54 protein-coding genes, 1 pseudogene and 2 riboswitches (2 of these 57 running past the window's edge) are annotated in these 56,072 nt (G+C 67.4%); of the genes and pseudogenes, 28 read left to right on the plus strand and 27 right to left on the minus strand.

What is annotated here, in order from left to right:
- The 5 genes from FBY28_RS19530 to FBY28_RS19550 all read left to right on the plus strand — a co-directional run.
- Nucleotides 1-1,729, plus strand: the 3' portion of a protein-coding gene (locus tag FBY28_RS19530) for an ABC transporter ATP-binding protein (protein WP_141868984.1). The gene continues 98 nt to the left of window position 1, outside the view; the window shows 1,729 of its 1,827 coding nt (coding positions 99-1,827); the start codon falls outside the window, past its left edge; it ends in the stop codon at nt 1,727-1,729.
- Nucleotides 1,726-2,259, plus strand: a complete 534-nt coding sequence (locus tag FBY28_RS19535) for a hypothetical protein (RefSeq protein WP_141868985.1) — start codon at nt 1,726-1,728, stop codon at nt 2,257-2,259. The genes FBY28_RS19530 and FBY28_RS19535 overlap by 4 nt, the downstream gene beginning before the upstream one ends.
- A 77-nt stretch (nt 2,260-2,336) precedes the next feature.
- Entirely contained in the window at nt 2,337-3,206 is an 870-nt protein-coding gene (locus FBY28_RS19540) for a MaoC/PaaZ C-terminal domain-containing protein (RefSeq protein WP_141868986.1), read from the plus strand.
- Nucleotides 3,207-3,260: 54 nt separating this feature from the next.
- Nucleotides 3,261-4,142, plus strand: coding sequence for a universal stress protein (locus tag FBY28_RS19545; protein ID WP_023985402.1), 882 nt, complete (start codon nt 3,261-3,263; stop codon nt 4,140-4,142).
- Nucleotides 4,139-5,662: an APC family permease gene (locus tag FBY28_RS19550; RefSeq protein ID WP_141868987.1), complete on the plus strand. Its 1,524-nt coding sequence runs from the start codon at nt 4,139-4,141 to the stop codon at nt 5,660-5,662. Before FBY28_RS19545 ends, FBY28_RS19550 begins: the two co-directional genes overlap by 4 nt.
- 112 nt (nt 5,663-5,774) lie before the next feature.
- Here the strand turns inward: FBY28_RS19550 and FBY28_RS19555 are convergent, their stop codons facing one another.
- The gene (locus FBY28_RS19555; protein WP_216847830.1) at nt 5,775-6,161 is read right to left on the minus strand and encodes a hypothetical protein; all 387 of its coding nucleotides are present in this window, start codon (nt 6,159-6,161) and stop codon (nt 5,775-5,777) included.
- 167 nt (nt 6,162-6,328) lie between these two features.
- Between FBY28_RS19555 and FBY28_RS19560 the strand changes: the two genes are divergently transcribed.
- Nucleotides 6,329-9,625 (plus strand): error-prone DNA polymerase, encoded by a 3,297-nt coding sequence (locus FBY28_RS19560; RefSeq protein ID WP_141868988.1) that lies wholly within the window; start codon nt 6,329-6,331, stop codon nt 9,623-9,625.
- 3 nt (nt 9,626-9,628) lie between these two features.
- On the opposite strand, the gene FBY28_RS19565 is transcribed toward FBY28_RS19560, so the two are convergent.
- On the minus strand, nt 9,629-10,039 hold the full coding sequence (locus FBY28_RS19565; RefSeq protein ID WP_141868989.1) for a TIGR03667 family PPOX class F420-dependent oxidoreductase: 411 nt from the start codon (nt 10,037-10,039) through the stop codon (nt 9,629-9,631).
- A gap of 23 nt (nt 10,040-10,062) precedes the next feature.
- Here FBY28_RS19565 and FBY28_RS19570 point away from each other — a divergent pair, with 23 nt between their 5' ends.
- A complete protein-coding gene (locus FBY28_RS19570; protein WP_141868990.1) occupies nt 10,063-10,704 on the plus strand; it encodes a nitroreductase family protein in 642 nt (213 codons plus the stop codon).
- Here FBY28_RS19570 and FBY28_RS19575 read toward each other — a convergent pair whose 3' ends face one another.
- A complete protein-coding gene (locus tag FBY28_RS19575; protein ID WP_141868991.1) occupies nt 10,705-11,169 on the minus strand; it encodes a tRNA (cytidine(34)-2'-O)-methyltransferase in 465 nt (154 codons plus the stop codon). It lies immediately after the preceding gene.
- A 31-nt stretch (nt 11,170-11,200) separates the two neighbouring features.
- Between FBY28_RS19575 and FBY28_RS19580 the strand changes: the two genes are divergently transcribed.
- The 6 genes from FBY28_RS19580 to FBY28_RS19605 all read left to right on the plus strand — a co-directional run bounded on the left by FBY28_RS19580 (nt 11,201) and on the right by FBY28_RS19605 (nt 15,494).
- Nucleotides 11,201-11,806 (plus strand): class I SAM-dependent methyltransferase, encoded by a 606-nt coding sequence (locus FBY28_RS19580; RefSeq protein ID WP_141868992.1) that lies wholly within the window; start codon nt 11,201-11,203, stop codon nt 11,804-11,806.
- Between the two features lie 171 nt (nt 11,807-11,977).
- Nucleotides 11,978-13,645: a HAMP domain-containing sensor histidine kinase gene (locus FBY28_RS19585; protein ID WP_216847831.1), complete on the plus strand. Its 1,668-nt coding sequence runs from the start codon at nt 11,978-11,980 to the stop codon at nt 13,643-13,645.
- Nucleotides 13,642-14,040, plus strand: a complete 399-nt coding sequence (locus FBY28_RS19590; RefSeq protein ID WP_019510136.1) for a roadblock/LC7 domain-containing protein — start codon at nt 13,642-13,644, stop codon at nt 14,038-14,040. Before FBY28_RS19585 ends, FBY28_RS19590 begins: the two co-directional genes overlap by 4 nt.
- Nucleotides 14,037-14,390, plus strand: a complete 354-nt coding sequence (locus FBY28_RS19595) for a DUF742 domain-containing protein (RefSeq protein WP_141868994.1) — start codon at nt 14,037-14,039, stop codon at nt 14,388-14,390. Before FBY28_RS19590 ends, FBY28_RS19595 begins: the two co-directional genes overlap by 4 nt.
- On the plus strand, nt 14,371-14,937 hold the full coding sequence (locus FBY28_RS19600) for a GTP-binding protein (RefSeq protein ID WP_141868995.1): 567 nt from the start codon (nt 14,371-14,373) through the stop codon (nt 14,935-14,937). Before FBY28_RS19595 ends, FBY28_RS19600 begins: the two co-directional genes overlap by 20 nt.
- A complete protein-coding gene (locus FBY28_RS19605) occupies nt 14,934-15,494 on the plus strand; it encodes a pentapeptide repeat-containing protein (protein ID WP_141868996.1) in 561 nt (186 codons plus the stop codon). Before FBY28_RS19600 ends, FBY28_RS19605 begins: the two co-directional genes overlap by 4 nt.
- A 63-nt stretch (nt 15,495-15,557) precedes the next feature.
- On the opposite strand, the gene FBY28_RS19610 is transcribed toward FBY28_RS19605, so the two are convergent.
- The 3 genes and pseudogenes from FBY28_RS19610 to FBY28_RS19615 all read right to left on the minus strand — a co-directional run bounded on the left by FBY28_RS19610 (nt 15,558) and on the right by FBY28_RS19615 (nt 19,537).
- On the minus strand, nt 15,558-17,570 hold the full coding sequence (locus FBY28_RS19610) for an ATP-binding cassette domain-containing protein (RefSeq protein WP_286178276.1): 2,013 nt from the start codon (nt 17,568-17,570) through the stop codon (nt 15,558-15,560).
- Between the two features lie 413 nt (nt 17,571-17,983).
- Nucleotides 17,984-18,193 (minus strand): annotated as a pseudogene (locus FBY28_RS26445) (FHA domain-containing protein); the annotation flags it as partial.
- Nucleotides 18,194-18,322: 129 nt separating this feature from the next.
- On the minus strand, nt 18,323-19,537 hold the full coding sequence (locus FBY28_RS19615; protein WP_141868997.1) for an NADH:flavin oxidoreductase: 1,215 nt from the start codon (nt 19,535-19,537) through the stop codon (nt 18,323-18,325).
- Nucleotides 19,538-19,575: 38 nt separating this feature from the next.
- Between FBY28_RS19615 and FBY28_RS19620 the strand changes: the two genes are divergently transcribed.
- Complete coding sequence (locus FBY28_RS19620; protein WP_141868998.1) at nt 19,576-20,418, plus strand: bifunctional methylenetetrahydrofolate dehydrogenase/methenyltetrahydrofolate cyclohydrolase; 843 nt, start codon at nt 19,576-19,578, stop codon at nt 20,416-20,418.
- A gap of 63 nt (nt 20,419-20,481) precedes the next feature.
- A complete protein-coding gene (locus FBY28_RS19625; RefSeq protein ID WP_023985408.1) occupies nt 20,482-20,775 on the plus strand; it encodes a DUF3017 domain-containing protein in 294 nt (97 codons plus the stop codon).
- On the opposite strand, the gene FBY28_RS19630 is transcribed toward FBY28_RS19625, so the two are convergent.
- From FBY28_RS19630 to FBY28_RS19640, 3 genes are read right to left on the minus strand one after another with little or no spacing between them, the layout of a single operon-like run.
- Entirely contained in the window at nt 20,772-21,500 is a 729-nt protein-coding gene (locus FBY28_RS19630; protein ID WP_141868999.1) for a class I SAM-dependent methyltransferase, read from the minus strand. The two genes, FBY28_RS19625 and FBY28_RS19630, sit on opposite strands and share 4 nt — an antisense overlap.
- Nucleotides 21,497-22,627: a homoserine O-acetyltransferase MetX gene (metX, locus tag FBY28_RS19635; protein ID WP_141869000.1), complete on the minus strand. Its 1,131-nt coding sequence runs from the start codon at nt 22,625-22,627 to the stop codon at nt 21,497-21,499. Before metX ends, FBY28_RS19630 begins: the two co-directional genes overlap by 4 nt.
- Nucleotides 22,628-22,633: 6 nt before the next feature.
- Nucleotides 22,634-23,959 (minus strand): bifunctional o-acetylhomoserine/o-acetylserine sulfhydrylase, encoded by a 1,326-nt coding sequence (locus tag FBY28_RS19640; RefSeq protein ID WP_141869001.1) that lies wholly within the window; start codon nt 23,957-23,959, stop codon nt 22,634-22,636.
- A 42-nt stretch (nt 23,960-24,001) separates the two neighbouring features.
- Nucleotides 24,002-24,138, minus strand: a riboswitch (SAM riboswitch).
- Between the two features lie 256 nt (nt 24,139-24,394).
- Between FBY28_RS19640 and FBY28_RS19645 the strand changes: the two genes are divergently transcribed.
- The gene (locus FBY28_RS19645) at nt 24,395-26,632 is read left to right on the plus strand and encodes an NADP-dependent isocitrate dehydrogenase (protein WP_141869002.1); all 2,238 of its coding nucleotides are present in this window, start codon (nt 24,395-24,397) and stop codon (nt 26,630-26,632) included.
- Between the two features lie 79 nt (nt 26,633-26,711).
- Here FBY28_RS19645 and ephH read toward each other — a convergent pair whose 3' ends face one another.
- The gene (gene ephH, locus FBY28_RS19650; protein WP_141869003.1) at nt 26,712-27,551 is read right to left on the minus strand and encodes an epoxide hydrolase EphH; all 840 of its coding nucleotides are present in this window, start codon (nt 27,549-27,551) and stop codon (nt 26,712-26,714) included.
- 101 nt (nt 27,552-27,652) lie between these two features.
- Here ephH and FBY28_RS19655 point away from each other — a divergent pair, with 101 nt between their 5' ends.
- Nucleotides 27,653-28,465, plus strand: a complete 813-nt coding sequence (locus FBY28_RS19655; protein WP_141869004.1) for an exodeoxyribonuclease III — start codon at nt 27,653-27,655, stop codon at nt 28,463-28,465.
- On the opposite strand, the gene FBY28_RS19660 is transcribed toward FBY28_RS19655, so the two are convergent.
- Complete coding sequence (locus tag FBY28_RS19660) at nt 28,458-29,465, minus strand: esterase/lipase family protein (protein ID WP_216847833.1); 1,008 nt, start codon at nt 29,463-29,465, stop codon at nt 28,458-28,460. The genes FBY28_RS19655 and FBY28_RS19660 overlap by 8 nt on opposite strands.
- Nucleotides 29,466-29,589: 124 nt before the next feature.
- Between FBY28_RS19660 and trpS the strand changes: the two genes are divergently transcribed.
- Nucleotides 29,590-30,615: a tryptophan--tRNA ligase gene (gene trpS, locus FBY28_RS19665; RefSeq protein WP_141869005.1), complete on the plus strand. Its 1,026-nt coding sequence runs from the start codon at nt 29,590-29,592 to the stop codon at nt 30,613-30,615.
- A gap of 10 nt (nt 30,616-30,625) precedes the next feature.
- Nucleotides 30,626-31,684 carry an inner membrane protein YhjD gene (gene yhjD / locus FBY28_RS19670; protein WP_216847834.1) on the plus strand — a complete coding sequence of 353 codons (1,059 nt, stop codon included), beginning with the start codon at nt 30,626-30,628 and terminating at the stop codon, nt 31,682-31,684.
- Here yhjD and FBY28_RS19675 read toward each other — a convergent pair.
- Complete coding sequence (locus FBY28_RS19675; RefSeq protein WP_141869006.1) at nt 31,678-31,995, minus strand: DMT family transporter; 318 nt, start codon at nt 31,993-31,995, stop codon at nt 31,678-31,680. The genes yhjD and FBY28_RS19675 overlap by 7 nt on opposite strands.
- A gap of 12 nt (nt 31,996-32,007) precedes the next feature.
- Nucleotides 32,008-32,072: riboswitch (guanidine-III (ykkC-III) riboswitch) on the minus strand.
- Nucleotides 32,073-32,104: 32 nt separating this feature from the next.
- On the opposite strand from FBY28_RS19675, the gene FBY28_RS19680 reads away from it, so the two are divergent.
- Nucleotides 32,105-32,947, plus strand: a complete 843-nt coding sequence (locus FBY28_RS19680; protein ID WP_141869007.1) for a nitronate monooxygenase — start codon at nt 32,105-32,107, stop codon at nt 32,945-32,947.
- A gap of 9 nt (nt 32,948-32,956) precedes the next feature.
- Here the strand turns inward: FBY28_RS19680 and FBY28_RS19685 are convergent, their stop codons facing one another.
- The 3 genes from FBY28_RS19685 to FBY28_RS19695 all read right to left on the minus strand — a co-directional run bounded on the left by FBY28_RS19685 (nt 32,957) and on the right by FBY28_RS19695 (nt 36,219).
- A complete protein-coding gene (locus FBY28_RS19685) occupies nt 32,957-34,159 on the minus strand; it encodes a D-alanyl-D-alanine carboxypeptidase family protein (RefSeq protein ID WP_174241684.1) in 1,203 nt (400 codons plus the stop codon).
- Nucleotides 34,160-34,315: 156 nt separating this feature from the next.
- Nucleotides 34,316-35,701, minus strand: coding sequence for an aspartate aminotransferase family protein (locus FBY28_RS19690; RefSeq protein ID WP_141869008.1), 1,386 nt, complete (start codon nt 35,699-35,701; stop codon nt 34,316-34,318).
- Nucleotides 35,698-36,219 carry an Lrp/AsnC family transcriptional regulator gene (locus tag FBY28_RS19695; RefSeq protein ID WP_019510115.1) on the minus strand — a complete coding sequence of 174 codons (522 nt, stop codon included), beginning with the start codon at nt 36,217-36,219 and terminating at the stop codon, nt 35,698-35,700. Before FBY28_RS19695 ends, FBY28_RS19690 begins: the two co-directional genes overlap by 4 nt.
- 100 nt (nt 36,220-36,319) lie before the next feature.
- On the opposite strand from FBY28_RS19695, the gene FBY28_RS19700 reads away from it, so the two are divergent.
- Complete coding sequence (locus tag FBY28_RS19700) at nt 36,320-37,810, plus strand: gamma-aminobutyraldehyde dehydrogenase (protein ID WP_174241685.1); 1,491 nt, start codon at nt 36,320-36,322, stop codon at nt 37,808-37,810.
- A 55-nt stretch (nt 37,811-37,865) separates the two neighbouring features.
- Here FBY28_RS19700 and FBY28_RS19705 read toward each other — a convergent pair whose 3' ends face one another.
- Entirely contained in the window at nt 37,866-38,726 is an 861-nt protein-coding gene (locus FBY28_RS19705) for a universal stress protein (RefSeq protein ID WP_141869010.1), read from the minus strand.
- Nucleotides 38,727-38,747: 21 nt separating this feature from the next.
- Entirely contained in the window at nt 38,748-40,256 is a 1,509-nt protein-coding gene (locus FBY28_RS19710) for an APC family permease (protein WP_141869011.1), read from the minus strand.
- Between the two features lie 115 nt (nt 40,257-40,371).
- On the opposite strand from FBY28_RS19710, the gene sigJ reads away from it, so the two are divergent.
- Complete coding sequence (gene sigJ, locus FBY28_RS19715) at nt 40,372-41,307, plus strand: RNA polymerase sigma factor SigJ (protein ID WP_141869012.1); 936 nt, start codon at nt 40,372-40,374, stop codon at nt 41,305-41,307.
- On the opposite strand, the gene FBY28_RS19720 is transcribed toward sigJ, so the two are convergent.
- The gene (locus FBY28_RS19720; protein ID WP_141869013.1) at nt 41,246-41,839 is read right to left on the minus strand and encodes a carboxymuconolactone decarboxylase family protein; all 594 of its coding nucleotides are present in this window, start codon (nt 41,837-41,839) and stop codon (nt 41,246-41,248) included. The two genes, sigJ and FBY28_RS19720, sit on opposite strands and share 62 nt — an antisense overlap.
- Nucleotides 41,840-41,926: 87 nt before the next feature.
- On the opposite strand from FBY28_RS19720, the gene FBY28_RS19725 reads away from it, so the two are divergent.
- Both FBY28_RS19725 and FBY28_RS19730 read left to right on the plus strand, forming a co-directional pair.
- A complete protein-coding gene (locus FBY28_RS19725) occupies nt 41,927-43,024 on the plus strand; it encodes an AI-2E family transporter (RefSeq protein WP_141870347.1) in 1,098 nt (365 codons plus the stop codon).
- Between the two features lie 103 nt (nt 43,025-43,127).
- Nucleotides 43,128-43,976, plus strand: a complete 849-nt coding sequence (locus FBY28_RS19730) for a type IV toxin-antitoxin system AbiEi family antitoxin (protein WP_141869014.1) — start codon at nt 43,128-43,130, stop codon at nt 43,974-43,976.
- Nucleotides 43,977-44,047: 71 nt separating this feature from the next.
- Here FBY28_RS19730 and FBY28_RS19735 read toward each other — a convergent pair whose 3' ends face one another.
- From FBY28_RS19735 to sdhC, 4 genes are read right to left on the minus strand one after another with little or no spacing between them, the layout of a single operon-like run.
- Nucleotides 44,048-44,827: a succinate dehydrogenase iron-sulfur subunit gene (locus FBY28_RS19735; RefSeq protein WP_030134723.1), complete on the minus strand. Its 780-nt coding sequence runs from the start codon at nt 44,825-44,827 to the stop codon at nt 44,048-44,050.
- Nucleotides 44,827-46,578, minus strand: a complete 1,752-nt coding sequence (gene sdhA / locus FBY28_RS19740) for a succinate dehydrogenase flavoprotein subunit (protein WP_286178511.1) — start codon at nt 46,576-46,578, stop codon at nt 44,827-44,829. Before sdhA ends, FBY28_RS19735 begins: the two co-directional genes overlap by 1 nt.
- Before the next feature lie 16 nt (nt 46,579-46,594).
- On the minus strand, nt 46,595-47,062 hold the full coding sequence (locus FBY28_RS19745) for a succinate dehydrogenase hydrophobic membrane anchor subunit (protein ID WP_019510105.1): 468 nt from the start codon (nt 47,060-47,062) through the stop codon (nt 46,595-46,597).
- Nucleotides 47,059-47,487 (minus strand): succinate dehydrogenase, cytochrome b556 subunit, encoded by a 429-nt coding sequence (gene sdhC, locus FBY28_RS19750; RefSeq protein ID WP_019510104.1) that lies wholly within the window; start codon nt 47,485-47,487, stop codon nt 47,059-47,061. Before sdhC ends, FBY28_RS19745 begins: the two co-directional genes overlap by 4 nt.
- A 213-nt stretch (nt 47,488-47,700) precedes the next feature.
- Between sdhC and FBY28_RS19755 the strand changes: the two genes are divergently transcribed.
- From FBY28_RS19755 to FBY28_RS19765, 3 genes are all read left to right on the plus strand, one after another.
- Nucleotides 47,701-48,102 (plus strand): cytidine deaminase, encoded by a 402-nt coding sequence (locus tag FBY28_RS19755; RefSeq protein ID WP_174241686.1) that lies wholly within the window; start codon nt 47,701-47,703, stop codon nt 48,100-48,102.
- The gene (locus tag FBY28_RS19760; protein ID WP_141869015.1) at nt 48,095-49,366 is read left to right on the plus strand and encodes a thymidine phosphorylase; all 1,272 of its coding nucleotides are present in this window, start codon (nt 48,095-48,097) and stop codon (nt 49,364-49,366) included. The genes FBY28_RS19755 and FBY28_RS19760 overlap by 8 nt, the downstream gene beginning before the upstream one ends.
- Before the next feature lie 66 nt (nt 49,367-49,432).
- The gene (locus FBY28_RS19765) at nt 49,433-50,521 is read left to right on the plus strand and encodes an adenosine deaminase (protein WP_141869016.1); all 1,089 of its coding nucleotides are present in this window, start codon (nt 49,433-49,435) and stop codon (nt 50,519-50,521) included.
- Nucleotides 50,522-50,582: 61 nt separating this feature from the next.
- Here the strand turns inward: FBY28_RS19765 and satS are convergent, their stop codons facing one another.
- The 3 genes from satS to FBY28_RS19780 all read right to left on the minus strand — a co-directional run bounded on the left by satS (nt 50,583) and on the right by FBY28_RS19780 (nt 53,209).
- Nucleotides 50,583-51,851 carry a protein export chaperone SatS gene (gene satS / locus FBY28_RS19770; protein WP_141869017.1) on the minus strand — a complete coding sequence of 423 codons (1,269 nt, stop codon included), beginning with the start codon at nt 51,849-51,851 and terminating at the stop codon, nt 50,583-50,585.
- A gap of 64 nt (nt 51,852-51,915) precedes the next feature.
- Entirely contained in the window at nt 51,916-52,917 is a 1,002-nt protein-coding gene (locus FBY28_RS19775) for a C40 family peptidase (protein ID WP_141869018.1), read from the minus strand.
- Between the two features lies 1 nt (nt 52,918).
- Complete coding sequence (locus tag FBY28_RS19780; protein ID WP_141869019.1) at nt 52,919-53,209, minus strand: hypothetical protein; 291 nt, start codon at nt 53,207-53,209, stop codon at nt 52,919-52,921.
- Nucleotides 53,210-53,294: 85 nt separating this feature from the next.
- On the opposite strand from FBY28_RS19780, the gene upp reads away from it, so the two are divergent.
- On the plus strand, nt 53,295-53,927 hold the full coding sequence (upp, locus tag FBY28_RS19785) for a uracil phosphoribosyltransferase (protein WP_141869020.1): 633 nt from the start codon (nt 53,295-53,297) through the stop codon (nt 53,925-53,927).
- A 4-nt stretch (nt 53,928-53,931) separates the two neighbouring features.
- On the opposite strand, the gene FBY28_RS19790 is transcribed toward upp, so the two are convergent.
- Both FBY28_RS19790 and FBY28_RS19795 read right to left on the minus strand, forming a co-directional pair.
- Entirely contained in the window at nt 53,932-55,179 is a 1,248-nt protein-coding gene (locus FBY28_RS19790) for an NAD(P)/FAD-dependent oxidoreductase (protein WP_286178280.1), read from the minus strand.
- Nucleotides 55,172-56,072, minus strand: partial view of an amino acid permease gene (locus FBY28_RS19795; protein WP_286178282.1) — the 3' portion only. 605 nt of this gene lie beyond the right edge of the window; 901 of the gene's 1,506 nt are visible here — the last part of the coding sequence; its start codon lies off the right edge, out of view; its stop codon occupies nt 55,172-55,174. Before FBY28_RS19795 ends, FBY28_RS19790 begins: the two co-directional genes overlap by 8 nt.

Consider the following 56,072-nt stretch of genomic DNA (forward strand, 5'->3'; position numbering starts at 1 on the left):
GCTGGCTCTGATGCTGGGATTGGGCGTGTCGGCAGCCGAACTCGCGACACCATTGGTCACCCGATGGGTGCTGGACGCGATCGGCCTGCCGGGCAACCGATTCGGCGCACCGGTGATGCTGCTGGCCGGGCTGATCGTCGTCGGCACCATCTTGAGTTGGCGGCAATGGATCGTGCTCGGGACGCTGGCGGAAAACATCGTCTACGACGCCCGCCAGGGCATGGTCCTGCGCTTCCTACGCGCCCGGCTGACGCCATTGCAGGCGCGACCGAGCGGCGAGATGGTGACTCGAGTCACCAGTGACACCGTGCTGTTGCGGGAGGCCGCATCCTCCAGTGCGGTAGGCCTGGTCAACGGCACCATCACCGTGATCGGAACGCTGATTCTGATGGTGTACCTGAATCCGTTGCTGGGTGCGATCACCATCGCGGCAATGGTTCTCGTCGCGGTGGTATTCGCGGTCCTGATGCCGGCGATCGGGCAGGCGCAGGAGCAAGCGCAGGGTTCACTGGGCCGTCTCGGCGGGTCGCTGGAGGCAACACTGCGCGCCGTCAAGACCGTCAAGGTCGCCAGGGCGGAGGACCGTCAGGCCGGCGGTCTGCTCAACCTTGCCGACGAGTCGCGGGGGCACGGCCTTCGCGCCGTACGACGAGAGGCGCTGGTGTGGAGCGTGACCTTCTCCGGAGTACAGGCCGCTACCCTTGTGATCGTCTGCGGGGGTGCCTATCTCGTTGCCATCGGGCAGCTCGGCATGTCCACGCTGGTGGCGTTTCTGCTCTATGCAGTGGGTTTGCTGGGTCCTGCAATGGAACTGAGTACCCACCTGACCACGCTGCAGGCGGGTATCGCGGCGGCAGGCCGGATAAGGGACGTGCAGGCATTGCCGCCGGAGCGCTCCGGCGGATCTGCATCGACCCTGCCCGCCGGCGAGGCCGATGACCCGGTCATCACACTCGAGCGGGTCAGTGCCCGGTACCGCGCCGACGGCCCACAGATCCTTCGTGATGTCGACCTCGAGGTGCCCCGACATGGACACACCGCGATTGTCGGCCCCTCCGGTGCCGGGAAGACGACATTGTTCGCCCTGATGCTCAAGTTCATCGAACCCGATGCGGGCCGACTGCTGATGTCCGGCTCGCCGTATGCAGACTTGGGCAGCAGTGGTGTGCGGGAACGACTCGGCTATGTCGAGCAGGACAGTCCGCTGCTGCCGGGAAGTCTTCGCGACAACCTGGTGTTCGCCAACCAGGCTGCTTCGCAAGGGGATATCGATGCGGTCATCGCGCAGCTCCGACTGTCCGACCTCGTCGACGGACTACCGCAGGGTCTCGATACCGATGTCCAGGCGGCCACCATCTCGGGCGGACAGCGTCAACGTGTCGCGTTGGCGCGGGCACTGCTGGCCGAACCCGAGGCGCTGCTCCTGGACGAGGTCACCGCTCAGATCGACGGGCTCTCCGAATCAGCTGTGCACGATGTCATTCGGCAACAGGCACGACAACGCGCCGTCGTCACCATTGCGCACCGTCTTTCGACCGTCATCGATGCGGACACGATCATCGTGATGGATCGCGGCCGTATCATCGACCGGGGGCGTCATGATGAGCTGATCGAGCGGTGTGCACTGTACCGACGTCTGGTCGATGCCTTGCGCCTCGATGTCGGTGTCGGGCCACGCCGTGATGACACTGACGAAGCGCCACACCGAGAACTGAGGACCACACCATGACCGACGACCCGATGCTGCCTGCTCGGTGGAAATCTCTGTCCGCCAACGACATATACGGGGGTGTGATCGGGACGGTGTTCGCCAGCGCGACCCTGGCCGCCATTCCGGTGGGTCAAGCACCCAGCTATTCGGCCTTGTGGGTGGCCATCAGTGTCGCGATCGCCGCCGTCACGCGCAGCTACGGACAGCACGTCTCGACGCATCAGGTCAACGCGGAGAAGGGTTTCTGGCGGGATCTGGGCTCCTCGATGCTGACCGGCATCCCCATGGTGCTGGCGTCCATCCCGACGGTGATCGCCTTGTGGCTGGCCCACATCTTCGCCTGGCGCGACGATGTCGAGGGCCCGGACGGGTTGGACACCCTCGGATTCACCTCGATCATCTTGCTGATGAACGCGGCACTGCTCTTCGGTTGGGGTCTGCTGGCCGGTCGCCTCGGCGGTTACTCCCGCTGGGGTGCACTGGCCGTCGGTCTCGGCAATGCCGGTATCGGATTGGCGGTGATCCTGGTGAACCTCATGATCAAGTGATCCCGGCCGGCGGCTCGGCTCCGTGGGCTATCGTCGGCGCTCATACCCTGAAAGCCCGCCGCGAAGGGATCGCCCGCATGCCCATCGACCCGAATGCCGTCGGCGCGAAGTCCGACGCCCAGACCTTCACCTGGACCGATCGCGAGACACTGCTCTATGCGCTCGGTGTCGGCGCGGGGGTCGACGACCTGGCGTTCACCACCGAGAACAGCCACGGAATCGAGCAGCAGGTGTTGCCGACGTTCGCCGTGATCGCGTGCTCGCCCTTCGGCGCCGCGATGCTGATCGGATCGTTCAACTTCAGCATGCTGTTGCACGGGTCGCAGGAGATCCGGGTGTTCGCGCCGCTGCCGCCGGCAGGCAGTCTGCGTGTGCATTCCGAGGTCGCCGACATCCAGGACAAGGGAGCAGGCAAGAATGCGGTGGTGATGCTCAAGGGCATCGGAGCCGACCCCGACAGTGGTGCGGTCATGGTGGAAACCCTGACCACCGTGGTGATCCGGGGTGAGGGCGGGTTCGGAGGCCAACCCGGGCAGCGGCCGCCCGCACCTGAGTTCCCCGGCCGCGCCCCCGACGCGCAGGTCGTACTGACCACGCGCGATGACCAGGCTCTGTTGTACCGACTCTCCGGCGACCGCAACCCGCTGCACAGTGATCCGTGGTTCGCTCAGACCTTGGCCGGGTTTCCCCGCCCGATCCTGCACGGACTGTGCACCTATGGCGTCGCGGGCCGGGCCCTGGTCGCCGAGCTCGGCGGCGGGGACGCCACCAAGGTCACCGCGATCGCCTCGCGATTCAGCTCACCGGTGTTCCCCGGTGAGACCCTCACGACATCGATCTGGCGCACCGAAGGACACCGCGCGGTGTTCCGCACCGAGGCAGCCCAACCCGACGGATCCGGTGCCCGGGTGGTGCTCGACGACGGCACGGCGGAGTACAACGACTGATTTCGTAGGCTCAAATGCCTGTGCGGGTGGCCCCTGCGTTGACAGGATGTCCTGATGAGATTGGCTGTGGGATACCTCGCCACCCCCGGCGGAGCGGATGCGGTCGCGCTGGGCGTCCGATTGGCCAGGAGCCTGGCCGCCGAACTGGACATATGCATGGTGCTGCCCCCCGATCGTGGGGTACCTGCGATGGTGACCACCGGTGGGTACGACGAACTGCTGGCCCAGCAGGCGCATGAGTGGTTGGCCGATGCGCTGGCGACGGTGCCCGATGACGTCGTCGCACATGCGCATGTGAGTTTCAGCGACTCGGCAGCCGACGGTCTGCTCAGCGAGGTGCGGCGCCTCGGCGCGCAGGCGGTGATCGTCGGCGGCGCGGGTGGCGGACTGGTCGGCAGTTTCACACTCGGCTCGGTGGTCAACGATCTGCTGCATTCCTCCCATGTGCCGGTGGCGGTGGCGCCCAGAGGAACCCGGTCGTCGTCCGCCGCGCGGGTGCGGGAGGTGACCTGCGCCATCGGTGAGCGCGCCGGTGCCGGTGTGCTGCTGGACGTCGCGGTACGGGCGTGCGAGCGGGCGCATGTCCCGTTGCGACTGGTCTCGTTGGTCGCCCTCGACCCGATGTTCGGATCACTGCGTGGGGATGCCGAGGCGTCGCGCGAGCGCGCGCTCGCCCACGCTCACCGGACCTTGAATGAAGCCAAGGAATCACTGCCCGAGGGTTTTTCGGTCACGGCCACGGTGGCCGACGGCAGCTCGGTGGAGGATGCCGTGAGCCGACTGCCCTGGCATGACGGGGACGTGATCATGGTCGGCTCCAGCAGATTGGCCGCACCCCGGCGGTTGTTCCTCGGATCGACGGCGGCCAAGATGCTACGGGTGCTGGAGGTTCCGATGATCGTCGTTCCCAGCACTGCCGACCAGGAGGTCTCGTGACCACGAGCAGTTCGGAAGCGGGCACCGGATCGGTCTCCAAGGGTCTCGCCGAGGGGAAGGTCGGCACCCTGTCCGGTGCCATGCTCGGGATCTCGTGCGTGGCACCGGGCTATACCCTGACCGCGAGCATCGGGGTGATCGTCGCCGCGGTCGGTCTGAAGATGCCGGCGATCTTCATCGCCGGGTTCATCCCGATGTTCTTGACCGCCTATGCCTACCGCGAACTGAACTCCCGCACACCGGACTGCGGGGCGTCGTTCACCTGGTCCACCAAGGCCTTCGGACCCTACGTGGGGTGGATGTGCGGATGGGGCATGGTGGTCGCCTCGATCATCGTGCTGTCCAACCTGGCGGCGATCGCCGTCGAATTCTTCTACCTGTTGATCGCACGCGTGTTCAATCAGCCCGGCATCGCCGATCTGGCGGGCAATGTCATGGTCAACATCGTCACCACCCTGGTGTTCATCGCGTTGGCGACGTTGATCGCCAGTCGTGGCATCACGACCAGCGAGCGAGTCCAGTTCGTGCTGGTGGGTTTTCAGCTGGTGGTACTGGTGGCGTTCGCGGTCACCGCCTTCGTGCACGTGAGCCGTGGTGATGCCCCGGCCGGCCTGAGCTTCGACCTGGATTGGTTCAACCCCTTCACCGGGCTGACGCTGGCCGTGTTCGCCGTCGGCCTCACCGGCTCGATCTTCGCGTTCTGGGGTTGGGACACCTGCCTGACCCTCGGTGAGGAATCCAAGGATCCGACCAAGGTGCCGGGCCGGGCCGGGCTGTTGTGTGTGACGTCGATCCTGATCACCTATCTGCTGATCGCGGTCGCCGTGATGATGTACGCCGGCGTCGGAGAGGAGGGGTTGGGCCTGGGCAACCCGGAGAACTCGGAGAATGTCTTCGGTGCGCTGGCCGACCCGGTGCTGGGTCGGTGGTTCGGTCCGCTGCTCTACCTGGCGGTGTTCGCCTCCTCGGTGGCCAGCCTGCAGACCACCTTCCTGCCCGCGGCCCGCGCGATGCTCGCGATGGGCGCCTACAGGGCGTTCCCGGCCCGTTTCGCCGAGGTGAGCCCGCGCTTCCTGACCCCGGTTTACTCGACAGTGGTCGCCGGTGTCGTCACCGCCGGCTTCTACACCGTGGTCAAGCTGCTGTCCGATAATGCGCTCTGGGACACCATCGCCGCGCTGGGCATCATGATCTGCTGGTACTACGGCATCACCGCGTTCGCCTGCGTCTGGTTCTTCCGGCGAGAACTGTTCGCCAACGCCCACAACATCATCTTCAAATTCCTGTTCCCGCTGTTGGGCGGGCTGATGCTGGCGATCGTGTTCGTCATCGCCATCGGTGAGAGCATGAACCCGGAGAACGGCAGCGGTGCGGCGATCGGTGGTATCGGGCTGGTGTTCTTCATCGGATTCGGCATCCTGGCGCTCGGTGCGGTGCTGATGCTCGTGATGCGGGCGCGACGACCGGAGTTCTTCCTCGGCCAGACCCTGCGGCGGGATACCCCGGCGCTCAAGGAGTAGCCAAGCGCTGGTTGCGGGATATCTCGATTCCGGGCGAGGGTGCCGATATCTTCCACGGCGACCACGGCGTCCGCCTCCGCGCGGCGGGGGCGGACGCCTCATGCGTCGACCTCTATGACGGTCGCTGTGGAGGCATGGGCATCATGCTCGGTGCCGGTCGTTGCGACGGCATGCCACCGGGGCCCATCATCGGACCGGGTCCCATCATCGGGCCGGGGCCCATCATCGGGCAACCCCCGCTCGGTCCGTTCTGTCCCATCTGAGCGCTGTGATAGCCGCGGGTCCATCCGTGGTAGCCGCCGGTCGCCGCACCGGTGAAGAACCCGGCGCCGAAAATCACCATGACGACGAACAAGACGCCGGTGACGATGCCGACCCAGGCCAAGCTCTGGTAGAGGCGGTTGGGCCGATGTTCCGCGTGGTCGAGCCGGTTCGTCGTGGCTGTCACTGCGGGCGCGGCGGTGGTGGACGCGTTCGAGGGCTCCGGTGTGTCGGTCATGGTCGGTGTACCTCCGTGTGCGGACCCGGCTGTGGGCTTCCCGCAGTCAGTTCAACTGTGCTGTCGGAGCGTGGGCGCGCTCTAGGGCCAATGGACCTCAATTCGCGCCCAAGGGCAGCCAACCCACCCACACAGTGTATCGAACAATTGTTCGATACACTGTGTGGGTGGGTTGGCACAACGGACCGCCGAGTTGGCCGGAGATGGAGCGGGTCCTCAGTAGTAGGCCCCGGGAAAAGCCGCGCCGCTCCGGGTTGCCGCTGGAGCCATCCGGTGATGGGGGTGACAGTCCGGCCTGGTCGCGCAAACGCGGGGCCTACCTGGCCGACGGTGTGCAGCGTGCGCGCTCCTCGGTGCCGTATGCCGAACTGCACGCCCATTCGGCCTACAGCTTCCTCGACGGGGCCAGTACCCCGGAGGAGATGGTGGAGGAGGCGGCGCGGCTCGGCTTGCGGGCCATAGCGCTGACCGACCATGACGGCCTCTACGGAGTCGTGCGGTTCGCCGAGGCGGCCCGTGAGCTCGATGTGGCCACCGTATTCGGTGCGGAACTGTCGCTGGGAAACGTGCCCCGCACCGAACAACCCGATCCGCCGGGGCCTCACCTGCTGGTGCTCGCCAGGGGGCCGGAGGGTTATCGACGGTTGTCCCGCGAAATCTCGTCGGCCCATCTGGCCGGCGGCGAAAAAGGAAAAACGCATTACGATTTCGATTCACTCACCGAGGCCGCCGGGGGGCACTGGCACATCCTCACCGGTTGCCGCAAAGGTCATGTCCGGCAGGCGCTGACCCGTGGCGGGCCCGAAGCCGCCGAGGCGGCGCTGGCCGACCTGGTGGATCGGTTCGGGGCCGATCGCGTCAGCGTCGAGTTGACCCATCACGGTCACCCGCTCGACGATGAGCGCAACACCGTCCTTACCGGATTGGCATCGCGATTCGGCCTGGGGCTGATCGCCACCACCGGCGCGCATTTCGCCGTACCCGAGCGGGGGCGGCTGGCCATGGCGATGGCGGCGATCAGGGCTCGCAACTCGATGGACGACGCGGCCGGGTGGCTGGCGCCACTGGGTGGGGCGCATCTGCGTTCGGGGGAGGAGATGGCTCGCGTCTTCGGTACCGAGATCGTTTCCGCCGCTGCCGATCTCGGTGAACAATGCGCCTTCGGCCTGGCGTTGATCGCCCCACAGTTGCCGCCGTTCGATGTGCCTCCCGGACACACCGAGGCCAGCTGGCTGCGTCTGTTGGTGCGCGAGGGGGCATTGGACCGCTACGGCACGCCCGAGCGCGCACCGAAGGCGTATCGCCAGATCGAGCATGAATTGGCCATCATCGAAAAGCTGAACTTCCCAGGCTATTTCCTGGTGGTGCACGACATCACCCGATTCTGCCGAGAACGTGACATCCTCTGTCAGGGAAGGGGGTCGGCGGCCAACTCCGCGGTCTGCTACGCCCTCAAGGTCACCAATGTCGATCCGATCGCCAACGAGTTGTTGTTCGAACGGTTCCTGTCGCCGGCGCGCGATGGCCCACCCGATATCGATATCGACATCGAATCGGACCTGCGCGAGGAGGTCATCCAGTACGTCTACGAAAAGTACGGCCGTGATTACGCCGCCCAGGTGGCCAACGTCATCACCTACCGGGGGCGCAGTTCGGTCCGGGACATGGCCCGTGCGTTGGGTTTCTCGCAAGGGCAACAGGACGCGTGGAGCAAACAGATCAGCCGCTGGAACGGGCTTGCCGATTCCCCCGACGTGGAAGACATCCCCGAGCAGGTCGTCGACCTGGCCACCCAGATCTCCAATCTGCCCCGGCACATGGGTATCCACTCCGGGGGCATGGTGATCTGTGATCGCCCGATCGCCGACGTGTGCCCGGTGGAGTGGGCGCGAATGGAGAATCGCAGCGTTCTCCAATGGGACAAGGACGACTGTGCCGCAATCGGTTTGGTCAAGTTCGATCTACTGGGACTTGGCATGCTGTCGGCGCTGCACTACGCCATCGACCTGGCCCGCGAGCACAAGGGTATCGAGGTGGACCTGTCCCGGCTGGACCTGTCGGAGCAGGCCGTCTACGAGATGCTGCAACGCGCCGATTCGGTCGGGGTGTTCCAGGTCGAGTCCCGCGCGCAGATGGCCACCCTGCCGCGGCTGAAACCGCGGATGTTCTACGACCTGGTGGTCGAGGTGGCCCTCATCCGTCCCGGTCCCATCCAGGGCGGATCGGTACATCCGTACATCAAGCGGCGCAACGGCGAGGAAGAGGTGACCTATGACCACCCGTCGATGAAACCGGCCCTGGAGAAGACCCTCGGCATACCCCTGTTCCAGGAGCAACTGATGCAACTGGCGGTGGACTGTGCAGGCTTCACCGGGGCCGAGGCCGATCAGCTGCGCAGGGCGATGGGTTCCAAACGGTCCACCGAGAAGATGCGCCGGTTACGCGGCCGGTTCTTCGACGGGATGCGCGAGCGGCACGGTATCACCGGTGCGGTGGCCGAGAAGATCTACGACAAGCTGGAGGCATTCGCCAATTTCGGCTTCCCGGAGAGCCATTCGCTGAGCTTCGCCTCGCTGGTGTTCTACTCGTCGTGGTTCAAGCTGCACCATCCCGCCGTGTTCTGCGCCGCGTTGCTGCGCGCCCAGCCGATGGGGTTCTATTCGCCGCAGTCGTTGGTCGCCGACGCCCGTCGGCATGGCGTCATCGTGCACGGGCCGGATGTCAATGCGAGTCTGGCGCACGCCACCTGCGAGAACCGGGGGCTGGACGTGCGGATGGGCCTGGGCAGCATCCGTCACATCGGTGATGAGCTGGCGAAGAAGATCGTCGACGACCGGATCGCCGGTGGGGCGTTCACCGATCTGCTGAATCTGACCGCACGAATCCAACTTTCGGTCCCCCAAACCGAGGCGTTGGCCACCGCAGGGGCACTCGGCTGCTTCGGGATCACCCGACGAGAGGGATTGTGGGCGGCCGGTGCGGCCGCCGCCGAACGCCCCGACAGGCTCCCCGGGGTGGGGTCATCCACACACATCCCGGCCCTGCCAGGGATGAGCGCTCTGGAACTGGCCGCCGCCGATGTCTGGGCCACCGGCGTCTCACCGGACAGCTATCCCACCCAGTTCCTGCGCGAGGACCTGGCCGCGATGGGGGTCGTCCCGGCCGCCGAACTGCTCTCGGTGCCCGACGGAAGCCGCATCCTTGTCGCCGGGGCGGTGACGCATCGACAACGCCCGGCCACCGCCCAGGGCGTCACCTTCGTCAACCTCGAAGACGAGACCGGCATGGTCAACGTGCTGTGTGCCCCGGGAGTCTGGGCGCGCTACCGCAAGCTGGCGCAGAGCGCGCCGGCGCTGATCATCCGCGGCATCGTGCAGAACGCGACCGGTGCGGTGACGGTGCTGGCCGACCGGATGGGCCCGGTGGATCTGAAGGTGCGATCCCGATCGAGGGACTTCCAATGACCGTCACTCCGTCGGCGTCGTCCACACCTTCTCGATGCCGATCTTCAGCCGGGTGCCGTAGTTGCCCATCGAGGGAGTCAACCCGATCTGATCGGACATCGCCTGGTACTTCGCCCAGTACGGTGCATCCTCGCGGGGATCGGTGCCCTCGGCATCGATCCGCGCCGGCCCCCCGATCACGATGATCCCGCCACCGTTGCCGTCGGAGTCCAGATTCAGGCTCACCCGGGGGTGGTTTCCGATATGTCGCACCTTGGCCGCACCGGGCTCGGTGTACACCACGATGTCGGTCCCGTCGAAGAAGAACCACACCAGTTTGGGCACCGGTTGGCCGGACTTGGCGACGGTGGTCAACCACGCGAAATCGTCGGATTTCAGGCGGTCGAGGATTTCCGATGTCAGATCTGCAGTCATGCGAGCGAATGTAGTCTCGCGGTATGACACTCAACCTGACCGCGGATGAAGTTCTGACCACGACGCGTTCGGTGCGCAAACGGCTCGATTTCGAGAAGCCGGTGCCGCGCGAGGTTCTCATGGAGTGTCTCGATATCGCCCTGCAGGCCCCGACTGGATCCAATTTGCAAGGCTGGCAATGGGTTTTCGTCGAGGACGAAGAGAAGAAGAAGGCGATCGCCGATATCTACCGGGTGGGCGCCACGCCGTATCTGGATGCCCCCAAGCCGGAGTTCGGTGACAGCCGCGACGAGCGCACCCCCAAGGTCATCGACTCCGCCAAGTACCTCAACGACCACCTGCACGAGGTTCCGGTCATGCTGATCCCGTGTCTGGAGGGCCGACCGGACGGGGTGACCGCCGGGATGAGCGCGGGATTCTGGGGATCGCTGTTGCCGGCGGTCTGGAGCTTCATGTTGGCGCTGCGCAACCGCGGCATTGGTTCGGCATGGACCACGCTGCACCTGAGTGGCGACGGTGAGAAGCAGACCGCCGAACTGCTCGGCATCCCGTTCGACAAATACGCACAAGGCGGTCTGTTCCCGATCGCCTACACCAAGGGCACCGACTTCAAGAAGGCCAAGCGGCTGCCCGCCGAGGAACTCACGCACTGGAACTCCTGGTGATCACACCGCGCCGGTGAACCCCTGCTGGCGCCACGCCTCGTAGGCGGCCACCGCGGCGGCGTTCGACAGGTTCAGTGATCGCCGGCCCGACAGCATCGGGATGCGGACCCGCGCGGTGATGTGCGGGTCGGTCAGCGTCTGCTCGTCCAAACCGGTCGGCTCCGGTCCGAACATCAGCACGTCCCCTGGCTCATAGGACACCTGCGCGAAGGACATCTCGGCGTGCGCGGTGAAGGCGAACACCCGGGACGGGCCGATGGCGGCCCATGCCGCATCCAGATCCGGGTGCACCGTCACCGAGGCCAGATCGTGGTAGTCCAATCCCGCCCGGCGCAGCTTCGGTTCGGACAGGTCGAAACCAAGCGGTTCGACCAGGTGTAGCTCGCAGCCGGTCGCCGCCACCATCCGGATCGCGTTACCGGTGTTGGGCGCGATACGCGGTGAGTAGAACAGGACGTGAAACATCGGGCCATTGTCCACTGCGCATAATGGCGGCATGGTCGAGCAGAGCCTCTGGATGCAAAAGGTCGCCGCGAACCCCGGCCACTCGCAGTGGTACATCGACCGCTTCCGCGCACTGGCGCAGGCCGGGAACGACCTCGACGGCGAGGCCCGTTTCATCGACGCCATGGCAGCGCGCGGTGCCCGCATCCTCGATGCCGGCTGCGGCCCGGGCCGGGTCGGCGGCTACCTGGCCGCAGCCGGTCACGATGTCCTCGGCGTCGATGTCGACCCCGCACTGATCGCCGCCGCCGAAGCCGATCATCCCGGTGCGCGCTGGCTCGTCGGCGACCTCGCCGAGCTCGATCTGCCCGCCCGCGGCGTCGCCGAGCCGTTCGACGTCATCGTCTCGGCGGGCAATGTGATGACCTTCCTGGCGCCGAGCACCCGGGGTCAGGTCTTGGCGCGATTGCGTGCCCACCTGCGCACCGACGGCCGTCTGGTCATCGGATTCGGTGCGGGCCGCGACTATCCCTTCGACCGGTTCCTCGACGACGCGCGCGCGGCCGGCCTGACCCAGGACCTGTTGCTGTCCACCTGGGATGTACGCCCATTCGACGACAACGCCGAGTTCTTGGTCGCGATCCTGCGCCGCGGCTGAGCCGGGAGGGAAAGGTTGCGCATCGTAACGGTCACGAACTGTCCTCACGGCGTCTGAGAGCCTGGAATCGGCTGTGCCCGAATGCCATACTCGATCAATTGCCGGGTGACACGACGCCGGCCCCGACGTGGGCATAAGCAGCAGGAAGCACATGAACGCGCCACAACCGACATGACCGTCTCTCCCGCGTCCAGCGCGGATGGTGAGATAGCCGGCGCCGCAACGACACATGCGAAGCGTCCGGCGCGCTGGTCGCTGAGCAACTGGCCCGCCACGGGGAAAATCGTTGCCATCATCGCGGTTCCGATGCTGCTGGCCGCGGCGTTGGGCGGGGTGCACGTCTACAAGAGCTTCACCGAGGACGGGATATCCGACGCCGCGGCCACCCGCGACGCCGTCATCGTGGCGGTCCTGCTGCTGGTGGCACTGCTGATCGTCGCGCTGGTCGCGCGCTCCCTGGTCGGGCCGCTGCGCAGGCTGCGGGACAGTGCGTTGCAGGTGGCCCACACGGATCTGGCTCGCGAACTCGAACAGGTGCGCGCCGGCGGTGACCCGGGCCCGCTGGTCCCGATCCCGGTGCACACCACCGAGGAGCTCGGACAGCTTGCCCACGCGGTCGACGAACTCCACGAACAGGCCCTGCAGCTCGCCGGCGAGCAGGCCCGGCTGCAGGTGCAGGTCAGCGATATGTTCGAGACGGTGTCCCGGCGCAGCCGATCGCTGGTGGACCAGCAGCTGACGCTGATCGACCAGCTGGAGCGCGACGAACAGGATCCCGGCCGTCTGGAGGGCCTGTTCCGGCTCGACCACCTGGCTGCCCGGATGCGCCGCAACGGCGCCAATCTCCTGGTGCTGGCCGGCACCGACACCGCTCGTGGCCACAGTGACCCGGTACCGCTGTCGGCCGTGGTCAACGCCGCGTCCTCCGAGGTCGAGGACTACCCCCGCCTGCAGGCGGCCGCGCTTCCCGATTGTGCCGTCGTCGGCTCGGTGGCCACCGACCTGGTGCACGTGCTCGCCGAGTTGATGGACAACGGGTTGCGGTATTCACCGCCCGCCACGACGGTGCGCATCTCGGGATTGCGCACCGACGATGGCGCGCTTGTGCTCGAGATCGGCGACGACGGCCTCGGGATGGCAGAACCAGACCTGCGGGTCACCAACACCCGGTTGCAGTCCGACGGCGAGGTCACCGCGTACACCACGCGGCACATGGGGCTGTTCGTCGTCGCCCGGCTGGCAGCCCGGCACGGACTGGTGGTGCGGCTGCGGGCCACGGTCGGCGGGGACCCGAACTCGGGCACCACGGCGGGCATCTACCTGCCCGCCGAACTGGTCGTCGGTGAACCAGGCCTGCCCCGGACAGCCGATGTCGAGCGGGTGCCTGCCGAAGTGCCGGTGGCAGCAGCGGCGGTTGTCGAGTCGGTCGAGCCCGTGTTGCCTCGGCGAGACCCGTCGTTCGCGGCTGCGACCCCGAACGCAGGCTCCGACGATGCGATCTATCAGAAGATGCTCTCGGAGTGGCTGGTCGACCCCACCGACCTCGGCGTCGACACCAACCTGGACTGGAAATCGGTGTGGGACAACGGTTGGTCGGCGGCCCAAGCGGCTGAGACCACGCCGGCCACCGAGCACACCGCCGAGGGCCTTCCGGTCCGCCGACCCGGTGCGCGGCTGGTGCCCGGTGCGGGCGAGGCCGAACCGGCGACAACCGAGCCCACCGACCCGGTGACCGCTCCGCTGCCGGATCCGTCCGTCATCCGGGCCAGCCTCAACAGCCACTTCGCGGGCGTGCACGCCGCCCGGTCGCGCCCCCAGGACACCGGGGGAGATCGGTGACCACCCGGGAGTCCCTCGACTGGCTGGTGGCCAAGTTCGCCCGCGAGGTCGACGGGGTTTCGCACACGGTGCTGGTCTCCGCCGACGGTCTGCTGATGGCCGCCAGCGAGCACATGCCCACCGAACGCGCGGACCAACTGGCCGCGGTCACCTCCGGGCTGGCCAGCCTCGCCGGCGGCGCCGCGCAGCTCTTCCAGGGCGGGCACGTCATGCAGTCGATCGTCGAGATGGAGCATGGCTATCTGCTCGTGATGCGCGCCGGCGACGGATCGAACATCGCGGCGCTGGCCACGCGATCTTGCGATATCGGCCAGGTCGGATACGAGATGGCGATGCTCGTCGAGCGCGTCGGCAACGTGGTGCAGGCGGCGCGCCGTCAGCGCCGCACGCCGTGAGCGACGATGTCACCGCCCTGGTGCGGCCGTACACACTGACCGGCGGGCGCACCACCGCGCGGCTGGACCTCCCCTTGGAAGCGCCGATCCAGACCGTGGATCCGGGTCCCGCGTCGCACTGGCCCGCGGCCGACGTGCGTTCTCGGATACTGACCGAGGGGCGGGCGGGACCGTCGGTCGCCGAGATCGCGGCGCGGTTGGAGTTGCCGTTGGGTGTGGCGCGTGTGCTCATCGGCGACCTGGCCGTGGAGGGGTATGTTCGGGTGCGCGCGACGCTGGGGGAGACATCCTCTGCCGACGAGCGTCGTGACCTGATCGGAAGGACGCTGCGTGGGCTACGCGCGCTCTGAACGACCGACCTCGACCAAGATCGTCATCTCGGGGGGTTTCGGCTCGGGCAAGACCACCTTCGTGGGCGCGGTGTCGGAGATCATGCCGCTGCGCACCGAGGCTCTGGTCACCACCGCGTCGGTGGGTTTCGACGAGCTCGAGGCCACCCCCGGTAAGACCACCACCACGGTCGCGATGGACTTCGGCCGCATCACCCTCGCCGAGGATCTGGTGCTCTACCTGTTCGGTACCCCCGGCCAGCGCCGCTTCTGGTTCATGTGGGACGACCTGATCCGTGGCGCCATCGGCGCGGTGATCCTCGTCGACGTGCGGCGGCTGCAGGACAGCTTCGCCGCCGTCGACTTCTTCGAGGCGCGCGGGCTGCCGTTCATCATCGCGGTCAACGAGTTCGACGGCGCACCCCGGCACCCGAAGGCAGCGCTGCGGCAGGCGCTGGCGCTGCGCGCCGACATCCCGATCGTCACCGTCGACGCCAGGGACCGGAACTCGGTGCGGGCCGCCCTGATCACGGTGGCCGAGTACGCGCTCGCGGCGGTCCCGACATGACCGATGACCAGGTGTGGGTGGACCGCGAGTTCACCAAACACGACTTCCGTGACGAGGACCTGTCCCGGCTGCGCACCGAGCGGGTGGTGTTCGACGAGTGCGATTTCAGCGGTGTCGACCTGACCGAGTCCGAGCATCTGGGTTCGGCATTCCGTAACTGCACCTTCCGGCGGGCCGCGCTGTCGCACAGCACGTTCCGGCAGTGCAGCCTGCTCGGGTCGGTGTTCACCGAAACCCGGCTGCGGCCGGTGCAGTTCGTCGAGGTCGACCTGTCGTTGAGCGTGCTCGGCGGCTGTGACCTACGGACGGTGGACCTGTCGGACTGCCGGCTGCGCGAGGCCAACCTGGTGGGTACGGACCTGCGAAAGGCCGTATTGCAGCGTGCCGACCTCAGCGGCGCGCGGGTGCAGGACGCCAGGTTCGACGAGGCCGACCTGCGTGGAGCGCGTGTCGATCCGACGTTCTGGACGACGGCCAAGCTGCGCGGGGCGCGGGTGGACATCGAGCAGGGGCTGGCCTACGCCGCCGCGCACGGATTGGACGTGCACGGCGAGTGAACTTCCGATTTGTGGAGTTTCAGCCGCCACGATCGCGGCTGAAACTCCACAAATCGCAGGGAGCTAGCCCGCCTTGAGTCGGATCTTGAAACGCACGAAGGTCAGGTAGGCCACGCTGAGGGCCGCCAGCATGCCCATGTCGAACCACCAGGCCGACGAGGTGTGCTCCCAATGGGCATCCTTGGGCGTCAGCGGGCCTGGCACCAGATGGATCAGGTCCACCGTGGACGCCGACGCGGCGAAGCCCCAGCGCGCCGGGGTGAACCAGGACAGCTGGTCGAGCACCAGACGGTCGGTGACCGGGATCATGCCGCCGGAGAACACCAGCTGGCTCATCACGGCGACCACCAGCAGCGGCATGATCTGCTCGTTGGACTTGGCCAGCGCCGAGAGCGCCAGACCGACCATGGCCGCGGTCACGGTCGTCGCCGCCATCACCAGGAACAGCTCGGCCGTCGGGGGCAGGAACGACAACGAGCCCTGCGTCGGACCACCCTTGCCCAGCACCGCGATCGCCGTGACGATCGAGGACTGGATGATGGCGAACACCGCGTAGATGCAGACCTTGGCCATCAGATACGCCGTCGTCGACAACCCGACCGCCTGCTCGCGGCGGAAGATGGGGCGCTCACCGATCAGATCACGCACGGTCAACGCGGTACCCATGAAGATGGCGCCGACGTTGAGCAGCACCAGGATCTGGCCGGGCTCGTTGGGGGCGTCGCCCATCGGGTTGGGCACCCCGAAGCCGACGGTGCCGGGCACCGACAGCGACAGCACACCCATGATGAACGGCAGCACCGCCAGGAACGCGAAATAGCCGCGGTCGGAGATGATGAGCCGCATCTGGCGCCGGGCAATGGTCGAGAACTGCCTGCGCACACTAGTTTTCGCCGGCTTGCCCAGGTCGGCGGGCTGTTTGGAGGCCTCGGCGTGCGGCAGCGGGCCGCTGCGGGCCAGGTAGTTCTGGTGCGAGGTGTCCGGGTCACCGGCGACCGCGGAGAAGATATCGGCCCAGTTGGTGGTGCCCAGCTCGGGACCGATCTGGCTGGGGGGACCATAGAACGCGGTCTTGCCGCCCGGCGCCAGCAGCAACACCTGATCGCAGACGTCGAGATAGGTCAGCGAGTGCGTCACCACCAGCACCACGCGGCCCGCGTCGGCGAGCTGGCGCAGCATCGTCATCACCTGGCGATCCAGCGCCGGATCCAGACCCGAGGTGGGCTCGTCGAGGATCAGCAACGAGGGCCCGGTCAGCAGCTCGAGGGCCACCGAGGCGCGCTTGCGTTGACCACCGGAGAGCTTGTCCACCCGGGTTTCCAGGTGCTTGGTCATCTCGAGTTCCTCGAGGACCTGCAGGACCACGCGTTCGCGGTCCTCCTTGGTGGTATCCGGTGGCAGGCGCAGCTCGGCGGCGTACATCAGCGCCTGCTTGACGGTCAGCTGGCCGTGCACCACATCGTCCTGGGGGACCATGCCGATCCGGGAGCGCAGCGAGGCGTACTCGGCGTGGATGTCGTGGCCCTCGAAGGACACCGTGCCCGACGTCGGATGGGTCAGGCCGGCCACCTGTTTGGCGAAGGTCGACTTGCCGGCACCCGACGGCCCGATCACCGCCGTGAGCGTGCCCGGCCTGGCGTCGATCGAGATGTTGTTGAGCAGCGTCTTGTTGCCCTCGATGGTCCACGTCAGCCCGCGGACCTCCAGACCGCCGGTGCGGGTGGCCGCCTGGGTTTCCGAGCCGCGGACCAGCGTGCCGCCGGTGAACACCAGGTCGACGTTGCCGATGGTGACCACGTCGCCCTCGCGCAGCAGCGCGTCGTCGACGCGTTGACCGTTGACGAAGGTGCCGTTGATGCTGCGGTTGTCGAGGATCTCGGTGCCGCCGGGGCCCGAGACGAGGGTGGCGTGGTGGCGGGAGGCCAGGACGTCGGGGATGACGATGTCGTTGTCGGTGGCGCGACCGATCTTGATCCCGCCCGGTGGCACCTCCGGTGCCTTTCCGGGGCGCAGGATCTTGAGCATGCTCGTCGCGAGGTTGTTCTCCGACGGGCGCGGCACCGCGGTCGGTCCCATCGCCGTCTGCGACGGATCGGCGGGGGGATGTAGGTCGGCTGCGAGCGCGACACGGTCGGCTGCGGTGGCGGCGGATAGCTCTGCTGCGGCGGCACGCCCTGATAGGGCTGCTGGCCGGTCGGCTGATAGTGCTGCGGAGCGGAGGGATAACGCGGCTGCTGCTGGGACGGGGTGGCCCCGGTCGGCCAGGCCGGCGGTGCCTGCGGCGGCGGGGGCGGCTGCATCGGTGCCTGCGTCGGCCAGGACGCGCTGGGACGCGGACCGGTCGGTGTCGGGACGGCCTGCGTCGGGGGCGGGCTGCCCACCGCGCCCTGGTGGCGGCCGACCTCGAAGGCCAGTTGCGGGCCGTCGGGATTGCCGATGTTGAGCTGCTGGCCGTCGGTGATGTCCAGCGTGGGGACCCGCTGACCGTTGACGTACATGCCGTTGAGGCTGCCGTTGTCGATGGCGACCCAGCGGCCCTGATCGAAGCGCAACACCAGGTGCGCGCGCGAGATCAGCGGGTGGGCGATACGTACATCGGCGCGCAGGTCGCGACCGACGACGACGTCATTGCCTGCTGAGAAGGTCCGAGTCGATCCTTCGTATCGAACGGTCAGCGCGGGCGTTCCGGGGCGGCTCATCGGGACCAACTGTATCCGGTACGCCAACGCAATTCCTGCTCCGAGGTCACCGTTCGGCTCGCCGAGAGCAACGATATGGTCGCTACCGCGGGTTCGGGCACGACCAAATCGTCGCTCTGGGCCAACGGCCTAGACCGTGAGGGTGTCCGGCGCCCCGGTGACCACGCAGTGGGTGTGGCTGTAGATCGTGGGCATGCAGCGATTGCAGTGCGTGCACGCCGAGCGGACCGAGGAATCGGCCTTGATGCGGTTGACCAGATCCGGCTCGGCGAGCAGCGCCCGACCCATCGCGACGAAGTCGAAACCCTCGGCCATCGCCTTGTCCATCGTGTCGCGGTTGGTGATACCGCCGAGCAGGATCAGCGGCATGCTCAGCTCGGCGCGGAAGGCCCGGGCATGCCGCAACAGGTAGGCCTCGCGGTAGGGGTACTCGCGCAGGAACTTCTTGCCGGTCATCCGCATGCCCCAGCTGATCGGCGGTTTGAAGGCGCCCGCGAACTCCTTGAGCGGGGCGTCACCGTGGAACAGGTACATGGGGTTGACCAGGGAGCTGCCCGCGGTCAGCTCGATGGCGTCCAGTCCGCCGTCTTCTTCCAGCCACTTCGCGGTCTGCAACGCCTCGTCGAGAGGGATACCGCCGCGTACCCCGTCGGTCATGGTCAGCTTGGCGGTGACGGCGATCTTGGCGCCGCCATGATTGTCGACGGCGTCGCGCACAGCCCGCACCACACCCCTGGCCACCTTCGCGCGGTTGGCCAGCGAGCCCCCGAATTCATCGGTGCGCCGGTTGAGCAGCGGCGACAGAAACGAGCTGGCCAGGTAGTTGTGCCCGAGATGTACCTCGACGGCGTCGAAGCCGGCGTCGATGGCCAGCCGGGCGGCGTCGGCGTGCGCCGCGATGACATCGCGGATGTCGTCCTTGGTGGCCTTGCGGGCGAACCGCATCGACAACGGGTTGAAGAACCGGATGGGTGCCAGCGCGGGCACCTTGTTGGTCCGCGCGTTGGCCACCGGGCCTGCGTGGCCGATCTGTGCGCTGATCGCCGCACCCTCGGCATGTACCGCGTCGGTGAGCCTGCGCAGGCCGGGGACGGCCTCGGGCCGCATCCAGATCTGCCAGCCGTCGGTGCGCCCGCCCGGAGCCACCGCGCAATAGGCGACCGTCGTCATACCCACGCCGCCGGCGGCAGGCAACTGGTGATACCTGATCAGATCATCGGTGACCAGCGCATTCGGGCTCGCCGCCTCGAAAGTGGCGGCCTTGATGATGCGGTTGCGCAGCGTCACCGGCCCGAGCTTGGCCGCACCGAATACGTCGGTGAACACTTTCGGCTGGGTGTTCATCGTCGTAGCCTGCCACGCCGGCTGACACAATGACAGGCGTGGCAGCCACGACATTGGACGGTAAGGCGACCCGCGACGAGATCCTCGAGGATCTCAAGGAGCGGGTCGCGAAGCTGACGGCCGCGGGCCGGACCCCCGGTCTGGGCACCATTCTGGTCGGTGACGACCCGGGATCGCAGGCCTATGTGCGGGGCAAGCACGCCGACTGCGCCAAGGTCGGGATCAACTCCATCCGTCGCGATCTGCCCGCCGATATCAGCCAGGCCGAGTTGGACGCCGTCATCGACGAGCTCAACGCCAACCCCGAGTGCACCGGATACATCGTCCAGCTCCCGCTGCCCAAGCACCTGGACGAGAACGCCGCCCTGGAGCGCATCGACCCGGACAAAGATGCCGACGGGCTGCACCCGACCAACCTGGGTCGGCTGGTGCTCGGGAAACAGGCTCCGCTGCCGTGCACCCCGCGTGGCATCGTGCACCTGCTGCGGCGCTTCGACGTGCCCATCGCCGGCGCGCACGTCGTGGTGATCGGTCGCGGTGTCACGGTCGGAAGGCCCCTGGGCCTGCTGCTCACCCGCCGCTCGGAGAACGCGACGGTCACCCTGTGCCACACCGGAACTCGTGACCTCGCCGAGCTGACCCGGCAGGCCGACATCATCGTCGCCGCGGTCGGCGTGCCGTACATGGTGACCGCCGACATGGTGAAACCCGGTGCGGCCGTCGTCGATGTCGGCGTGAGCCGGGTCGAGGGCAAGCTGACCGGCGATGTGGCCCCCGATGTCTGGGACGTCGCCGGATACGTATCGCCGAACCCCGGTGGGGTGGGTCCACTGACCAGGGCCTTCCTGCTGACCAATGTCGTGGAGCGCGCGGAGCGGTGATGAGCGCCTGCGCGAAGAACAGCCAGATCCGATGAGCGCCTGCGCGAAGAACAGCCAGATCCGTTGACCGCCCAGGAATTCGCCCGCAAGGTGTTGGCCGGTCAGTGGCCGATCCTGCTGGTCGCGCTGATCTTCGCGGCCTCGTTCGTGCTGGTGATCGCCGGGTACTGGCGCCGCGGTGCCCTGGTGATGGGCATCGCGGTCGGGGTGGCCGCCGCGCTGCGGCTGGCGCTCTCCGATGACCGCGCCGGACTGCTCGTGGTACGAACGCGCGCAATCGATTTCGCGACGACCGCCTCGGTCAGCGCGGTGATGCTCTACATCGCCTGGACCATCGACCCGTTGGGCACCAGCTAGGTCAGATCGGCCCGGATACCCACGGTGACATAGGGCAGCGCCAACCCGCTGCTGTTGGCCAGCGCCGGATGGGTGGCCAACAGTTCGCGCACCCGGTCCAGGGTGCGGGTACGCACCTCGGCGGGGGAGGTGATGCAGTAGCTGCGCGAGGCAACCAGGTCGATGAGCGCCTGTGGGGTCAGGTAACTGGTCCATTCGACCTGCGTGCGCTCGATCGGCCCGAACGGCTCGGTGAGCGTCACCCGGTCGTTGAGCGGGTCGTGTTCGTGGCCGATGATCGCGCCCAGATCCTTGACCCAGCCCATCCTCTCGTCGCGGGTGTTCCAGACCAATCCCAGCCGGCCGCCCGGGCGCAACACCCTGGCGATCTCGTCGGCGGCGCGCTGCGGGTCGAACCAGTGCCAGGCCTGTGCGACCAGCACACAGTCCACGCTGTCATCGGGAAGCGGGATGTCCTCGGCGGTCCCCAGCAGGGCCGGCGTGCCGGGCAGCGACGACGACAGTACGTCCAGCATCTCCGGGATCGGGTCCACCGCAACGACATCCAGGCCGCGCTCGACCAGCCGAACGGTCAGTTTGCCCGTTCCGGCGCCGAGGTCGAGGACGGTGCGCGCGCCGCGGGGCAACAGCCAGTCGATGGCGTCCGGGGGATAGGACGGGCGGCCGCGCTCGTAGGCCGCGGCCTCCTCGCCGAATGACAGTGAGCGCGGGTCCTGCCTGCTCACCGCTGTGCCATCTCCAGCGTCTGTCGGATCAGCGTTGCGACCGCGTCGGTCTCGACCAGGAAGCCGTCGTGGCCGTAGATGGAGTCGACCACCGAGAGGCCGGGGCAGCCGGGCAGCAGCTCGGCCAGCTCCTGCTGCTGGCGCAACGGATAGAGCCGGTCGGAAGTGATTCCGGCGACCAGCACCGGAACCGGGCAGCCGGCCAGCGCGGCCGCCACCCCGCCGCGCCCACGCCCGACGTCATGACTGCTCAACGCATCGGTGAGGGCCACATAGGTGCCTGCGTCGAACCGGGACACCAGCTTGCCGCCCTGGTGTTCCAGATAGCTCTGCACCGCGTAGCGGCCGCCGGCGGTCGGGTCCTCGTCACCCTGGGCGTCGTTGGCGAAACGCGAATCCAGTTCGGCTTCACCGCGATAGGTCAGGTGTGCGACACGGCGCGCGATCTCCAGGCCGGCGGACGGGCCGCGACCGGTGCCGTGATAATCGCCGCCGAGCCAGTCCGGGTCGGCCTTGATGGCAGCGACCTGGGTGCTCTGGGTGCCGATCTGGTCGGCCGTGGCCCGGGCCCCGACTGCGAGGACCAGTCCGGCACGCACGGTGTCGGGATGGCCGACGATCCACTCCAGCGCGCGCGCCCCACCCATCGAGCCACCGATCACCGCGGCGACCCTGGTGATGCCCAGCGCGGCAAGCGCGGCCAGGTCGGCATTGACCTGATCGCGGATGGTGATCGCCGGAAACCTAGAGCCCCAGGGCTTTCCGTCAGGCGCAAGCGAGCTGGGGCCGGTCGAGCCGCGGCAGCCGCCCAGTGCATTGGTGGCGATGGCGCACCAACGGGTGGTGTCGATGGCGGCGCCGGGACCGGCAACTCCGTCCCACCATCCCGGTGTCGGATGGTCGGGACCCGCCGGGCCGGTGATGTGCGAGTCGCCGGTCAGCGCGTGCAACACCACGACCACGTTGTCGCCGGCCGCCGACAGCTCGCCCCAGCGCTGCACCGCGATCGAGACGGCGGGCAGGACGACGCCGCTCTCCAGGGTCAGGTCGCCGATCTCGACGACGCCGATCTCACCCTCAGCGGGCAGCGTCGACACCGCGTCGCTCTGTAGGTCGAAGATGGTCATATCGCCTCACACCGATGCGACGCTCTGCCCGGACCCCGCGAAGGCGCGGGCGGCCGCGAATCCGCGGTCGAGATCGGCCAGGATGTCGTCGATTCCCTCGATGCCGACGGCCAGCCGCACCAGACCGGGCGTCACGCCGGTGCTGAGCTGCTCCTCGGGGCTGAGCTGCTGGTGGGTGGTGGAAGCGGGATGGATCACCAGCGACCGCACGTCACCGATGTTCGCGACGTGGCTGTGCAACGTCAATGCGTTGACGAACGCCTCACCGGCCGCGATGCCGCCGGCCAGTTCGAATGCCAACACCGCGCCGGTTCCCTTGGGCGCGAGCTTGCGCCCCACCTCGTACCAGGGTGAGCTCTTCAGTCCGGCGTAGTTCACCGAGATGACCTCGTCGCGGCCCTCCAGGTATTCGGCGACGCGCTGCGCATTGGCCACGTGCCGCTCGATGCGCAGGCTCAGCGTCTCCAGACCCTGGGCGATGAGGAACGCGTTGAACGGGGCGACCGCAGACCCGAGGTCACGCAGCAGTTGGACGCGTGCCTTGAGCGCGTAGGCGGGCGGGCCGAGTTCGGCGAACACCACGCCGTGATAGCTCGGGTCCGGGGTGGTGAATCCGGGATGGCGGCCCTGGGTCCAGTCGAACTTCCCGCTGTCGACGATCACACCGGCGATGGCCGAGCCGTGACCGCCGAGGTACTTGGTCGCCGAGTGCACGACGATGTCGGCGCCGTGCGCGATCGGCTGGATCAGATACGGCGTGGCGATGGTGTTGTCGACGATCAGCGGGATGCCGTCGGCGTGGGCGACCTCGGCGACGGACGGGATGTCGAGCACGTCGATCTGCGGGTTGGAGATCGTCTCGGCGAAGAACGCCTTGGTGTTGGGCCGGATGGCCGCGCGCCAGGACTCCGGGTCGTCGGGGTTGTCCACGAAGGTCGTCTCGATACCCAGCTTGGGCAGCGTGTAATGCAGCAGGTTGTAGGTGCCGCCGTAGAGCCGCGGGCTGGACACGATGTGATCGCCGGCCTGGGCCAGGTTGAGGATCGCGAACGTCTCGGCGGCCTGACCGGAGGACAGGAACAGCGCCGCGACACCACCTTCGAGGGCGGCCAGGCGCTGCTCGACGACATCGGTCGTCGGATTCATGATGCGGGTGTAGATGTTGCCGGGTTCGGCCAGACCGAACAGCGCCGCGGCGTGCGCGGTGTCACGGAACGTGTACGAGGTGGTCTGGTAGATCGGCAGGGCCCGGGCGTTGGTCGCCGTGTCGGGCGTCTGACCGGCGTGGATCTGCTTGGTCTCGAAGGACCAGTCTTGTTCTGGCGTGCTCATGAAGAACGAACCTCCATCTGTGTCTGGGGGTCCGTCGATACGGACCCGCGCTTGCCGTGTGGTCGCGTGTCTTCGAAAAAGACGTGCGACTACTCAACCTGGTCTTCACCCGGAGCACCCCACCGCGGTTGGAGGGTTGCCGGCCAGCAAGCCGGGGCTCAATGCTGGCACTCATGACCGAAACAAAGACTAGCTCACCGCCTCGATGCCGTGCCACCTGGTTCTGCCGTCGCTGTCAGGACAAACCTACTGACCAGTAGTGAAAGCTGACCCATCGTGGATTCATCGGCCCTTGTAGTGTTGCCGGTGAGGACAGTTCCCGACCGTCGAACATGCGGCCGCGGGCGGTCCGCCGTGCGACTGCGACGCTGCTGAATCACATACGGCAGCGCCGACTTTCGCTACACCTGTCCGACAGTGACGCCGGGAGTACACATGAGCGCCGAGCAGCCGACCATCATCTACACGTTGACCGACGAGGCGCCGTTGCTGGCGACCTACGCCTTCCTTCCGGTCATCCAGACCTTCGCGGGCGCGGCCGGCATCGACGTGACGACCAGCGATATCTCCGTGGCCGCGCGCATCCTCGCCGAGTTCAGCGACCACCTCAGCGATGAGCAGAAGGTGCCCGACAACCTGGCCGCCCTCGGCGAGCTGACCCAGGACCCGAGCGCCAACATCATCAAGCTGCCCAATATCAGCGCCTCGGTGCCTCAGCTGTTGGCCGCCATCAAGGAACTCAAGAGCAAGGGCTACGACCTGCCGGACTTCCCGGGTGACCCGAAGACCGACGAGGAAAAAGAGATCCGCCAGCGCTACGGCAAGATCCTGGGCAGTGCGGTGAACCCGGTGCTGCGCGAGGGCAACTCGGATCGCCGCGCTCCCAATGCGGTCAAGGAGTACGCCCGCAAGCACCCGCACAGCATGGGTGAGTGGTCGCAGGCGTCGCGCACCCACGTCGCGACCATGAAGACCGGCGACTTCTACCACGGTGAGAAGTCGATGACGCTGGACAAAGCACGCAACGTACGCATGGAGTTGGTCACCGCCGCCGGCCCGACCGTCGTGCTCAAGCCCGAGGTCAAGCTCGACGAGGGCGATGTCATCGACAGCATGTACATGTCCAAGAAGGCCCTCATCGCGTTCTACGAGGAGCAGATCGAGGACGCCTACAAGACCGGCGTGATGTTCTCGCTGCACGTCAAGGCCACCATGATGAAGGTCAGCCACCCCATCGTGTTCGGCCATGCGGTGAAGGTGTTCTACAAGGACGCCTTCGCCAAGCACGGCAAGCTCTTCGACGAGCTGGGCGTCAACGTCAACAACGGCCTGTCCGATCTCTACGACAAGATCGAAACGTTGCCGGCAAGCCAGCGTGAAGAGATCATCGAAGACCTGCACAAGTGCCATGAGCACCGGCCGGAACTGGCCATGGTCGACTCGGCCAAGGGCATCTCGAACTTCCACTCGCCCTCCGACGTCATCGTCGACGCCTCCATGCCGGCGATGATCAGGCTCGGCGGCAAGATGTACGGCGCCGACGGGCGCACCAAGGACACCAAGGCCGTGAATCCGGAGTCGACCTTCTCTCGGATGTACCAAGAGGTCATCAACTTCTGTAAGACGCACGGCCAGTTCGACCCGACCACGATGGGAACCGTCCCCAACGTCGGCCTGATGGCGCAGAAGGCCGAGGAGTACGGCAGCCACGACAAGACCTTCGAAATCCCCGAACCCGGCTACGCGCGGATCGTCGACAACGACTCGGGCGAGGTGCTGCTGAGCCAGGCGGTCGAGGAGGGCGACATCTGGCGGATGCCCATCGTCAAGGACGCCCCTATCCGGGACTGGGTCAAGCTGGCCGTCACCCGGGCCCGGCTGTCCGGAATGCCGGTGGTGTTCTGGCTCGACGACGAGCGCCCGCACGAGAACGAGCTGCGCAAGAAGGTCAAGACCTACCTGGGTGAGCACGACACCGAGGGCCTGGAGATCACCATCCTGCCGCAGGTGTGGGCCATGCGGTACACGCTGGAGCGGCTGATCCGTGGGCAGGACACCATCTCGGCCACCGGCAACATCCTGCGCGACTACCTCACCGACCTGTTCCCGATCCTGGAGCTGGGCACCAGCGCCAAGATGCTCTCGGTGGTACCGCTGATGGCCGGTGGTGGGCTGTACGAGACCGGTGCCGGTGGGTCGGCGCCCAAGCATGTCAGCCAACTGATCGAAGAGAATCACCTGCGCTGGGATTCGCTCGGCGAGTTCCTGGCCATCGGCGCGAGCCTGGATGATCTGGGCAACAAGACCGACAATGCCAAGGCCAAGGTGCTGGCCGACACGCTGGACAGCGCCGTCGGAAAGCTGTTGGACGAGAACAAGTCTCCCTCACGCAAGACCGGCGAGCTGGACAACCGCGGCAGCCAGTTCTATCTGTCGCTGTACTGGGCGCAGGCACTGGCCGAGCAGACCGAGGACAAGGAGCTTGCCGAGCACTTCGCGCCGCTGGCCAAGTCGCTCGCCGAGAACGAGGGCGCCATCGTCAAAGAGCTCAACGAGGTGCAGGGCGGTCACGTCGACATCGGCGGGTACTACTACCCGGATCCGGAGAAGACCGCCGCGGTGATGCGTCCGTCCAAGACCTTCAACTCGGTGCTGGAGTCGGCCCGCAGCTGACATCGGGCCGCCAGTATTGGTACTGCCGGTAGTACTGCTCGCGTAGTGGTACCACCGGCAGTACTACGTTTCAGGCCGCCTAGCCCGCCGGCGGCGCCGCACGCGCCGGTTCGGCGTGCTGGTCGACGAAATCGGCGATCAGCGCGGTGACCCGTCCAGGGGCTTCCAGCATCGGGATGTGCCCGACGCCGGGCAACCGGGTCACCGTGGCGTCGGTCGGCAGATTCTCGATGAAGTACTTCGTGCCGCGCGGGCTGGGAAACACCCGGTCCTTCTCGCACAGCACCAGATGTGTCGGCGTACCGACCTGGGCCAGTTCCAGTAGTCCCGGCAGTCGCAGCGTCTTGACCAGCAACTGGACATAGGCGGTGCAGTGGGTGGCATCTTGCACCAGGGCCTCAAGATCGGCGCGGCTCGGACCGTCGGCCGGTCCGCTGACCGGCAGGGTGGCGATGCGGGTCCCGAACGGCGCGTCGAGGATGCGCGGGCCGATCAGTCGCGCCGCGATCAGGGCCGGGCCACCGAGCAGGAACTTCAGCACGGTCTCGTACTTGGTGGGGGAGTGCTGACGCCACCCGCCTGCGGGGGCGATGGCCGTCAGTGTGCGTGCCCGGCCGCGGCGCTCCAGCTCGAAGGCGACCCAACCCCCGAGCGAGTTGCCGACGATATGCGCTGTCTCCCAGCCGGTCTGGTCTATCCGACGCTCGATGTCGTCGACCAGCGCCGCGGTGTCCAGGAACCAGGTGCGTGAGCGGGCGCCGCCGTGGTGGCCGACCATGGTCGGTGCCAGTACCTCGAATCGGCCCGTGCCGGCGAGCTGACCGGCGACGGTGGACCAGACGTTCTGTGAGCACAGGAACGGATGCAGCATCAGGATTGGTTCACCCGATCCGAGGTGGATGGGTGCGCGCTCGGTCATAGCGCTCGACAGTATGGCGGTACCGCAGGTACCGCAAGGTCCGACGGCGGTGACCGGGGGAATCGGCACGGTGTCGGTGCGCTCCACTAGGGTCGTCGTCCGTGATCGTCACCACCGTGAACGCCAACGGCATCCGTGCCGCGGTCAAGCAGCGCTCCGAGACCAACCTCGGCATGCTGCCCTGGTTGAAGGAGACCGAGGCCGACGTCATCTGCCTGCAGGAGACCCGTGCCGACGACGCGCAGCTGGCCGAGGCGCTGGCCCCGGCGCTCGCCGACGGTTGGCACCTTGCCTCGGCCCAGCCACATGTGAAGGGCCGCAACGGTGTCGCGGTGCTCTCCCGCACGCCGTTCGACGCGGTTCGCATCGGCGCCGGCGCCGAGGAGTTCGCTGCCCACGGTCGCTATATCGAGGTCGACACCGCCGGGGTCACGGTGGCCAGCGTCTACCTGCCGACCGGTGAGGCGGAGACCGACCGCCAGTTGGAGAAGGAGCGGTTCATGGCCGCCACGCAGGAGCGGATGGCCGACCTGCTCGACCGGGCGGTGCGCGACGGAAACGACGCAGTGCTGTGTGGGGACTGGAACATCGCCCATACCGAGAACGACATCAAGGCCTGGAAGAACAACGTCAAGAAGTCCGGCTTCCTGCCGAGCGAACGGCAATGGCTCACCGATCTGTTGGCCACCGGTTGGGTCGACGTGGTGCGCGCGCTGCACCCCGACGTGGCCGGCCCGTACAGCTGGTGGTCGTGGCGCGGCAAGGCGTTCGACAACGACGCGGGCTGGCGCATCGACTACCACCTGGCCAGCCCGGCGCTGGCGGCGCGTGCGGTCTCCGCCCGGGTCGAGCGCGCCGAGCTGTACGCGCTGCGCTGGTCCGACCACGCGCCGGTGACCGTCGAATTCAGCTGATCGGGCAGGGCTCGCCGGTCGGGGCCTGCAGTGCGCCCTCGGCGCCCTCGATGGCGGCGCGGACCGCCTCCAGCACCCGCGGGTCCCACGTCATCCCGGTCTCCCAGGGGAGCCCGGCCTGGTCGGAGACGAAGATGCTGTGGGTGTCGTCGAAGCTGAGGCAGCGGCGGTGCGGCAGCACGCGGTCGCTGATGTCGGTGGCCAGCGCGCTGGAGAGCGCGACAAGGCCGTCGTTGGGCCATACGGCAGGGTTGGGGGCCGGCGATCCGGCCGGCGCGGTGAAGCGGTGGCCGCCGATCAGGGTGACCGGGATGCCGTCGAGCACGCCGGCCTGGTATTCGTTCCAGCCGTCCGGGCCCATCAGGTAGGCCTGGTTGACCTCGCGCCCCGAGCCGGCCATCAGCCGCTGGACCTCGGACCTCATCCCGTCCATCGCCGTCGCGCAGAACTCGTCGCCCAGGCAATCCGCCTTGGGGATGATGTCATTGGCATAGTCGGACAGATACGAGCCCTGCCACGGGGTGCCGATGGTGGTGAGCGACCGGATCCTGATCGGGGAGTCCAGGCTCTGCAGGACCCGGATCGCTGCCCGTGAGTAGAGCCCGCCCATGGAGTGCGCGACGACGTCAATCTCGTCGACGCCGTAGGTGGTGTGCAGATACCCGAAGAAGCGGGCCAGGTGCTCGCCGGCGGTATCGATGCTGCCGGTCGAGTTGACGGTCATGTTCTCCGGCAGCGTGATCGGGCAGTCACCGAAGGCCCCGAAACCGTCGGTGTCGCGCACCGGGCCGCGACCGGCCATCGCCGGCGAGGTGTAGACGGTGTGGCCGTGCTCGAGCAGGTAGCTGCGCAGTGCGGTGTCGGTGTTGCCCGCCGCCAATCCCGACGCGCAGGCATCGGTGGGGGTGGTGAACGGGCTGGTGGCGTCCCCGCCGGATATGATCACCACCGCGCGCGGGTCCGATTGCGGTGCGGCGTACGCGGTTTGGGTGCTGATCACGATGCCGACGATAAGGATCAGCATTACCACTGGCAAACGGGACACGGCGCCTCCGGATATTTGACGACTGCGTAAACGATAGCGGGCGCGCCGCAGAATGCACGCATGACAAAATCGAGTGATCATGAGTGATTCCAGCAGCGTCGGCCGCCAGGTCGTGTTCTCCGGCGCACAGCCCACCTCGGATTCCCTGCACCTCGGCAACGCCCTCGGCGCGGTGAACCAGTGGGTGAGCATGCAGCGCGACCATGACGCCTATTTCTGCGTCGTCGACCTGCACGCCATCACCATCGCCCAGGATCCCGAGGTACTGCGCAAGCGCACCCTCGTCACCGCCGCGCAGTACCTGGCGCTCGGCGTCGACCCGGAGCAGGCGACGATCTTCGTGCAGAGTCACGTGCCCGCCCACACCCAACTGGCCTGGGTGCTGGGTTGTTTCACCGGGTACGGGCAGGCCTCGCGGATGACGCAGTTCAAGGACAAATCCCAGAAGCAGGGCGCCGAGTCCACCACCGTCGGGTTGTTCACCTATCCGGTGTTGATGGCCGCCGACATCCTGCTCTACGACACCGACCTGGTGCCCGTCGGCGAGGATCAGCGCCAGCATCTCGAGCTCGCCCGCGACCTCGCCGAGCGCATCAATGCCCGCTTCCCCGGCACCTTCGTCGTCCCCGAGGCGACCATCCCGAAGGCCACCGCCAAGATCTTCGACCTGCAGGACCCGACGGCGAAGATGAGCAAGTCCGCCGCCACCGACGCGGGCCTGATCAGCCTTCTCGACGATCCGAAGAAGACCGCGAAGAAGATCCGTTCGGCGGTCACCGACAGCGAGCGCGAGATCCGGTTCGACCGCGACGCCAAGCCCGGTGTGTCGAACCTGCTGACCATCCAGTCCGCCGTCACCGGTACCGATATCGACACCCTGGTCGCGGGGTATCAGGGCCGCGGATACGGCGATCTGAAGACCGAAACCGCCGACGCGGTCGTCGAGTTCGTCACGCCGATCAAGGCGCGCGTCGATGAGCTGATCGCCGACCCCGCCGAACTGCAGGCGGTGCTCGCCAGAGGTGCCGAGCGGGCCGCCGCGGTGGCTTCAGCCACCGTCGAGCGGGTATATGACCGGCTGGGTTTCCTGGCGCCGACGCACTGAGGGGTAGCACATGGCCGGCCGCGACGCGGTACCGACAGCGCAGTCCGAGCAGGACGGTCCCGGCTTCATGGACCGCATGCGGAGCCGGTTTGCATGGTTCAACCGGGTGATGCTCGCTCAGGGTCGCTACAACGACTGCAAGGGCGATTTCTACGCCGCCGGTATCACCTACTTCACCATCTTCGCGCTGTTCCCGCTGCTGATGGTCGGCTTCTCGATCGGCGGTTTCGTGCTGGCCAACCAGCCCGATCTGATGCTCGAGGTGGAAGCCAAGATCCGGTCTGCGGTGTCGGGGGACCTGGGTGCGCAGCTTGTGGAGCTGATGGACTCCGCCATCAATTCCCGCGGCACGGTCGGCGTCATCGGTCTGGCCACCGCGGCCTGGGCGGGGCTGGGCTGGATGAACAACCTGCGTGAGGCGCTCAGCCAGATGTGGGAGCAGCGGCATGAGCCCGCCGGTTTCGTGGCGACCAAGCTGTCGGATCTGGGGGCCCTGCTGTCGGCGTTCGTCGCGCTGACGCTGACGATCGGATTGACCGCGCTGAGCAAGGAATCCCCGATGACCACGGTGCTCGGCTGGCTGGGGCTCAGCGATGTGCCAGGGTTGAGCATCGCGCTGCAGGTGACGTCGTGGTTCGCCTCGGTGTTCATCTCGTGGATGCTGTTCACCTGGATCATCGCCCGACTGCCTCGTGAGTCGGTCAGCTTCCGGAGTTCGCTGCGGGCCGGTCTGCTGGCCGCCGCGGCGTTCGAGATCTTCAAGCAGGTCGCCTCGGTCTACCTGAAGTCGGTGGTGACCGGGCCCGCCGGAGCGACCTTCGGACCGGTACTGGGTCTGATGGTGTTCGCCTACATCACCGCCAGGCTCATCCTGTTCTCGACCGCCTGGGCGGCCACGGCCGCGGAGAATCTGGCCGCCGCCCCGGTCGAGCCGCCCGGGCCGGTGACCATCCGACCGCGGGTGCAGATCCGCGACGGCGTCGGCCTACCCGGCGCCGCGGCCGGTTTCGCCGCAGGGGCCCTCGGCGGTCTGGGATTGGCCAGGTTGCTCCGGCGTAATCGTCAGTGACCGATCAGTTTTAGCCCGACCACGCAGCCGATGATCCCGACGATGAGCGCCACCTTGACCGGGGAGGCGCCCTCGGTGCCGGTCAGCATCGCGTAGCCCACCGTCAGGGCCGCGCCGATGCCCACCCATATCGCATAACTGGTCCCGATCGGCAGTGTGCGCATCGCATACGCCAGACCGGCCATCGAGAAGACCAGCGCGACCCCGAATACCGCTGAGGGCCATGGTCTGCTGAAGCCCTCGGACTTGCCGAGCGCGGTCGCCCAGACGGCTTCCAGCACCCCCGATACCACCAAGACCAGCCAGGCCATGGCACACCTCCCTTGGCTGCCGTCTTGTCGCTGGCCGGGTACGGTGCCTCTCGTCCGGTGTCACACGGTGACGCCATCGACGGTAGCAAACTCCGGTAGCGTCGCACCGGTGTCACTGGTCACCCCATGGTCCGCCAGAATGGGCATGCGCGCGCCGATCGTCAATGCCCCGATGGGTGGTGCCGCCGGTGGCCGGCTGGCATCGGCGGTGACCGCCGCGGGCGGACTGGGCATGCTCGGGATGGGAAGCGCCGCGACGGCGGAGGTACTGCGACGCGAGATCGGTTTGGCGCAGGGACGATTCGGCATCGGATTGGTGCACTGGGTGATGGCCGAACGTCCCGAGCTGCTCGATATCGCCCTGGCGGCGCAGCCCGCGCTGTTGAGCGTCAGTTTCGGGACCGACTTCGGTTGGGTGCAACGCGCACACGATGCCGGGGTGACGACCGCGACGCAGGTGGCCTCGGTCGAGGCGGCCCGACGCGCCCAGGATGCCGGTGTCGACGTGCTGGTGGCGCGTGGCGCCGAGGGCGGCGGTCACGGTGAACCGTTGCTGGGCACTCTGCCACTGCTGACGGGAGTGCTTGACGCGGTGGAGGTTCCGGTGTTGGCGGCCGGCGGGATCGGTTCCGCGCGCGGGGTCGCCGCGGTGCTGGCCGCGGGTGCTGCGGCGGCCTGGGTCGGCACGTTGTTCGCGGCCTGCCCACAGGCTTTGACATCGGAGGCCGCCCGAGCCGAACTGGTGGCCGGTCAGGACACCGAGCTGACCTCCGTGCACGACCTCGCGGCCGGATACCGTTGGCCCGCCGGTATTCCGGAGCGGGTGCTGCGCGGGTCACCGGTCAACGCCGGTCAGGGTGTCGGCCAGGTTCGACAGCCGGTCGACGCGGGCGAGCTGGTGGCAACGCTGTCCGCGGGCGCCGAGGAGCTGCTGCGCGGGCCGTTGGGGTGAGGTGCGGGCTCAGGCGCGCTGGCGGTTCATCGACCGGGCGACCATCATCAGCGCGAACACGATGATGGCGCCGACCAGCCCGACGCCGACGCGCACGGGCACGGTATCTGCGGGTGGCAGCGCAGTGGCGGCGACCGCGGTGGGGTCCGGTGCCTCTTCGGTTTTCGCGACTGCCAATGAGGGGTCGGCCTCGATGAGGGTGCCGACCTTGGTGCCCGGCGGGGTGGCGAACCCGTAGTCGAGCAGTCGGGCGGCCTGCTCCCACGGTGCGATGGGTACCCGGGTTCCCTTGAGCATCACGGCCACCAGCCGGCGTCCGTCACGTTCGGCTGCACCCACGAATGTCTGGCCGGCGTCGTCGGTGTATCCCGTCTTGCCGCCGAGTGCGCCCGGGTAGTTGTACAGCAGCTTGTTGTCATTCTCCAGCTCGTAGGCGGGCCACGGATATTTCTCGGTGCCAACAATTTTGGAGAAGGTGTCGTTCTGCCATGCGTAGCGGTAGAACAATCCGATGTCGTAGGCCGAGGTGCTCATGCCCGGGCCGTCCAGCCCCGACGGGGTGGCCGCGCGGGTGTCCCGCGCCCCGAGCTTGCGCGCCAGCGTGTTGACCTTCTGCAGCGCGGTGTCCATCCCGCCGAGCTGCATCGCCAGCGCGTGTGCGGCGTCGTTGCCGGACACCATCAGCAGCCCGTGCAGCAGGTCGTTGATCGTGTACCGCTCGCCGTTCTTCACCCCGACGCGGCTGCCCTCTGCGTGCTCGTCACCCTCGGTGCCGTTCACGGTGCGGTTGATGGGCAGTTCCTGGATGGACTGCATCGCGACGAGCACCTTGATGATGCTGGCCGGGCGATGCCTACCGTGCGGATCCTTGGCGGCGATGACCTCACCGGTGTCCAGGTCGGCAATCAACCATGCCTCGGCGGAGACATCCTCGGGCACCGGGCCGGTACCTGCGGCGGTCACGATGCCGCAGCCGCCGAGAGCCTCGCCGCCCAACGGCGTCGCGGGAACGGGCAGCGCGCCCGGGGTCGGGTCACCCGGCTTGGGGACCTCCGAGGCGTCGACCGCCGGCGGTGTCGTTGTTCGGTACGGGCAGGGATCCGGCGCCGGTTCCGCACCCGCCAGCGGCGCGCTGACCAGCGCGGGACCCGCCAGCATCAGTGCCGCGGTGACCGCGCAAGTAACTCGGCGCAACGTCGCGAAGGAAGCCATGATGACTGCAGATTAGGAGACCGCGGACCGATTTTCGGCTCGCCACGCTGTGGCTGATGTGACTTATGTGATTAATGTGATTTAACGCCGACGACGGTGCACCCAGATCGAGAGAGGTGGCGATTTCTCGATCTGGGTGCACCGTCGATGCAAGGGTCAGAGTCGGCGGGTGGCCTCGGACAGCACGTTGTGCAGGATGTCGTAGATCGCGTCGAACTCGGCCTGCCCGCTGATCAGCGGCGGTGCCAGCTGCACCACTGGGTCGCCACGGTCGTCGGCGCGGCAGTACAGCCCCGCCTCCCACAGCGCCGGAGTCAGGAATCCGCGCAGCAGCCGCTCGGACTCGTCGTCGTCGAAGGTCTCCTTGGTCGCCTTGTCCTTGACCAGTTCGATGCCGTAGAAGAACCCCTCACCACGCACATCGCCGACGATCGGCAGATCGTAGAGCTTCTCCAGGGTCGCCTTGAATGCCGGCGCATTCTGCTTGACGTGGTCGTTGATGCCTTCGCGCTCGAAGATGTCGAGGTTGGCAAGGGCAACGGCCGCCGAGACCGGATGTCCGCCGAAGGTGTAGCCGTGGCCGAAGACCGTCTTACCGTCGTCGAACGGCTCGAACAGCCGGTCGCTGGCGATCATCGCGCCCAGCGGCGAGTAGCCCGACGTCAAACCCTTGGCGCTGGTGATGATGTCGGGCACATAGCCGAAGTCGTCACAGGCGAACATCGAGCCGATCCGGCCGTAGGCGCAGATGACCTCGTCGGAGACCAGCAGCACGTCGTATTCGTCGCAGATCTCGCGGACGCGCTCGAAGTATCCCGGCGGCGGCGGGAAGCAACCGCCGGCGTTCTGCACCGGTTCCAGGAAGACCGCGGCGACGGTGTCGGGACCCTCGAACTCGATGGCCTCGGCGATGCGGTCGGCGCAGTACCGGCCGAAGGCCTTCTCATCGTGCGCGAACGGCTCGGGCGCGCGGTAGAAGTTGGTGTTCGGCGCGCGGAAGCCACCCGGGGTCAGCGGCTCGAAGGGAGCCTTGAAGGCGGGGATGCCGGTGATCGCGAGTGCACCCTGCGGAGTGCCGTGGTAGGCGATGGACCGCGAAACCACCTTGTGCTTACCGGGTTTGCCGGTGAGCTTGAAGAACTGCTTGGCCAGCTTCCAGGCGGACTCGACGGCCTCGCCGCCGCCGGTGGTGAAGAACACCCGGTTCAGATCGCCCGGTGCGTAATTGGCCACCCGCTCGGCCAGCTCGATGGCCGTCGGCGTCGCATAGGACCACAGCGGGAAGAACGCCAGCTGCTCGGCCTGCTTGGCCGCGGCCGCGGCCAGTTCCTCACGGCCGTGGCCGACCTGGACGACGAACAGACCGGACAGGCCGTCGATATAGCTGTTGCCCTTGTCGTCGAAGATGCGGGTGCCTTCGCCGCGGGTGATGATCGGCGGGGTGATATCGGCGCCGTGGCGCGCGAAATGCCCCCACAGGTGGCGCTGGGCCTTGGCGGCCAGATCGCCGGTGGTCTTCGTGGTTGTTTCGGTGATAGTCATCTAGTGCCCCAGTTGTATTGCTGCTTAACGAGTTTCAGGTAGACCAACGTTTCGGTGGATATCACTCCCGGGACGGCGCGGATCTTGGTGTTGAGGAGGTCGAGCAGGTCGCCGTCGTCCTCGCAGACCACCTCGACGATGGCGTCGAAGGTGCCGGCGGTCAGCACCACGTAGTCGACGGATTCCAGTTGGGCCAGCTTCTCGGCGACCTTGGTCGTATCGCCGGTGCAGCGGATGCCGATCATGGCCTGGCGTGCGAAGCCCAGTTGCATCGGGTCGGTGACCGCGACGATCTGCATGACGCCGGCGTCCACCATGCGCTGCACGCGCTGGCGCACCGCGGCTTCCGACAGTCCCACCGCCTTACCGATGCCGGCGTAGGAACGTCGGCCGTCCTGCTGCAGCTTCTCGATGATGGCCTTGGACAGTTCGTCGAGCTGGAAGGCGGCCCCCGGGCGCGAATGGTTGATTCGCAATGACACGGCGGAGGGGCCGGGCGGAGAGTCCGGGTGCGACATGCCTTGATTGTGCACGGAATCCGTCGTTACAAGCAACCATTTGTATGAAATCAGGCGTTGGCCATGCCGTCGATCGCCGGAATGCGTAGCCTTGGCGCTCGTGAGTGCTCAAAAACCTGCCATCGCCGGCAGTTGGATCAATGGTGCAGCAATAACCACGACGGGGCCGAGCTTCGACGTCATCAACCCCGCCACCGGGGCGGTGGTCACCACATATGCCCTGGCCACACCCGCCGATGTGGACGCAGCGGTGGCTGCCGCGCGCGCCGCTCAACCCGCCTGGGCCGCCGCACCGCCGGTCGAGCGGGCCGGTGTGCTGGCCAAACTGGCCGAGCTGATGGATGCCGCCGCCGACACGTTCATCGCCGAAGAGGTCGCCCAGTGCGGTAAGCCCGTGCGGCTGGCAAGGGAGTTCGACGTCCCCGGCAGCATCGACAACATCGCCTTCTTCGCAGGTGCCGCACGCCACCTGGAGGGCAAGGCCAGTGCCGAGTATTCGGCCGACCACACCTCGACCATCCGGCGGGAGGCCGTCGGCGTCGTCGCGACGATCACGCCGTGGAACTACCCGCTGCAGATGGCGGTCTGGAAGGTCATCCCGGCGCTCGCCGCGGGCTGCGCGGTGGTCATCAAACCCGCCGAGATCACCCCGTTGACGACGCTGACGCTGGCCCGCATCGCCACCGAAGCGGGCTTGCCCGCCGGGATACTCAACGTCGTCACCGGTGCGGGTGCCGATGTCGGGACCGCGCTGGCCGGGCACCCCGATGTGGATGTGGTGACCTTCACCGGGTCGACCCCGGTGGGGCGCAAGGTGATGGCCGCCGCCGCATTGCATGGTCATCGCACGCAGCTCGAACTCGGCGGCAAGGCGCCGTTCGTGGTGTTCGACGACGCGGATCTCGACGCGGCCATCCAGGGCGCGGTGGCCGGTGCGTTGATCAACAGCGGACAGGACTGCACCGCGGCGACCAGGGCCATCGTCGCGCGCGATCTCTACGACGATTTCGTGGCCGGTGTCGGCGAGGTGATGAGCAAGATCGTCGTCGGCGACCCGCACGACAAGGACACCGATCTGGGTCCGCTGATCACCTACGCCCACCGCGAGAAGGTGGCCGCGATGGTCTCCCGCGCTCCCGATCAGGGCGGGCGCATCGTCACCGGCGGTGTCATTCCGGATCTGCCGGGTGCGTTCTACCGGCCGACGCTGATCGCCGATGTGTCGGAGGCTTGCGAGGTGTACCGCGACGAGATCTTCGGCCCGGTGCTCACGGTGCGGGCGTTCACCGATGACGACGACGCACTGCGCCAGGCCAACGACACCGCCTACGGTCTGGCGGCCTCGGCCTGGACCCGTGACGTGTACCGCGCGCAGCGGGCCTCGCGTGAGATCAACGCCGGTTGTGTGTGGATCAACGACCACATCCCGATCATCTCCGAGATGCCGCACGGCGGTGTCGGGGCGTCCGGGTTCGGTAAAGACATGAGTCAGTACAGCTTCGAGGAATACCTGACCATCAAGCATGTGATGAGCGATATCACCGGGGTGGCCGACAAGGAGTGGCACCGGACGATCTTCGCGTCGCGGTAGGGCGCGATTTGTGGAGTTTCAGCCGCCACGGTGGCGGCTGAAACTCCACAAATCGCTACTCGTCGCGGGGGATGACGATCACCGGGGCGTCGGTACCGGCGAGGATGCGCGATGCCGTCGAGCCGAGGAAGATCCGCTTCGGCGCGGCGAACCGGCTGGAGCCGACCACCAGGAGGTCGTCGTCATCCCAGTTGAGTTTCTTCAGTGCCGACTCCAACGTCATACCGTCGGCGACCAGCGATTCGATATCCGGCGAATCCGGCAGCGCGCGGGCGGCCACCGCCAGATTCTCCTGCGCGGCGGCAATCTGCACGGCCCGCAGTTCCTTGAGATCCTCTGCCTCGGAGAGGTTTTCGGCCGATACCAGCGACACCATCCGGATCGGCAGGTTCGCCGCGCTGGCCAGCGTGATGGCGAACGGTAGGGGATTGTCGTCGCCGGGCCTGCTCGGCACCGCTGCGGTCACCGCGGCGATGGTCTCCGGTGCGTCGTCGGCGTAGCCGCGCGGGGCGAGCGCCACCGGGATGGGCGAGCTGTGCAACAGCGCGCTGGACACCGGCCCGATGACGTGACCGCCGAAGAAGCCGTCACGAGCACCGCCGACCACGATCAGATCGGAAGAATGGCTCTCGGCGAACCGTAGCAATTCCTCGGCAAAAGATTCTCCGACAAGGACATTGGCCTTGACCGACTTGGCCGCACCGGTCAGCGTGCCGACCGCCTTGGTGATCCACTGCTTGCCCTTTTCGAGCAGCAGCTCCTGGTACTGGGCGCGGCCGGGATGCCCGTCGGGCAGTTCCTCGCGCACGACGAGCACCACGTCGACATCGGCGTCGAAGGTGCGGGCCAGCGCGGCCGCCAGGGCGACACCGTCGTCACCGGTGGGGGTGGCCAGGTAGCCGACCGTCAGATGCATGGTGCTGCCTGCGCTTTCGTATCAGTACACATCGGGAACCTTGACCTCGGTATCGGGGGTGAGCGTCTCGCCGCGGAAGAAGCGCTTGGTGCCGAACGCGAAGCACGCGAGCATCAGCGGTACCCCCAGGACCAGCATGCCGACGCCGAGCACGAACACCCCGCCCACCGGACCGAAGGCGGTGTAACCGTAATCGGGGGCCATCATGTCCTTGGCGCTGATACCGAAGGCGACCGCCATGGCCAGCCCGCCGAGAAGCGGGAAAATGCCGCGGAAGAACAGGTTTCGCGCCGAGGTGAACAGGGTTCGGCGGAAGTACCAGACACAGGCGAACGCGGTGATGCCGTAGTAGAAGGCGACCGCCAGTCCCAGTGAGGCAACCGAGTCCGCCAGGGCGTTCTCCGAGAGGAACGTGAGCACCAGATAGAAGAACAGCGCCATCGCTCCCATCACGATGGTGCCGAACGCCGGTGTCATGTACTTGGGGTGGACGCTGGCGAACCGCTTGGGCAGCGCCTCGTAGACCGCCATCGACAAGGTGCCGCGTGCGGTCGGCAGGATGGTGGTCTGCGTCGAGGACAGCGCCGATACCGACACCGTCAGCAGCAGCAGCGAGGCCAGGACCGGACCACCCACCGGTGCGCCGAGCACGGTCAGGACGTCGTCGGTGTTGTTCGGGTTGTTCAGCCCGATTCCCACCACGCTGAAACCGGCGAACGACTGGACCGCATACGCCACCAGCACATAGGTGCACACCAGGATCAGGGTGGTGATGACGGCAGCGATACCTGGTGTGCGGCCGGGATCCTTGGTCTCCTCGCCGACGGCCAGGCAGGCGTCCCAGCCCCAGTAGATGAAGACGCACAGGATGATCGCCGCGGCGATGGAGGAGACGTCCAGCCCCGACGGCCACAGCCAGGACAGTGACGGGCTGACCGCCTGTGCGCCTGCGGTGTTGCCGAACACCCGGATCAGGGCCCAGATGCTGGCGACGATCAGCACGCCGAACTGGATGGCGATCAGGACGTTCTGCATCTTCTCCGAGACGACCACTCCGCGGGCGCTGACCAACGTCATGGAGATGATGAAGAACGAACCGAGCGCGACCTTGGCGTACAGATTGTCCGCCAGCGCGTCCTGGCCGAGGAATTTGAACAGGTAGACCGCGGCGATCTCGGCGACGTTGGCCAGCACGATGATTGCCGAGACGGCCAGCCCCCAGCCACCGATCCAGCCGATCCACGGACCGAATGCCTTGGTTCCCCAGGTGAAGGTGGTGCCGCAGTCCGGGGTGTCCTGGGACAACTCCTTGTAGGCGAAGGCCACCAGCAGCATCGGGATGAATGCCAGGACGAACATGGCCGGAGCCTTGTCGCCGACGTGGAGCACCACATATCCCAGCGTCGCCGCCAGGCTGTAGGCCGGCGCCACCGCCGCCAGACCGATCACCACGTTGCCCACCAGACCCAGCGCGCCGGCCTGCAGACCCTTGTCCGTGGTCACCGGGGTCGGCTGTTCCGCGATTGCCATGCGCGTGAATATACGGTTTCCGTTGTCCGGAAGGGGTGATACGACGAAAAGGTTTTCATCGGGGTAACAAGGCAACGAAATCAACACATCGGCGGTCGGTTCTAGACTCGGTGCCATGACGGCCGAAGCCTGGACCGCGGAGTTCGAAGAGCTGCGGCCGCATCTGCTCGCCGTCGGGTACCGATTGACCGGAACATACGCCGATGCCGAGGACATCGTCCAGGATGCGTGGCTGCGCAGGCAGCGAACCGCCGAACCCATCGCCGACTTGCGCGCCTGGCTCACCACCGTGGTCAGCCACCTGGGTCTGGACACCCTGCGCTCGGCCACCCATCGGCGGGTCAGCTATGTCGGGGAATGGCTTCCCGAACCGGTGGTCACTCCGATGGCCGGGAACGACCCCTTGGACCTGGTGGTGGCCGGTGAAGAGGCGCGGTTCGCGGCGATGGTGGTGCTGGAGCGGCTCACCCCCGAACAGCGCGTCGCCTTCGTCCTGCACGACGGTTTCGGTGTGCCCTTCGACGAGATCGCTGTCGTACTGGCCACCACCGCCGCCGCGGCCCGCCAGCTGGCATCGCGGGCTCGCCGCGCCGTGGCGGCCGCGCCACCACCGGAGGCGGCCGAGGCCCACAACGAGGTGGCCGGCCGGCTGACGGCCGCGCTCGCCGCCGGCGATCTGGACGCCGTCGTCGCGCTGCTACATCCCGACATCACCTTCACCGGTGACGCCAACCGCCGCGCGCCGACCGCCCCGAACATCATCCGCGGACCGGAGAAGGTGGCGCGCTTCCTGTTCGGACTCGCACGGCGGTACGGCCCGAACTGGCAGGCGGGCAGTCAGCCGGTGCTCATCAACGGTGAGCTCGGTAGCTACACCCCCGGTGCGCCTGCGCTCGACGGCTACCCCGAGCTGATGCCGCGCATCACCGCGTTGACGATCACCGGCGGGCTCGTGGCCGCGGTCTGGGATATTGCCAACCCGGACAAGTTCACCGCGTCTCCGCTTCGCCGGCATCTGTCCACGGAACCCGGCAGGCATCTCCGGAGCTGAACCCCTGCTCGGTGATGCCCAGCGCCGAGTACATCCGGGCCCGCATGTTCTCCAGGCCGATCTGGTAGGTCAGTTCGATCACCCCGGCGTCGCCGAATCTGGTGCGCAGATCGGCCACCTGCTCATCGGTGACGGTGTGCGGGTCGGTGCTCATGGCGTCGGCATAGGCGATCGCGGCACGCTCGTCGGCGTCGAACAGTGGCGAGGTCGCATAGTCGTCGATGGTCGCGAGCCGCGCGACGTCCAGACCGTCGAGGCGCTGCAGCATGGATCCGAAGTCCACACACCACGAGCACCCGATGGTGCGTGCGGTCCAGAACACCGCCAGCTCGCGGACTGCGGCGGGCAGGGTCGTGGACCCGGCCTGGACCAGCATCTCGTGCACGGCGTTGGCCGCGAGCAGCCGCCGGTGGTGGGCGGCGACGGTGAACGGTTGCGGGACTTCGCCGAACTTCCGTTTGGCGATGCGGTACATCATTCGGGTGAACAGCCCGGCGTCGGCGGGGTGCAGGGCAGCGATTCTGGGCGTCATACCCCTGAGACGACACGGCGGATCGATTTGTGACCGAGGTGCTAGTTCGAAACGGGTGCGTGCGGGTAGAGATGAAGCGTGACTGACATGCTGCCGAGCCGGGGCTCGGTGTTCGGTGCCCACCTCCGATCGGCCGCGACGGTCTCCGTCCAGATTGTCGCGGTGTCGGCGGCCCTGTGGATCTTGGCCTGGGTGGTCGGCGAGGCGTGGGTGATCATCCTTCCCGTGGCGCTGGCCGTGGTGGTCTGCACCGTGCTGTGGCCGCCGGTCCGCTGGATGCGGTCCAAGGGCGTCCCGCCCGCGGCGGCGGCGCTGCTGATGCTCTTGGTGGCGATCGGGGTGATCGTCGGCATGATCGCGGCGGTGGCGCCCGCGATCGTCGAGCAGTCGACCGAACTGGCCGAGCAGGCGACCGCCGGTGTGGTCCAGGTCCGGGACTGGTTGGGCGGCCCGCCGCTCAATATCAGCGAGGCGCAACTGGACTCGGCTGTCACCGCGATCAACGACCAGTTGAACTCCAGCAGCAGCCAGATCGCGAGCGGCGTGTTCACCGGCGTCGGTGCGGCCACCTCGGCGTTGGTGACCCTGTTCACCACCATCGTGGTGCTGTTCTTCCTGCTCAAGGATGGCCCGCGGTTCATCCCGTGGCTGCGGCGCTCGGTCGGTCATCCCGGCGCGCGGCATCTGGCCGAGGTGCTGGCGCGGATCTGGGACACCCTGGGCGGGTTCATCCGCACCCAGGCGCTGGTGAGTCTGGTGGACGCCGTGCTGATCGGGGTCGGCCTGGTGATCCTCGGCGTGCCGCTGGCCTACGCCCTGGCCATCATCACCTTCATCGGCGGTTTCGTACCGATCGTGGGTGCCTTCGTCGCGGGCGGTCTGGCCGTCCTGATCGCGTTGGTGGCCAACGGGCCGATCAATGCGCTGCTGGTGCTCGGCGTCATCATCGCGGTGCAACAGCTGGAGGGCAACGTGCTGCAGCCGTGGCTGCAGTCGAAGTCGATGAAGCTGCACGCGGTGATCGTGCTGCTGGCGGTGACCCTGGGGGCATCGACGTTCGGTGTCATCGGCGCGTTCCTGGCGGTGCCGGTGGCCGCGGCGGTCGCGGTGATCATCAGGTACTACGACGAGCAGGTCGCCGAGATGGCGGGGGAGAACATCGGGCCGGAGCCCCCGCCCGAGTAGCGCCGAGTGTCGGGTTATGTGTCAATATTCGGTCGAACTCGGTACACAACTCGACTTTCGATTGCAGTGGAACCGTGCGGTGGACCGATGCGTCTGAGTCAACATGGTGTTTCTGGGTTCGGAGGCGCTGGCGGCGGGTGCACTGAACCGCTATCAGTTACGCACGCAGTACGACGCTGTCCATCGCGACGTCTACGTGGCCCGCGGGACGGTGTTGACCCCACTGGACAAAGCGCGCGCGGCCTGGCTGTGGTCGCGACGCCGAGGTGTGGCAGCTGGGCTGTCAGCGGCGGCGCTGCACGGCTGCAAGTGGATTGACGCCGTACATCCTGCCGAGCTCAACCAGTCGAGTCGCTCCGCTCCGACCGGGATTGTCATCCACAGCGACGAACTCCTGCCCGCAGAGGTTGCACAGCGGCAGGGGATCCGATTGACATCGCCGGCACGCACAGCGTTCGACCTCGGCCGTCGGAGGGGCCTCACCACGGCCGTCATCCGCGTCGATGCCATCCTGCAGGCAGTGAAGCTCACGATCGCCGACGTCGAGTCCCTGGCGCTGCAACACAGGGGAGTCCGAGGCATCCGTCAGTTACGGGAGGTTCTCGCCCTTGCCGATGCCGGTGCCGAGTCGCCACAGGAGACCCGGCTGCGCTTGGTTCTGACGCAGGCCGGGATGCGCCCGTCGCGAACTCAGATCGACGTCTATGACGGTCGCAGTCTGGTGGGCCGGCTCGACATGGGGTGGCCCGAGTACAAGGTCGGCGTCCAGTACGACGGTGCACAGCATTGGACCGACCCCCGGCAGCGGACACTCGATATCGAGCAGGACGTGGCGTACCGGGACTGCGGCTGGCGGATCGTCAGGGTCGGCGCGGACCTGCTCCGGTACCGGCGGGCGACGATCATTCGACGGGTCCAGACCGAGTTGAGAGCGGCAGGGGCACTGTGCTGAAACGAGTGTTGGCTTGTATGCCAGATCCAGGCGGATCTTGGTACACAAGCCAACACTCGGGGCGGAAATACCTAGCGCGCGAACATCAGGGCGCGCTTGACCTCTTGGATCGCCTGAGTCACCTGGATGCCACGCGGGCAGGCCTCGGTGCAGTTGAAGGTGGTGCGGCAGCGCCACACCCCGTCGACCTCGTTGAGGATGTCGAGGCGCTCGGCGGCACCCTCGTCGCGCGAGTCGAAGATGAAGCGGTGCGCGTTGACGATCGCGGCCGGGCCGAAGTACGAGCCCTCGCTCCAGTACACCGGGCACGACGTGGTGCAGCACGCGCACAGGATGCACTTGGTGGTGTCGTCGAAGCGGGCGCGGTCGGTCGCGCTCTGCACACGCTCCTTGGTCGGCGCGTTACCGCTGGTGATCAGGAACGGCTTCACCGCGCGGTAAGCGTCGAAGAAGGGCTCCATGTTGACGATCAGATCCTTTTCCACGGGCAGACCGCGGATAGGCTCGATCGTGATCGTCAGCTGCTTTGAAGCCTTCTTGGGCAGCAGGTCCCGCATCAGCACCTTGCACGCCAACCGGTTCACCCCGTTGATGCGCATGGCATCCGAGCCGCACACCCCGTGCGCGCAGGACCGGCGGAACGTCAGTGTGCCGTCGAGGTACCACTTCACGTAGTGCAGCAGGTTCAGCAGCCGGTCACTCGGCAGGCACGGGACCCGGAAGCTCTGGTAGCCGGCCTCGTCGGGGGCGTCCGGGTTGAACCGGGCGATCTTCAGCGTGACCATGACCGCGCCGTCGGGGACGGGCGGCAGCTCGGGGCTCTTGGTGTCGGGTTCAATGACAGCAGTCATCAGTACTTCCGTTCCATCGGCTCGTAGCGGGTCTGGACCACGGGCTTGTAGTCCAACCGGATATCGCTCAGCAGATCGGTGCCCTCTTTGTAGGCCATCGTGTGACGCATGTAGTTGGTGTCATCGCGGTTCGGGTAGTCCTCACGCGCGTGGCCGCCACGAGATTCCTTGCGGTTCAACGCGCCGACGACGGTCACCTCGGCCAGCTCCAGCAGGAAGCCGAGCTCGATGGCCTCCAGCAGGTCGCTGTTGTAGCGCTTGCCCTTGTCCTGCACCGTGATCCGCGAGTAACGCTCCTTGAGCGCATGGATGTCGGTCAGGGCCTGCTTGAGAGTCTCCTCGGTGCGGAACACCGCGGCGTTGTTGTCCATCGACTGCTGCAGAGCCGTGCGGATGTCGGCGACGCGCTCGTTGCCGTGCTCGGAGAGAATGTCGCCGACCCAGTCGACGACCATGTTCGCCGGGTTCTCCGGCATGTCGACGTGGTTGTGGTTGAGCGCGTACTCGGCGGCCGCGATGCCGGCGCGACGGCCGAACACGTTGATGTCGAGCAGCGAGTTGGTGCCCAGCCGGTTGGAGCCGTGCACCGACACGCACGCGCATTCCCCTGCGGCGTACAGGCCGGGGATGACGTTGGTGTTGTCGCGCAGCACCTGGCCGTTGACGTTGGTCGGGATGCCGCCCATCACGTAGTGGCAGGTGGGGTAGACCGGCACCAGTTCGGTCACCGGATCCACACCGAGGTAGGTCCGGGCGAACTCGGTGATATCGGGCAGCTTGGCCTCCAGCACGTCCTCACCGAGGTGGCGCACGTCGATGTAGACGTAGTCCTTGTTCGGTCCGGCGCCGCGGCCTTCGAGCACCTCGAGCACCATCGAGCGGGCGACGATGTCACGCGGGGCCAGGTCGACGATGGTCGGGGCGTAGCGCTCCATGAACCGCTCACCGTCGGCGTTGAGCAGACGTCCGCCCTCACCGCGCACGGCCTCGGAGATCAGGATGCCCAGCCCGGCAAGACCTGTCGGGTGGAACTGGTGGAACTCCATGTCCTCCAGGGGAAGTCCCTTGCGGAAGATGATGCCCAGGCCATCACCGGTGAGGGTGTGCGCGTTGGAGGTCGTCTTGTACATCCGCCCCGATCCGCCGGTGGCGAAGACGATCGCCTTGGCGTGGAAGACGTGGATGTCACCGGTGGCCAGCTCGTAGGCGACCACACCGGTGGCCACCGGGCCGCCGGGGGTTTCGGTCAGGACGACGTCGAGGGCGTAGAACTCGTTGAAGAACTCGACATCGTGCTTGACGCAGTTTTGGTACAGGGTCTGCAGGATCATGTGGCCGGTGCGGTCGGCGGCATAACAGGCCCGGCGGACCGGGGCCTTGCCGTGGTCGCGGGTGTGACCACCGAAGCGGCGCTGGTCGATGCGGCCCTCGGGGGTGCGGTTGAACGGCATCCCCATCTTCTCCAGGTCATAGACCGCGTCGATGGCTTCCTTGCACATGATCTCGACGGCGTCCTGGTCGGCGAGGTAATCCCCACCCTTGACGGTGTCGAAGGTGTGCCATTCCCAGTTGTCTTCCTCGACGTTGGCCAGCGCCGCGCACATGCCGCCCTGGGCTGCGCCGGTGTGACTGCGGGTCGGGTAGAGCTTGGTCAGCACGGCGGTGCGGGCGCGCGGTCCGGCCTCGACGGCGGCACGCATACCCGCGCCGCCGGCACCGACGATGACGACGTCATAACGATGTTCTTGAATCATCCTGCGTCCCTAGCTAGATATTGGCGTCGAACGTGACGAGCACGTAGCTGCCCAGCACCAGCGTGAAGCCGGTGGCCAACAGCAGCAGCGAGTTCAGCCAGAACTTGGTGGTGTTCTTGCGGGCGTAGTCACCGATGATGGTGCGCATGCCGTTGGCGCCGTGGATCATGGCCAGCCACAGCAGCGCCATGTCCCAGATCTGCCAGAACGGTGAGGCCCAGCGCTCGGCGACATAGTTGAAGTCGATGCGGTACACGCCGTCTTCCCAGAGCAGCATGATGAACAGGTGGCCCAGCGCCAGGAAGACCAGGGCGACGCCGGAGAACCGCATGAACAGCCAGGCGTACTTCTCGAAGTACGGGATGCCGCGCGGCCTGCGCGGTGCGCGCGGGTGATCGAGGCTCGCCGGCCGGTCGTGCTCTTTCTCCTGCACCGGGGCGATGCGCCCCTCCTTGTGGTGCGGAGTCCAGGCCTCGCTCACAGGAACCGCTCCGCCATGTGCATACCGATCACTCCCAGGGACGGGATCATCACGGCCAGCCAGACGCCGGCGATGACCCACAACATCTTGCGCTGATACTTGGGCCCCTTGGCCCAGAAGTCGATGAGGATGACCCGGATGCCGTTGAGTGCGTGATACAGCACTGCGGCCACGAGGCCGATCTCCATGAGCCCGATGATCGGCGTCTTGTAGGTCTCGATGATCGAGTTGTACGCCTCGGGGCTGACCCGGACCAGTGCGGTGTCGAGCACATGCACCAGTAGGAAGAAGAAGATCGTGGCACCGGTGATGCGATGCAACACCCAGCTCCACATGCCTGGGTCGCCGCGGTACAGACTGCGGCGGCGCGCCGGTTTCGATCGCGGTGCCGGGATATCGGATTCCGCGGCCGTGGCTGTGCTCATTGAGTCCTCCAACGCCTTCGGTGGACGGTTGGGGAGAAGGCTGATTCCTACCCCAAACCTCGGGGCGACTCTAATCCCATTTGGAGCCGCTGAAGAACTAGCCTGGGTGTGCGGGCGCCCCTTGTACCACAAAGTTAGGGTTACCTACCTTGGTTCGCCCTCCGGTGGTGGGCGTGTTCGGAATGCATTCAGATGAAGATGAACGGACATCGAATGGCTGCTGAAATCGATTGGATTGCGCTGCGCGGCAACGCAATTGATGTTTCTCGACGGGCGTACGCGCCATACTCCGGGTTTCCCGTCGGAGCTGCGGCAATAGTCGATGACGGCCGAATAATCCGCGGATGCAATGTGGAGAATGTCTCATATGGCCTAGGTCTCTGTGCCGAGTGCGCTGTGGTCTGCGCCCTGCATTCGGGCGGTGGCGGCCGGCTGATCGCGCTGAGCTGTGTGGCCGCCGACGGGGCTCCGCTGATGCCATGTGGTCGGTGCCGGCAGGTGCTCTACGAGCACGGCGGACCGGACATGTTGATCGACCATCCCGCCGGCCCGAAACGGCTCGCCGAACTGCTGCCCGACGCGTTCGGCCCTGACGATCTGGAGCGCAATGTTTGACGCACCGTCGATCATCCGGACCAAGCGGGACGGCGGTGTACTCGCCGATGCGGCCATCGACTGGGTGATCGACGGCTACACCCGCGGGGCGGTGGCCGACGAGCAGATGTCGGCGCTGCTGATGGCGATCTTCCTGCGCGGCATGACACCGGCGGAGATCACGCGCTGGACCGCGGCGATGATCAATTCCGGCGAACGCTTCGACTTCGGCGATCTCGGACGCCCGACGGTCGACAAACACTCCACCGGCGGTGTCGGCGACAAGATCACCATCCCCCTGGTACCGGTGGTACTGGCTTGTGGCGCAGCGGTTCCGCAGGCCGCCGGCCGCGGACTCGGTCACACCGGCGGCACCCTGGACAAGCTGGAGTCCATCGCCGGATTCACCGCCGAACTGTCCACGGCGCAGATCCGCAGTCAGTTGGCCGGGGTGGGGGCGGCGATCTTCGCCGCCGGTGAGCTGGCCCCGGCGGACCGCAAGATCTACGCGCTGCGCGACATCACCGCCACCACCGAGTCACTGCCGCTGATCGCCAGCTCGGTGATGAGCAAGAAGCTCGCCGAGGGGGCCTCCTCGTTGGTGCTCGACGTCAAGGTCGGCAAGGGCGCGTTCCTCAAGACCGAGGCCGAATCCCGCGAATTGGCCGCCACCATGGTGGAACTCGGCAACGCCAGTGGTGTGCCGACCCGGGCGCTGCTGACCGATATGAACCGGCCACTGGGCCGCACGGTCGGCAACGCACTGGAGGTGGCCGAGTCCCTGGAGGTGCTCGCCGGCGGCGGACCGGATGATGTCGTCGAGCTGACCGTCGCGCTGGCCGTCGAGATGCTCGCCACCGCGGGCATCGAGGATGTCGATCCCGCGCGGACGCTGAACGACGGCACCGCCATGGACCGGTTCCGGGAGCTCGTCGCCGCCCAGGGCGGAGATCTCACCGCGCCCCTGCCTATCGGCGCGCATGCCGAGACGGTGACCGCCGGCGCCGGTGGCGTGATGGGCGATATCGACGCGATGTCGGTGGCGATGGCGGCCTGGCGGCTCGGTGCCGGTCGCGCGGCTCCAGGGCAGCCGGTGCAGTTCGGCGCCGGGGTACGCATCCACCGGCGGCCCGGAGATCCGGTCGCCGCGGGCGAGACTCTGTTCACGCTCTACACCGACACCCCCGAACGGCTGGCGCCGGCGCTGGCCGAGCTCGACGGTGGGTGGAGCGTGGGCGCGCATCCGCCGCGGATCGGGCCGCTGATCATCGACCGGATCGGTTGATGGCGCGCGGGCGACGGTTCGGTTAACTGGGCGGCGCCCGGTTGCGTGAACGAGGAAGATGGACAGATGAGCACGCCATTGACGCTGGACCTCATCAAACAGGCTCCCAAGGCCCTCCTGCACGACCACCTCGACGGCGGGCTGCGGCCCGCGACGGTGCTGGACCTGGCCGAGCAGACCGGCTATGCGGACCTGCCTGCCACCGACGCCGACGAGTTGGCCACCTTCTTCCGCACCGCCGCCCACAGCGGTTCGCTGGTGCGCTATCTGGAGCCGTTCGCGCACACCGTCGGGGTGATGCAGACACCGGAGGCGCTGCACCGGGTGGCCTACGAGTGTGTCGAAGATCTGGCCGAGGACAACGTGGTCTACGCCGAGGTGCGCTTCGCCCCCGAACTGCATATCGACGGGGGACTGTCCCTCGACGCGGTCGTCGACGCCGTGCTCGACGGGTTCGCCGAGGGGGAGAAGGCCGCCGCCGGTGCCGGTCGCCCCATCGTGGTGCGCTGCCTGGTGACCGCCATGCGGCACGCCGCCCGCTCCCGGGAGATCGCCGAGCTGGCGGTGCGGTTCCGCGACCGCGGGGTCGTCGGTTTCGACATCGCCGGCGCCGAGGCCGGATATCCGCCGAGTCGGCACCTGGACGCCTTCGAGTACATGCGAAGTAACAACGCGCGCTTCACCATTCACGCCGGCGAGGCATTCGGTCTGCCGTCCATCCACGAGGCCATCGCCTTCTGCGGCGCCGACCGGCTCGGCCACGGCGTGCGCATCGCCGACGACATCACGGTGACCGACGACGGCACCTTGGAGCTCGGGCGATTGGCGGCGCTGCTGCGGGACAAGCGAATTCCGTTGGAGCTGTGCCCGAGCTCCAACGTCCAAACCGGCGCGGTGGACAGCATCGCCGAGCACCCGTTCGATCTGCTGGCGCGGGCGCGTTTCCGGGTCACGGTGAACACCGACAACAGGCTGATGAGTGACACCACCATGAGCCAGGAAATGTTGCGCCTGGTCGAAGCGTTCGGTTACGGCTGGAGTGATCTGCTGCGGTTCACGATCAACGCCATGAAGTCGTCGTTCCTGCATTTCGACGAACGGCTGGCGCTGATCGACGGGGTGATCAAACCGCGGTACGCGGTGCTGATCGGCTGACGGTTTGTGGAGTCTCGGCCGTCACCAGCGCGGCTGACTCCACAAAGCACGACTCCACAAATCACTCGGTCCGCAGGCGCGACTCGACGAAGCGCTCCAGCGCCTCCCACTGTTCGACGGCCTTCGCCGTCGAACCCTTGGGCCGCGGCTTGGCGGGATCGAGCACGTGTGCGACGAACGAACCCAGCGGCTGATCGGCGGCCAGCGCCTTGGACACGATGGGGTCCTCGGCGTAGTCGCCGACGTCGTTGAGCAGCTCCAGCGCGAGATCCAGCTGGTCGCGATCCACGGCCTCCGGGCCGTCGGCGATATCGTCGACCAGGCCGGAGAGCACGTAGATGTTCTCGTCGGTGACCTCGACGCGCAGCGACCCGTCGGTGGCGGCGGTGCGGATGATCTCGTAGGAGCTGAACCCGGACAGGTCGCTCTCGTGCTCGTCGGCCAGGTAGCGGGCCAGCGTCCGTTCGGAGCTGAACACGCTGATGCGACCGTTGCGGCCGAGGAAGCGGGCATCGTCGCCGACATAGCAGCGCAGCGTGTACAGGGTTCCGCTGCTGGTGATGATGCGGATCGGATCGATGCCCACCTGGGTCCAGAAGTCGTCGTCGCTGCCGAGGACCTGGCGTTCGGCCTCGGCCTCGAGCGCGTCTTCCTCCTCCTCGGTGTCGACCACGCCCTCGATGACCACGTCCTCGTCGTCGTCCTCGATGAGGATGTCGTCCATCTCGGGGGCGGGTTCATCCAGCTCGGCGGCGGCCTTGGCCGATTCGGCCTGGTTCACCTCGGGTGTGCTGACCAGTTCGTCGATGGTGTCGACCACACCGTCCCAGGCTCGGCCGATCACCGCCTCGATCTCGGTCCAGCGCTTGCGCCCCGCGCGGCCCTCGAAGGCCTCGATACCGCCACCGAGGGTGCCCAGCACCGGGTTGCCGTTGAAGAACTTGGTGATGGTGGGCAGTTCGCACACCGATCCGATGGCCGAGACCAGCGCCAGCGCACCGTGCAGGGTGGCCACCGAATCGGCGGTCGGCTTCTCGGCGACGAGCTCGGGAACCCCGATCAGATCGTGCCGGCGCTCCTCGGTCGGATCGAAGCGGTGCGCGTTGGCCTTGACGAGCTTGGCCCAGGCCGGGTGATCGGTGAGATCGTTGTCATCGTTCGTCCGCACGAACGCGGCGAGGTCGGCGACGGACTCGAAGGCGTATATGTCTTCGTCCTTGCCGAGGAATGCCTCCCATTCGTCACCTGCATCGCGCCAGCGCGGAGCCCACAGGGTGTACAGGTCGCCATTGGTCAGTCCGAGCCGGACCGGCACGATGTCAGCCGCCATGGCGCATAGCGTAACGATGCATGCTGAGCGGTTCCGGGCCACACCCGGCTGGGCGCCGAACCTGTCATGCGGTGGGACGCCAGAAACCCTGGAACCCCTGTCCGGCATTGGTGGTCCGGACGGGGGAGAGTTGGACCGGATCACCCGCCTCGATCATGGTGTTGTTGCCGACGATCATCGCGACGTGACCGTCCCAGACGGCCAGATCGCCGGGGCGCAGCGACCCGGCGTCCACCGCCGCCCCGATGTCCTGTTCCTGGGCCAGCCGCGGGATGTCCAGACCGGCCTCCCGGTAGGCCCACTGCGTCAGCCCGCTGCAGTCCAGCCCGACCCCGGCCGTCGTGCCACCCCATTGGTAGGGCACTCCGAGCTGGGTGAGGGCGTGGCGCACCGCGCCGGCCGCCACCGCATTCGGGGCCGCCACCGTGCTGCCGTCGGGCAGGCGGACGGCCTCGCCCGCACCGAACTGTGCGGCATCCGGCGCCTCGATCTGTCGGTGCGCGGCCAGTACCGCGTCGGCGAGCCCGGAACCCGGACGGGCGCCCCCGGCCCAACCGGTCGCCACCGGACCCAGGCCGGCCGGTGCGAGCGCCGGCGGCGGCGTGCCCAGGTTCTGCGCACCGCCTGCCAGCCGGCCGCGGACATCGCCGACCAACCCGTTTGCGGCGGCGTGGGCACGTTGAGCCTCGTCGGCGACCGCCTCGGCGCCACCGGGCTGGGCCTGCAGGGCCGCGGCACGCGCCTCGAAGTCGGTGATCAGCCGTTCGAGTTCGGCACGCACTGCGGTGACGGTCCCGGCGGCCTCGCCGACCTCGGCGCCCAACGCACCGAGATGCTCGGCGAGGGCGTGCAGTGCATCGGAGACCTCGCGCAGATATCCCGACGCCGCCGTTGCGGCAGGGCCCGACCAGGACTGCGGTAGCGCGTCGGCCAGGCGACCGAGCGCCGCTGCGGTCTCGGACAACCGGGCCCCCAGCACGGCCAGTTCGGCCTCGGGACGCGCGGGCGTGCCCGGCCCGAGCTGTGCGAGCAGATGATGCAGCGGGGTGCTGAGCGCGGTGGGCATGTCAGAGCGCGAGCCGCAGCGCGGACAGCCGGTCGGTGTCCAGATAGTCCGCGGCTGTGCGCGCGGTGGTGTCGCCGGCGGCGCCCAGGGTGGCCGCGAGCCGATGCGTCAGCTGCGCCGCCGCCTCCAGGGCACCGGTGAGGGCGGCAACGAAGTCGGTCCCGACCGGACCGAGCGCGCCGGCGCACACCGCGGCCGCCCCCGGGAGGTCGGCCGCGACCGCGTCGAGGTCGGTGGACAACCGGGCCAGTTCGACGGCCCGGATTCCGATGGTCGCGGTATCAACGAACATGTCGTTATGACGCAGCCGGTGGCGGATCGGTTCCATCCGGTTTCGGGTGCGGGTCCGCCCCCGGTGCCGACTAGTCTCTGTGCCCATGGGTCACCTCAACGTCCAGATCGTCGATCACCCGTTGGCTGCCGCCCGGCTGACCGCCCTGCGCGATGAGCGCACCGACAACGCCGCCTTCCGAGCGGCGTTGCGGGACCTGACCCTGATGCTGGTCTACGAGGCCACCCGCGAGGCGGCGACCGAGTCGATCCCGGTGCGCACCCCGTTGACCGAGACGGCCGGCGCCCGGTTGGCCAACCCGCCGCTGCTGGTGCCGGTGCTGCGGGCCGGGCTGGGCATGGTCGACCAGGCACATGCGCTGATTCCGGAGGCCCAAGTCGGGTTCGTCGGGATCGCCCGCAACGAGGAGACCCACCAGCCCACCCCGTACCTGGCGTCGCTGCCCGACGATCTGCGCGGCCGTTCGGTTTTCGTGCTCGACCCGATGCTGGCCACCGGCGGATCGATGGCCCACACCCTGGGTCTGCTGCGTGACCGCAACGCCGACGACATCACCGCCATCTGCGTGGTGTGCGCGCCCGAAGGTATCGCGGCACTGGAAGAGGCCGCGCCAGGTATCCGACTGATCACCGCGGCCGTGGACGACGGGCTGAACGAGATCGCTTATATCGTCCCGGGATTGGGCGACGCCGGTGACCGGCAGTTCGGTCCGCGCTGAATCCTCAGCGCAGCGGGTCGAATCCGGCAAGTGCCGTCGGTGTCACACCGGTGACGATGGCCTCGGCCAGCAACCGGCCGGTGACGGGGCCCAGCGTCATCCCTTCCATGGCGTGACCGCCTGCGACGAACACCCCTGGTGTGCGGGTGCGCCCCGCCAGCGGCAGGCCGTCGGAGGTCGACGGACGCGAACCCACCCACGCCTCGGTGCGTCGATCCAGGTGTACGCCACGCAGCAGCGGACGCACCGATTCCACGATGGCGGTGATGCGCCGCGGGTCCAGCGGCGACCGGTGCGCTCGGAACTCCATGGTCCCGGCCAGTCGCAGCCGTTCGCCGATCGGGGTGGCGACCACCGAACATCCCGGGAAATAGACCGGGCCGGAGGGTAATTCGTCAGCGGTCACCGAGAAGCTGTAACCGCGGGCCGCACGGATCGGGGTGCGTACCCCGTGCCGCCGGGCGAGGGCAGGCAGGGCGACACCGTTGGCGATCACCACGGCGTCGAACCGTTCGCAGTGCCGCCGACCGTGCACACGGATGCCGTTGCCCTCGGCCGCCACCTCGCGCACCGGCCAGCGTTCGCGCAGCACCCCGCCACGTCGGACGACCGAATCGGCAAGGGCGGCAGTGTATCCAGGTGGATCGAGGAAACGCTGTCCGTGCAGCGACAAGGTCGAGCGGACCCGATCGGACAGGATCGGCGCGAGTCGGCGGGCCTGGTCGAGCGCCAGTGGTTCGACGTCGACGCGTTGGCCCAGCTCGGTGAGCCGCTGCGCCTCGGCAACCATCGCGGCGGCACCCGACGGGTCGGCGTAGGCGTAGACCAACGGATCGGCCTCGGCGATCGGCCCGTCGACCCCACCGGCGGCCAGCTCGTCGAAGGCCGGTAGCGCCAGCGCATTGACTCCCAGCAGGCTGTGCAGACCGGCGCGCCACCGAGCCGGTGTGCTGTGGCGGGCGAACCTCAGCAGGAATCTCCACAGACCCGGGTCGATCCGTGGCGGGATGAACAGCGGTGAGTTCGGCCGCAGCAATCCACGCAAGCCGTGCACCAGCATCGCCGGATCGGTCAGCGGTGTGCTCAGACTGGGCGCCACCCATCCGGCGTTACCCCAGGAGGCCCCCGATCCCGCGGTCGCCTCGTCGAACACCGTCACCCGCACCCCGTGGCTCTGCAGGAACCAGGCCGTCGACAGGCCCACCATCCCGGCGCCGACGACGGCGACGTCGGCGATGTCGGCCTCACTCACCGGCCGGATGCCCCACGGTGTCGGCGGCGATGCGGGCCTGGATGCGCGGCCGCAGGAACCAACGGTAGATGGCATAACACGCCGGTGCCATGCCCAGGCCGAGGATCAGTGAAAGCCGTTGGGTGCCATCGAAGGCCATCGCGATGAAGACCGCGATGTTCATGACGATGACCAGGATCGGCGCCGCCGGGAAGAACGGTGCCGCGTACGGAAGGTGTTCGACGCTGTTACCCGCCGCAATGTAGCGGCGGCGGAACCGCAGCTGCGCCCAGGCGATCGTCATCCAGGTCAGTGCGCCGCCCACGCCGCTGACCGAGATCAGGAACACGAACAGGGTGTCGGCGGCAACCACGCTCGACAGCAGGGAGAGCAGGCCGAACGCCACGGTCACCACGAGCGCGACGATCGGGATGCCCCGAGACGTGGTGACGCCGAACATCTTCGGCGCGGCCTGTTCCTTGGACATCGACCACAGGATGCGGGTGCACATGTACAGGCCGGTGTTGCCGACGGACAGGATCGCCACGAGCACGACGAAGTTCATCAGGCTGGCGGCATAGGGGATCCCCATAGCGGAGAAGACGGTGACGAAGGGGCTTTCGTCGAGCCCGAGCTGATTCCACGGGATGAGGGCGGTCAGCACCAGGATGGCGCCCATGTAGAGGAACACAAGTCGGAACACGATGGTGCGCACCGCGCGTGGCACAGCCTTGCGCGGATTCTCGGTCTCGCCGGCGGCAACGCCCATCACCTCTGAACCCATGAAGGTGTAGACGACGGTCATCATCACGGCAAGGACGGCGCCGAGGCCGGTGGGGAAGAGGCCGCCGTGATCGGTGAAGTTGGACAGCAGGGGAGCGGGCTGGCCCTGCAGGGGGATGACGCCGAACACG

This window comes from Arthrobacter sp. SLBN-53 (assembly GCF_006715585.1).
Lineage (GTDB): Bacteria > Actinomycetota > Actinomycetes > Mycobacteriales > Mycobacteriaceae > Mycobacterium > Mycobacterium neoaurum_A.

What these genes read in the sequence shown, in the direction of transcription:
- FBY28_RS19535 (WP_141868985.1), top strand. Translation starts at nt 1,726, where the DNA reads ATGACCGACGACCCGATGCTGCCTGCTCGGTGGAAATCTCTGTCCGCC.
- FBY28_RS19540 (WP_141868986.1), top strand. Translation starts at nt 2,337, where the DNA reads ATGCCCATCGACCCGAATGCCGTCGGCGCGAAGTCCGACGCCCAGACC.
- FBY28_RS19545 (WP_023985402.1), top strand. Translation starts at nt 3,261, where the DNA reads ATGAGATTGGCTGTGGGATACCTCGCCACCCCCGGCGGAGCGGATGCG.
- FBY28_RS19555 (WP_216847830.1), bottom strand. Translation starts at nt 6,161, where the DNA reads ATGACCGACACACCGGAGCCCTCGAACGCGTCCACCACCGCCGCGCCC.
- FBY28_RS19565 (WP_141868989.1), bottom strand. Translation starts at nt 10,039, where the DNA reads ATGACTGCAGATCTGACATCGGAAATCCTCGACCGCCTGAAATCCGAC.
- FBY28_RS19570 (WP_141868990.1), top strand. Translation starts at nt 10,063, where the DNA reads ATGACACTCAACCTGACCGCGGATGAAGTTCTGACCACGACGCGTTCG.
- FBY28_RS19575 (WP_141868991.1), bottom strand. Translation starts at nt 11,169, where the DNA reads ATGTTTCACGTCCTGTTCTACTCACCGCGTATCGCGCCCAACACCGGT.
- FBY28_RS19580 (WP_141868992.1), top strand. Translation starts at nt 11,201, where the DNA reads ATGGTCGAGCAGAGCCTCTGGATGCAAAAGGTCGCCGCGAACCCCGGC.
- FBY28_RS19585 (WP_216847831.1), top strand. Translation starts at nt 11,978, where the DNA reads ATGACCGTCTCTCCCGCGTCCAGCGCGGATGGTGAGATAGCCGGCGCC.
- FBY28_RS19605 (WP_141868996.1), top strand. Translation starts at nt 14,934, where the DNA reads ATGACCGATGACCAGGTGTGGGTGGACCGCGAGTTCACCAAACACGAC.
- FBY28_RS19610 (WP_286178276.1), bottom strand. Translation starts at nt 17,570, where the DNA reads ATGGGACCGACCGCGGTGCCGCGCCCGTCGGAGAACAACCTCGCGACG.
- FBY28_RS19615 (WP_141868997.1), bottom strand. Translation starts at nt 19,537, where the DNA reads ATGAACACCCAGCCGAAAGTGTTCACCGACGTATTCGGTGCGGCCAAG.
- metX (WP_141869000.1), bottom strand. Translation starts at nt 22,627, where the DNA reads ATGACCATCTTCGACCTACAGAGCGACGCGGTGTCGACGCTGCCCGCT.
- FBY28_RS19640 (WP_141869001.1), bottom strand. Translation starts at nt 23,959, where the DNA reads ATGAGCACGCCAGAACAAGACTGGTCCTTCGAGACCAAGCAGATCCAC.
- FBY28_RS19645 (WP_141869002.1), top strand. Translation starts at nt 24,395, where the DNA reads ATGAGCGCCGAGCAGCCGACCATCATCTACACGTTGACCGACGAGGCG.
- ephH (WP_141869003.1), bottom strand. Translation starts at nt 27,551, where the DNA reads ATGACCGAGCGCGCACCCATCCACCTCGGATCGGGTGAACCAATCCTG.
- trpS (WP_141869005.1), top strand. Translation starts at nt 29,590, where the DNA reads ATGAGTGATTCCAGCAGCGTCGGCCGCCAGGTCGTGTTCTCCGGCGCA.
- yhjD (WP_216847834.1), top strand. Translation starts at nt 30,626, where the DNA reads ATGGCCGGCCGCGACGCGGTACCGACAGCGCAGTCCGAGCAGGACGGT.
- FBY28_RS19675 (WP_141869006.1), bottom strand. Translation starts at nt 31,995, where the DNA reads ATGGCCTGGCTGGTCTTGGTGGTATCGGGGGTGCTGGAAGCCGTCTGG.
- FBY28_RS19685 (WP_174241684.1), bottom strand. Translation starts at nt 34,159, where the DNA reads ATGGCTTCCTTCGCGACGTTGCGCCGAGTTACTTGCGCGGTCACCGCG.
- FBY28_RS19690 (WP_141869008.1), bottom strand. Translation starts at nt 35,701, where the DNA reads ATGACTATCACCGAAACAACCACGAAGACCACCGGCGATCTGGCCGCC.
- FBY28_RS19695 (WP_019510115.1), bottom strand. Translation starts at nt 36,219, where the DNA reads ATGTCGCACCCGGACTCTCCGCCCGGCCCCTCCGCCGTGTCATTGCGA.
- FBY28_RS19705 (WP_141869010.1), bottom strand. Translation starts at nt 38,726, where the DNA reads ATGCATCTGACGGTCGGCTACCTGGCCACCCCCACCGGTGACGACGGT.
- FBY28_RS19710 (WP_141869011.1), bottom strand. Translation starts at nt 40,256, where the DNA reads ATGGCAATCGCGGAACAGCCGACCCCGGTGACCACGGACAAGGGTCTG.
- sigJ (WP_141869012.1), top strand. Translation starts at nt 40,372, where the DNA reads ATGACGGCCGAAGCCTGGACCGCGGAGTTCGAAGAGCTGCGGCCGCAT.
- FBY28_RS19720 (WP_141869013.1), bottom strand. Translation starts at nt 41,839, where the DNA reads ATGACGCCCAGAATCGCTGCCCTGCACCCCGCCGACGCCGGGCTGTTC.
- FBY28_RS19725 (WP_141870347.1), top strand. Translation starts at nt 41,927, where the DNA reads ATGCTGCCGAGCCGGGGCTCGGTGTTCGGTGCCCACCTCCGATCGGCC.
- FBY28_RS19730 (WP_141869014.1), top strand. Translation starts at nt 43,128, where the DNA reads ATGGTGTTTCTGGGTTCGGAGGCGCTGGCGGCGGGTGCACTGAACCGC.
- FBY28_RS19735 (WP_030134723.1), bottom strand. Translation starts at nt 44,827, where the DNA reads ATGACTGCTGTCATTGAACCCGACACCAAGAGCCCCGAGCTGCCGCCC.
- sdhC (WP_019510104.1), bottom strand. Translation starts at nt 47,487, where the DNA reads ATGAGCACAGCCACGGCCGCGGAATCCGATATCCCGGCACCGCGATCG.
- FBY28_RS19755 (WP_174241686.1), top strand. Translation starts at nt 47,701, where the DNA reads ATGGCTGCTGAAATCGATTGGATTGCGCTGCGCGGCAACGCAATTGAT.
- FBY28_RS19760 (WP_141869015.1), top strand. Translation starts at nt 48,095, where the DNA reads ATGTTTGACGCACCGTCGATCATCCGGACCAAGCGGGACGGCGGTGTA.
- FBY28_RS19765 (WP_141869016.1), top strand. Translation starts at nt 49,433, where the DNA reads ATGAGCACGCCATTGACGCTGGACCTCATCAAACAGGCTCCCAAGGCC.
- satS (WP_141869017.1), bottom strand. Translation starts at nt 51,851, where the DNA reads ATGGCGGCTGACATCGTGCCGGTCCGGCTCGGACTGACCAATGGCGAC.
- FBY28_RS19775 (WP_141869018.1), bottom strand. Translation starts at nt 52,917, where the DNA reads ATGCCCACCGCGCTCAGCACCCCGCTGCATCATCTGCTCGCACAGCTC.
- FBY28_RS19780 (WP_141869019.1), bottom strand. Translation starts at nt 53,209, where the DNA reads ATGTTCGTTGATACCGCGACCATCGGAATCCGGGCCGTCGAACTGGCC.
- upp (WP_141869020.1), top strand. Translation starts at nt 53,295, where the DNA reads ATGGGTCACCTCAACGTCCAGATCGTCGATCACCCGTTGGCTGCCGCC.